The following is a 57,671-nucleotide window of genomic DNA, read 5'->3' as shown; positions in this document are numbered from 1 at the left end:
TGCTTCCATCCACACGACATTGGAGCGCGACTTACGCGAGGCCTATGGGATCACGACGACACTGCACACTCTCACCGACACGATTCGGCTGACCCCTGAGCGCGAACTGGCCCTGGGTGCGGTTGACGATCTTCGCGACGATTACCCCGACGTCAACATCATCCTCCTTCTCACCGAGATACCGCGCCACACCCAGGGCGATCCTCTGATCGCCGAGGTCCATTCCGACCGCAACCTTGCAGTCGTCTCATGCCCCACACTCGGAGCCTGGGCCACCAAGCGCCGCATCATCAAAGTCATGATGAGCTCGGTCAACAAATTACTCCCCTGGGATCCGGAAGCCACCACCCGCAAATTCTTGCTCAGGTGGTCCAACTGGTCGAACAATGAAGACTCCCACCATCAGTCCCTACACGCCCACACCATCACCGGCGGGCCTCGCCTGATCTTGGGAATGATGATTACCAACGACCCCTGGCGAACGGCTCCGAAGCTCTCTGGAGCACTCGCGGCAGCCTCGGCCACCGGAGCCTTCGGCATCTTCTACAGCTCGATCTGGCAAATGTCGACCTACCTGTCCACCCTCCGGCTGCTGTCGATCGGCGCTGTCGCCATTCTCGTCATGGTCGCCTGGCTGATCGTCAGCCATAAACTCTGGGATCGACCGGTCAATGAACGACTGGCAACGGTGGTCATGTACTACAACCTCTCCACTGTCCTGACTCTTCTGACCACCGTCATCGTTCTCTATTTGGCTCTGGTCGCACTCATTCTTCTCGGAGGCGGCGTCGTCATCGATCCCGAGTTCATGACCCAACAGATTCAGCAGGACGCGTCGTTTACCAACTACCTCGATATCGCATGGCTCAGCGCAGCAATGGGTGTCGTCGCCGGCGGCATCGGGGCCAGCTTCGACACTGATGCTGACGTGCAGAAGCTGACCCATGGCCAACGGATGCGACAGCGAGTCTACACAGACAACAGCACAGAGTCCGATGATGTTGCTGAGAACAGTTAACTGAAATCCGCCTCCCTCCTGACGAACCCGACTTCTCCCCGAGAAGCGGATACGGACGAAGCTGCGCTTCCGCTGGCGCACACGATGGTTCTTTTCGTTAACCACACTCCGAACTGCGACACACTTGATTTCCTCAAAGGACGTGACATGGAAACACAGTTCGACACAACCTCGTCGCGCATCATCACATCACCCCTCGAGCCGTGGTGGGACGTGCCTGACTCTCGGGACAATCTCACCAAACTCGTCACGAGCAATGCGCCCACCGTTGACAAGATCACCGCACTTGCCCGATTTCTTCAACTCACGGGGCAATCATCTCAGAGCGACCAGTGGGAAAAGCTGCTTCAGATTGCCGCGATCGACATCGGCGTCGCTCGCATGCTCGAACCTCACGTCGATGCTCTCGGCATCCTCGCCGAAGCCGGCCACGAAGCACCTGACCCACATTCCGCCTGGGGAGTGTACGCGGCTGATCTTCCCACACATCACGTCACTGCGACCGAAGACGGTGCTCAAACCGTTCTTATCGGCGAGAAAGCATGGTGCTCGCTGGCCACGGAACTCTCCCACGCGATCGTCATCGCCGGCGACAGTCACGGCAACCGAGCATGCGCAGTGAATTTGAGGGACCCTCGGGTGCGACCGCAAACAAGTGCCTGGCCGAGTCTCGGCCTGAAAGAGATCCCGAGCGGCTCAGTGGCCTTCGACCGAGCACTGGCGACGAGTGTTGGCCCACCTAATTGGTATCTCGACCGACCATCTTTCGCGTGGGGCGGAATTCGAGTGGCAGCCTGTTGGTTCGGTGGAGCCTTAGGAATGGCACGGAGTGCTGCCCAAGTCCATCTGAGGCGGACCGGTGCGTCGCCGATGGGTGAAATGCAGCTCGGTCAGCTTGATGCTGAGGTCTTCGCGGTCCGCACCGTCTTGTCGCAGGCCGCTACCGCGGCGGATGGGGACGAGAAATTCTTGCGGGCTCAGGCGTGGAGGCTGGCTCTGCGAGTTCGCAACACTGTGTATCGCAGTGTCCAACGTATTCAGCTTCTGAGCAGAGAACTTGCCGGGCCCGCAGCTTTGACGGGTGACGCAGCGTTTGCGAAAGCTGATGCCGATCTCACTGTCTACCTCACTCAGCATCACGGGCCTCGAGACGAAGCCGCCCTCGGCGAGAATATCTGCGCAGAATCAGATCCCGATGAGCTTTAGCCATCATGACAGCAGCATCAGGGAAGATACGTGGGTGCAGGCGGGAGTCCTCGACCTGCCGGTTGTGCCAGACGGTACTGTCACCGAGGGTGGGTCCATCATTGTCCTTGCCGCACACCCAGATGATGAGGCCCTCGGTGCCGCTGCGCTGCTGTCTCGTGCCGACGAGTGGAACTGCCAGGTCACCGTCTTACTCTTCAGCGCGGGTGAGAACTCGCATCCCGATTCGCCGACACATTCCCGTGAACAACTCAAAAGCATGCGCATCAAGGAATTCGATCGTGCGTTGAGCACCCTCAGCGAGGCGCACTCGAGCCGCTTTCTCGCTCTACCCGACGGGCAGCTGCCCGAATATACAGACCAGATCCAAGACGCGATTCGACAGGAAATTACACGATCCCTTGGGCCGGTGACACTGATCGCCCCCTACAGCCAGGATGGGCACTGTGACCATGAGGCAGTGGGCGCTTCGGCCCTGGACGTCGGGCGATCAAGTCATGCCGTGGTGCTCGAGTACCCCATCTGGTTCTGGCACTGGGCCGCTCCCACAGACCCTCGATGGCATTCCTGGAAAGTCTTACCCGACCCGAGGGATCTCGACCGAAAGGCACTATTAGCGTGCTACCAGTCACAGACACGACCTCTGTCGGATCACTGTGGGGATGAAGCGATTCTCACCAGTGCCCATTTGGAGCACTTTGCTCGCGGCCGCGATACGTTCGTCATCACGAACTTCAGATCGGGATCGACAGACACTGGCGAGGATGGAAAAGGCCTGGCAATCAACGACGCATGTACTGCGTCAACCGTGTTTGATGATGTGCATCAGACACGCACGGATCCCTGGACTGTGTGGGAATCTAAATACGAAATCGCCAAACGCGAGACCCTCGTGACCCATCTTCCATCGAGGTCGTTCTCCCACATTCTAGAGATCGGATGTTCCGTTGGTGCTTTGACCCGCGATCTCGTCGACTGCGGCACTAAAGTGACAGCCGTGGATGCCAGCTGCGAGGCCTTGAAGACAGCACAACGTCTCCAGCTGAGAGTCCCAACGAAAGTCGAGTTCGTTCATGCCACCGTCCCGTTCACATGGCCCGAGGGACATTTCGACTGTGTCGTGTTGTCCGAGACTGGTTTCTACCTGACACGGTCACAGCTGCAGCGAACGTTGGAACGTATTGACGGTTCGACCCCATCCCGATTCGTGCTCGTGCTCTGTCATTGGAAAGGTGAGATCAGAGATTGGCCTCTTAACGCCGACGAAGTCCACGACGTGTGCTTGAGCCACTGGACTCGGTATCGGACCGAGTTTCACACCGATGCCGAATACCGTCTCGATATCGTGACTGTCGACAAAGACGCTGAGGCCCAGCCTGAGAGAGCGACCAGATGATCGTGCAATTGGGCGTGATAATCCCAGCCCATAACGAGGAAGAAGAAATTCTTGGGTGTCTCGACTCGGTGACACGATCGTTTGCGCAGGTGCCCGCAGAGATTACGCAGTTCTCATATGAGATCCTCGTCGTAGTCGACGCCTGTACCGACGGCACGCTGGACCTCGTCGAAGGTTTTGCCGATCAGCATCCACACGTCACGGCACTGACCACGTCGTTCAAGAACGTCGGCCACGCGCGGAATTTCGCCTGGAACTACTTCATGCAGACGGTCGGAGCCGACTGCAACGCCAACTTCGACTCAACGTGGATCGCATTGACTGATGCCGATAGCAGGGTCCCCGACCACTGGGTGGCGACACATCTTGGCTGGGCACGAGCAGGAGTGGACTGCCTGGTCGGCACTGTTTCTCCCAGACCTGACACAGGGTCTCCAGAACTCATCGCGAAATGGCACTCCCGCCACGAACTGTTCGAGAATCACCCTCATGTATTCGGTGCGAACTTGGGCCTTCGCGGTTCCTACCTCGAAATCATCGACGGAATACCGCAGCTTGCGCTTGGGGAAGACACGGCAATCGTTGCTGCGGTACTCGAAGTTGGGGGCATTGTGAGACGCACCGATGCATGCAGAGTTCTCACCTCCGCGCGTCTGGAGGGGCGAGTCCGAGGAGGCTTCAACACCTATATGCAGAGTCTCTTATGAGACTCCCCACACTGCTCACTGAATAATTCGCGGCACCTGGACTCAAGCCAGACGCTCGGGCCAATGAATCGCCGGGTGCTGCTACTTTCAGTAGTTCCTCTGCTGCTGAGGAAATATAGGTGCCCAAAAATTTGGGAGTTCATCTGGTCCACCGGAATTGCCAGGGCGTGCGTCGCGGTGTGTTTATTCTTCAGCAACTGCAGAGGCGAGGTTGCCCAGGGAAGATTCAAGCGCTTCTTGCCCGATGACGGGGAAGCTGATCTTTTTTAGGGTCTCCTTGTCGGTCACAGCGCTCCAGTCGTAGGTGACCTTGACCTCAGTGGCGTCAGGGCCCTGGGGAGTGAGTTCCCAGACCCATTCCCAGCCTGGAGGCTGTTCACCGCTGGGCGCGGTCTTCCATGCCAGAAGCTTATTCTGTTCGAAGCCGATGACGTGATTGTCGGTTTTGTAGTCGCCGCCAAGCTTGTCCCAGTTCATGTTCATGCTGAAAACTTGTCCAACTCCGGTGATGCGGTCAGTCTTGTCATCGGATTGCACCATTCCTGACCCGTCGATCAGGGCGTGATTCTCCGGGTTAGATAGCACGTCGAAGATTGAGTCGGTCGACGCGTCGAGCGTTCTTGACGCTGTGATCATAGTGTCTGTCATTTTTAGCCTCTTCTGCTCATGGTTCTACTCGATTGGCGGGCATCGCATCACTGCATCGTCTACTCGGTGCGCGATGCCCGCCACTGATGTCGCGGTCGACAGCTCAATCAGCGGTAAGCAGTTGTGAGAAACTCGCTGGCAGCTGAGACTTAGAGGTTGCGCGGATAGGGAGTCATCTCCAGTCATAGCGCTTGACGGGCCTGGTAGTCCACCGACACTGAGTCCATGACATCTGCAGCAACCGCTTGAGGACAATGACGGCATTCGCCAGACTCGCCCACGCGTGTTGGACTCGATCAACACGATCGAGCACCACGTGCAAGAGCCTGAACCCGCGAGTATGCCAGGAATTCGTCCGCTCGATCGTCCACCGCCGGGTGTGGTTGATCTCGATAAAAGCCCCCTTGGGAGAGATCCTCCATTCGCATCCGAACTCCGACAACAGGTTCCGGGTGACCTGCGAATCGTATCCGGAATCAAGATCGATCCGAATGCGCTCGGGCAGGAAGAACCCGAACCGGGACAGACACTCCACGGTCGGCCGCAGCAACGGGGAATCGTGGCGATTCGCACCCGCCAGAACAACTCCGATCGGCAGGCCGTGGCCTTCGACGAGCACGGACCGTTTCTGTCCGGACTTGCCACGATCGGTCGGGTTCGGTCCGGTGTTGTCACCACCGCAGGGAGCCTTCACACAGCAGCCATCAACGCTCAGGTGAGTCAGGTCCAGGCCGATGACTTGATCGAAGGCCTCGAGCACGATCTGCTCCAGGCGAGCGAACACACCGTGGGCGATCCATTCATCGCGGCGGCATCGCAACGTTGTAGCTGAGACCAAGCCGTCAGCATGTTTGGTGTAGGCACCGCCGAGGACGAGTCGGGTGACGAGCTTGTCGAAGACGATCCGATCGGCAACTCGTCGCCGGTGGCATCCGAGGGGGTGGTCGTCGTTGATCGTGGGCAGAAGAGTTTTGAATTGGCTCCAGAGAGGGTCGATGACTGAAGATGGAAGTGCTGGCACGGGGAAGCTGTCCTTATGTCTTCGATTGTGATGTTTGCACTTCCATCGAAGCTGACGCTTCTCCGTGTCAGTCTGTTACGACACGCCGGGTGCAGGATACGCACACTCCCCACCTATCCGCGCAACCTCTTAAGGTCGTCGAGTTCGCCGGCGGACACGAACTGTGCCAACGTCGAAAAGACGGCGGCAGCGTGATCGAGTGCCTCCTCGGGCGTCGTGCCTGCCTCTTCGTGTTCGGCAAGTCGGCGGAGGAAGTCGTCAAGGTCGTCGACGGTGCCACTATTATCGCTGTCGTCGGTGAGGATGTCTTTGAGCTCCGACGGCAACTGAGCTGCCAAATCGGAGGCTTCGTTGTTGCCCAGCCGTTTTCCCAAGTCAGTCAGTACGGTCCGCGTCGCACTCTCGGCTTGCTCATTGGTTTCGAGCGTCGTAGCCGTCTGACGTACCTGTGCAATGAGTCGATCATATTTCATTAGTTTCACCTTTCATTTAGTCCGGCGATGGAGCGCTCTGGTGGCACGAGCGCTCCGTGAAGGAGTATGTCTCGGGTACGGAGCTTTTAGAGACCGGCCGGAGTGAAGTCCGTGCTGCCGGCGAACTCGGGGCGCGGCTTCGGTGCGGCGAAGGGCTCGACGCACGTGTTGTCCACCGAGTTGAAGACGATGAAGATGTTCGACCGCGAGTACGGTGTCACATTGCCGTTCGAGGCGTGCATGCAGTTCGAGTCGAACATCACCGCACCACCGGCGGGGCCTTCGAGAACATCGATGCCGTACTCATCGGCGAAGTCGGTCAGAGTCTGGGGATCGGGCGTGCCCGCCCCCTGCATGACCAGCGACTTCTTGTAGTTGTCCTCGGGTGTTCCACCGACGCAGCTGATGTAGCGCTGGTGCGAGCCGGGCATGATCATCAGCGGCCCGTTGAACGAGTAGTTGTCGGTCAGCGACAGCGACAGGCTCACGGCACGCGGTTCGGGCATGCCGTCCTCGGCGTGCCAGGTTTGGAAGTCGGAGTGCCAGGAGAATTCCTTGCCGACGAACCCGGGCTTGTAGTTGATGCGGCTCTGGTGGATGTAGACCTCGGAGCCCAGCAGCTGCTGGGCACGGGCCACGACTCGAGGATCGTTGGCGATCTTGCGGAAGATCTCGTTCGTGCGGTGAATGTCGAAGATCGACCTGACTTCGTTCGACTTCGCCTCGACGATGGTGGCCTCGTCGTCCTTGGTCTTCGGATCGTTGGCCAGCCGGTGCAGCTCGGCCTTGAACAGTTCGAGCTCCTCAGGCGAGATGAGCTGGTCGATGGTGAGATACCCTTTGTCCTCGTAGTGCCGCAGCGTCGCCGCATCGAGGGGCCCCTGATCGGCCGAACCGAAGGCGATCGGGCCCCTGCGATCGAGAACTTCAGTTCTCTCGCCGGTGCGAGTGGGGTAAAGATCCTGCACTGTTGATGGTGTGGTTGTCATTGTCGTCCTTCCTGCCTTGGACTCATCGAGCCGTAGGAAGAGGATGTGGAGGCCCATATGCTTTTGCGTCTGATCTTGACCCCTGGCTTCTTGTGGCACGGGTTTCTTCCTAGGCGGCCAGAACGATCTCGCCAGTGATAGCTACGGTACCAACCGTGTTTACATTGGCAACACCCCTCGACAAGACTCAGATAAACAGCCCGGATGCCACCCTCGGTGCCTCATATACTTTTGCCCGCGAAATGGTGGATCCTCGGAAGCTATGGGGAGTGAACTGTCGATGGCGACTCGTACAGAGATCACCACGAAATACGCCAGGCAATACAAGAAGGCTTCGAAGAAGAACAAGGGCGCCGTGCTCGACGAAGTCGTGGCAGTCACGGGGTGGACCCGCGACAACGCTCGACGGCGTCTGACTCAGGCAGCTAAACATCCGCCAGGGCCCGGCCGGCAGGTCGCCAAACAGCCTCGGAAGCCGCGTGCGAGGAAATACTCCTACGACGCGGTCAAGGTTCTCCAGCGCGTGTGGGCGATCTCGGGCGGCCAGTGCGGCAAATACCTTCACGCCACGATGCGCATCCTCCTTGACCTCCTCGAAGCCCACAACGAGCTCACCACCGGCCAGGACCGCTACGACAAGCACGTGCGCAAGGAGCTATTGGCGATGAGTCCGGCCACGATCGACCGGTACCTCAAACCTATGCGAGCCAGGGACGCGATCAATGGGATCTCAACAACGAAGCCGGGTTCTTTGCTACGCTCGGCGATCACGATTCGGCGGGCCGGTGACGAGGTCGAAGACGAACCCGGCTTCTTCGAAGGCGATACCGTCGCCCACTGTGGTCCTGTCGAGTCTGGGGAATTCGCACGCACGCTCAACCTCACCGATTTCCATACCGGGTGGACGTTCTCGCGCACGGTGCGTAACAACGCGCATACGAACATTCTGGCCGGATTGAAGACTGCGGCTCGTGAGATTCCGTTTGAGATTACTGGTCTGGACTTCGATAACGGGTCGGAGTTCCTCAACCAATACGTCATCGAGTGGGCCGGATCGAAGGGTATCTACTTCACCAGGTCCAGGCCGTATAAGAAGAACGATCAGGCCACCATCGAGTCGAAGAACAATCACGTCGTGCGCCGGTACGGATTTTACTATCGCTACGACACTGATCTGGAGCGACGAGCATTGAACCGGTTATGGCATCTGGTCAATGATCGGGTGAATTATCTGATGCCCACGGTCAAACCGACTGGGTATGGGTCGACGAAGAATGGGCGGCGTAAACGGATCTATGATGCTCCGCGAACACCGTTCGACAGGCTCCTCGAGGCCGGCGTGCTCTCGCCAAAACAGGTCGAGGAGATGACGGCGTATCGCGATGGTCTCAATCCGGCGAAGATCGCTGCTGAGATCGCTCGGGTCCAGGACCGGTTGCTGGTGCTATCGAGCAAGAAGACTGAGCAGCTCTATCTAGCGTCGTTCCCGTCAGCGTTGCCGGATGTGCGCAAGGGTGTGCGAGTCAAGACGGGGTAAGTTTCGCGGGCAAATCTATGTGAGGCATCGGAAACTTTTCGCGGGCATATTGACATGAGGCATTACGGGACACGACAGGGAACCCGCGCTTCCCCACTGAGGCACCTCGGGGCACCGACCGCCGCGGCTGCCGAACTTTCGAAGCTGCGCCTCAGACGATGATGAGCATGAGCTCCGCCGGCTCATCGCCCGGGTTGGACAGCTGATGCGGGACATCGCCGGGAGCCTGTGCGCAGTCGCCGACAGTGAGCGTGGTCCTGCGATCGATCGTGACGATCTCAATGGTGCCGGCGAGGACGAAGAAGGTCTCCCGCGAACCGCTGCGGTGTGCGTCGAACGAAGCGGTTTCGCAATGCGGATCAAGCTTGTAGTGGACGGCTTCCATGTTCTCCTGTGGGGCAGGCAGATCACGCCGCCATGTTCCCCTGCCGTAGGAGCTGTGGACGGGGATGGCGCTGCCGGGGGTGATCACGACCTCCGGAGGGGCGAGCAGCTCGCCGACGTCGACCCCGAGGGCACGGGAGAGGCCCATGGCGTTCGTGACCGACGTATCCTGCTCGCCGCGTTCGATCTTCGACAGGGCCGCCCGCGAGATCCCGGCGCGAACGGCGAGCTCATTGAGCGTCAGGTCGTTGAACTTGCGGCGTGCCCTGATTCGCGCGCCGAATACTCGAGCTCCGAGGTCCTCTGTGTTCGCCATTGTCACATCATAGATTGTTCTTGGATAGTAGAGTGGATTCCACCAAGGTAAACTTATTCGAATGATGGAACCGATCACATGACTCCGCTGTTGGCACTTGCCCCCATTATCCTTGCAATCGCCCTGCTCATCTTCAAGCAGAGCTCGTGGATCGCCGCGACCGCCGGTGTCATCGCTGCTGTGGTCGTCGTGCCCTTCTTCTTTCCCACACCGTTGACGACTCTGCTCGAATCGGGCGCGGACTACTTCCCTCTAATCCTCGAAGTCGCCCTCATCCTCCTCTTCGGCATGGTCCTGGCCCGCCTGCTGGAGACCGCGGGCTCGATGGGAGAGATCTCCGCCTGGGTCGAGTCCGCAGCACCCAGTCGTTCGCTCGGCGTTGCGCTCGTCGTCTTCGGACTCGTCCCGTTCGCCGAATCCGTCACCGGCTTCGGCATCGGAGTCACGGTCGGAGTGCCCGTCCTCAGGTTGCTCGGGTGTTCGCTGCGGCAGTCGGCGACCCTCGGCCTTCTGGGTCTCATCGCGGTACCCTGGGGTGCACTCGGCCCGGGGACGACAGTGGCGGCCGCGCTGGCCGGCCTCGACGTCGACGAGCTCGGTGTGGCCACAGCCGGGGTCAACGCGATCCCCGTGGCCATCGTGACCGTCTCGGTGATCCTCATCATGCGCCCCGGCCTCGTCTCCTGCCTCGGCATCCTCGCCGCTGCGGCCCTCATGTGGACCGGCATCCTCACCGCCAGCGTCGTCATCGGCATGGCCCCGGCCGGAGTCATCGGCTCTCTCCTGGTCATCGCCGTCATGGGAGGTCTCTTCGTCATCCGCCGCCGCAGGACCGGCTTCACCCGAGAGCTGGGTCTGGCCGTCCTTCCCTATGCCACCCTGACGGTCGGACTGCTGTCGGCGCGCGCACTCCACTCGGCCCTTCCCACACTGCTGACCCAGGTCATCGCCTCTCCCCCGTTCTGGCTCGCCGCCGCCTGCGGGATCGCGGCGCTGACGGTGACCTCACGACGGACCGTCACCGGCTCCGCACTGCGCTCATGGGCCCCCATCGGTGCGGGCACGGCGGCTTTCATGCTCATGGGGTGGATCATGACGACCACAGGCATGAGCGCGGCCATCGGGTCTCTGGTGCCCTCCGGCCTCATCGTCCTGACTCCGTGGCTGACGGCTGTCGGCGCCGTGGTCACAGGTTCGAACACCGGCGCCAACTCCATGTTCACCGGCACCGTCGACTCGATCGCCACCGCATCCCACGTCTCATCTCTTCCGGTCGTCGCAGCGGGCAACGCTGCGGGGTCGTTCGCAGCCCTCGCCGCGCCTCCGCGCGTGGCGATGTCTGTCCAGATGGCCGATCCCTCAGCGCCCGCCTCGGCGTACGACATCGGCTGGGTTCAGGGTCGCACGTTGGCCATCATCGCTGCCGCCGCCCTGCTCATCGGGCTCTGGATTCAGTTCATGGTCTGAGCCGATTCCGGAACGACCCGAGCCGGGCCGGGGTCAGGCACCGGCAGAGGCACGGCTCAGACCCGGATGAGCTCGCGCGGGAATGCGGTGAAGGTATCGCAGCCGGTATCGGTGACGAGCACGGATTCCGAGAGTTCGTAGCCGTACCCGTTCATCCACATGCCGCAGATGAGATGGAAGGTCATCCCCGCCTCGAGGATCTGATCGTCCTCGGTGCGGATCGAGATCGTGCGCTCGCCCCAGTCGGGCGGATACCCGATCCCGATCGAATACCCCAGGCGACTCGGCTTCTCCAATCCTGCCAGGGCCAGGACCCGGTTCCACGTGCGCGCCAGCTCCGCAGTGGGCACGCCGGGTGCCGCGACAGAGAGGACCGCGGCCAGCGCCTCGGCGACGACCCCCTCGAGGCGGATGAGCTCCTGCTTCGGTTTGCCGACCACTGCGGTTCGTGCCAGAGGCACGTGGTAGCGACGGTGGACGCCTGCCAGTTCGATGCTCACCGACTCATCGGCGACGAATTTCCGGTCCGTCCAGCTCAGGTGCGGCGTGTCGGCGCTCTCCCCCGTGGGAAGCAGAGGCACGATCGCCGGATAGTCGCCCCAGGAGCTGCCACGTCCGCGGGCCTGCGCAGCAGCGATCTCGGCCGCGACCTCGTTCTGGCCCACACCGACCCCGATGGTTGCCAGTGCCGCCTCCATCGACGCCGTGGTCACCTCGGCGGCATTGCGCATCAGCGCCACCTCGGCCGGGGACTTGATCGCCCGGATCCAATTGACGAGCTCGAACGAGTCGACCAGTCGCCACTCGGGCACGCCGTTGACCAGGGACCGGAAGGCCCGCGGGGAGAAGAAGTGGGAGTCCATCTCGACGCCGACCGGTGATACGGAAGCGCGGGCGACTTCCCAGCGCTGACGCAGCGCGAAGGCCACCCAGTCGAAGGGGTGGATGTGCGGCCGCTGCACATAGCGTTCGGGATAGCCGACGATGTCCTCCGGCGGCAGCCACGAGGTGTGCGTGGCCCCTCTGGCGTCCATGTCCCGCAGGAACAGGGTCAGCGGTCCTGCGGCCGGGACGAACAGCAGCTGCGGGGTATAGAAGGACCAGGCGTTGTATCCGGTCAGATAGTAGATGTTCGCAGGGTCGGTGACGATGAGCGCGGACAACCCCTGGTCGAGCATCCGATTGCGCACCGAGGCGATCCGGCCCAGATACTCGTCCGGTGAGAACGACAGGTCGTTCGCGCCGATCGTGTCGACCTCGCCCGGCCTCGGCTGCGGGCGAGCCCTGACCTCCTGTGCCGCTCGGCCCTGTTCGGCCCCGGGGCGCATTCCGTGCACATCCGGCCGGTTGTCCTCACCAGCGTAGAACAGCTCACCCTCATTCATGATTACAGTGTGGTGAGCCGAATCACAGTGTGTCAATCACTGCGAGAAGCGTGTTGTCAGCTGCGAGATCACTCAATCATGACGAATCCAGAATCAATATTTTCACTATTCGACTGAATTCGCATGGGTCGATGCGCATTCCGACGAATTCAATGGTAGATTGGCCTGAGACCCAAATCACGGAGGTGAAGAATGGCCCACTTGATGCCGAGCGGAAGCAGTCATCGCCTGGGCAACCTCGACGACAAATCGAAAGCGATCATCGTCGAGTTGCAGCACGACGGACGCAAATCCTATTCCGCGATCGGCAAGTCCGTCGGCCTGTCCGAAGCCGCCGTTCGCCAACGGGTCTCCAGACTCATCGATTCCGGCGTCATGGAAATCGTCGCCGTGACCGATCCCTTGAGTCTGGGCTTCGCCCGACAGGCCATGGTGGGAGTCAAAGTTCGGGGCGATATCTCGAAGGTCTGCGACAGGCTCCACGGATACGACGAGATCGACTATCTCGTCGTCACCGCAGGGTCGTTCGACATCCTGGTCGAGATCGTATGCGAATCGGATCGACACCTGATCGAATTCGTCAATGAGGAGCTCCGCTCGATCGACGCGGTCGTGGACACGGAGCTCTTCATGTACCTCTCACTCGAAAAGCAAAAATACAATTGGGGGACGCCATGACAGAGAATGTCACCAGAGCCGGCACCGACTATCAGGATGCCATTCGCAACAACGTGTGGATGCACATGTCTCCGCACCAATCACTGTTCAACGGCGGTGAAGCGCCGATCATCGCCCGTGGTGAGGGCCACCACATCTTCGATGACAAGGGCAAGAAGTACATCGATGGCCTGGCCGGGCTGTTCACGGTCCAGGTCGGTCACGGGCGCGAAGAGATCGCCAAGGCGATGTACGACCAGACCCTGCAGCTGCCTTTCATGCCGCTGTGGTCCTACGCCCACCCGCAGGCCATCGAGGTCTCGGAGCGCCTGGCCAGCTATGCACCGGGTGACCTCAACCGGGTCTTCCTCACCTCCGGCGGCGGTGACTCGGTCGAGTCGGCGATGAAGCTGGCGAAGAACTACTTCAAGGCCACAGGCAAGCCCGGCAAGCACAAGATCATCTCGCGTGCGACCGCCTACCACGGCACCCCTCACGGCGCCCTGTCCGTGACCTCACTGCCCGACCTGCGCGAACAGTTCGCTCCGCTGGTCCCCGGAGCGATCAAGGTTCCCAACACGAACTTCTACCGCTCCCCCGAGCCTTACGCTCATGATGAGAAGGCATTCGGCCGCTGGGCCGCAGACCGCATCGGCGAGGCCATCGAGTTCGAAGGACCCGATTCGGTCGCGGCCGTCTTCCTCGAGCCGGTGCAGAACTCCGGCGGCTGCTTCCCGCCGCCTCCCGGCTACTTCGATCGTGTCCGCGAGATCTGCGATGAGTACGATGTGCTCCTGGTCTCCGACGAGACGATCTGCGCCTACGGCCGTATCGGTCACATGTTCGCCTGCAACGACTTCGGCTACGTTCCCGACATCATCACCAGCGCCAAGGGCATCACCTCAGGCTATGCTCCCCTCGGCGCGATGGTCGCCTCCGACCGTCTGTTCGAGCCCTTCGGCCCCGGCGGTCACGAGACCTTCTACCACGGCTACACCTTCGGCGGTCACCCCGTCTCCTGTGCTGCCGCGATGGCGAACTTCGACGTGTTCGAGAAGGAGAAGCTCAACGACCACGTCCACGAGAACGCAGCGGCCTTCAAGTTCACGCTCGAGAAGCTCAAGGATCTGCCGATCGTCGGCGACGTCCGCGGTGAGGGCTTCTTCTACGGCATCGAACTCGTCAAGGATCGCGACACGAAGGAGTCCTTCACCGAGGAGGAGTCCGAGCGCATCCTCAAGAACTTCGTGTCCGCGAAGATGTTCGAGAACGGCCTGTACTGCCGGGCCGATGACCGTGGAGATCCGGTCATCCAGCTCTCGCCTCCGCTGACCGTCGGTCAGAATGAGTTCGACGAGATCGAGCAGATCATCCGTGGAGTCCTCACCGAAGCCTGGACGAAGCTCTGAGCACAGCGAAACGGCCCCGATTCCTCATCGAGGAGTCGGGGCCGTTGTTGTGCTGCCGGATGGAATAGTGCTGCCGGAAAAAGTTGATTCTCAGCGGCTCGTCGGAACGGCGTCAGCAGCCGCTGCCGTGTCAGCTGCGGAATCTTCGCTCGTTGCGTGCCTTCTATTGGGGTGGCTCCGCGTGGTGTGCCTCCGCATTTCGTGGCTCCGCGTGGTGTGACCCTGTGGTGCGTGCACCTGCATTGCGTGGGAGCGATGGATGCAGCCCCGAGCGCACCACGAGCACGCCCAGCGCCGTCGTCAGGGGGATGGCGATGACGAGGCCGATCGAACACACGAGGATGCTCACGACCTCTATCGACATCTCGCCCAGCGTCAGGGTCTCGAAGAACGACTGGTCATGGGCCGAGATGATGATGAGCGTGGTCAGTGCCGACCCCACGTAGGCGAACGTGATCGTGTACACCGTTGACGCGATATGGTCACGGCCGATGCGCATTGCTCTCGCGAAGAGCTGCCTGGACTTGAGATCCGGCGCAACGTCGGCCAATTCCCATACGGCCGATGCCTGCGTGATCGTCACGTCGTTGAGCACACCGAGTCCGGTGACGAGGATCGCACAGACGATGAGATCTGTCATCGACACGCCCGTAGTCTCTGCGAGGAGGAAACCGTCTTCGGTATAAGCGATGCCCAGGTTCGCCCAAGAGGTCATCCATGCCCCGAGCAGTCCTGTGATGATGATGCCGGCCACGGTCCCGAAGAGGGCTGTGGTCGTCCGGGGGGACACACCATGGGCAAGGTACAGGGCAACGACCATGATCGCACTCGCGGCGACCATCGCCACGAGAATCGGCGGCTTGGAGTCGAGGATCGCCGGGAGCATGAACACGAGCAGCACTGCACCGGCGAAGGCAAGACCGGTCAGAGCTCGCAGCCCCCGAAAACCTGCAATGGCGAGTACGACGAGTCCGTAGATGATCGCCAACGCCAAGATCGGGACGTCTCGGTCGTAATCGATGAACACGTAGTCGGTGCCTGCCGCAGCGCGGTCAGGTGACTTCGTGAAGTCGAGGACCTTGAGTGTGTCTCCGACGCCGACCCCGCCCATGATCGCATCGGGAGTCACATAGAGACTGCCCTCCTGTCCGTCCACCTCGGCCATGAATGTTGTGCAGTCGGCCTGCACCATCGGATCGGACTCACCGGTCTCACAGTCCGCAGCGTCGACGGAGGTGACTCTGGCTTCGGCGTGGGAGGTCCCGTCGGCTGTATTCGTCATCGGGCCGCCGCCGGGCAGGTCCTGCTCCGGTCCGTGCGGCCACAGCAGGAAGAGGCCCCCGATCGTGATGAGGACCAGCGGAAGGAGACACACGATCATGATCAGGCGAACCCTCGGCGAGGCCGTAGGCTCCCGTTGGAGCGTCATATGCAAGGCGGACCTTCGTGTCGATGCGCATTGTGACTCCGTGCGCGGACTGAATGGGATTATGTGACGGCGTGCGCCGACTGGATGGGATTGTGTGACGGCGTGCGCCGACTGGATGCGATTGTGTGACGGCGTGCGCCGACTGGATGGGATTGTGTGCGTGAGCATCCACATCCGGCGCTGTCCGAGGCGACGCAGAGCGGTAGCTTGGGCCCGGTCGAGCATTGCCACGGCCGAACGGACCCAAACCTCAGCGCCCGCTAGGAGGAAGTGTGTAGGTCAAGCACTAATGCTGGACGCTCGCACGTTAACCTAGCGATTGTTGTGCACCGACGCGCTGGCGCTAGCGAGGACACCGCCGCGCGGGCGCAAGTTGTGCACGCCGCCGACTGCTCAGATGCCCGGGCATCGGCGAATGCACTGGCCCCTCAGACGCCGAGGTGCACGGCCAGATAGCTCTCGACCTGATCGAGGCTGACGCGCTCCTGGCTCATGTCGTCGCGCTTGCGGATCGTGACCGCCTGGTCATCGAGCGAGTCGAAGTCGAACGTGATGCACAGCGGGGTGCCGATCTCGTCCTGGCGACGGTAGCGCCGACCGATCGCGCCGGCATCGTCGAAGTCGATGTTCCAGCGCTTGCGCAGGCGGGCAGCCAGCTCCTTGGCCTGAGGGGACAGTTTCTCGTTCCGGCTCAGCGGCAGGACGGCCGCCTTGACCGGAGCCAAACGCGGATCAAGACGCAGCACGATTCGCTTGTCCACCCCGCCCTTCGTGTTCGGTGCCTCGTCCTCCGTGTAGGCATCGACGAGGAATGCCATCATGGACCGCGTCAGCCCGAAGGAGGGTTCGATGACGTGCGGGGTGAAGCGCTCGCCGCTGGCCTGGTCGAAGTACTGCAGCTTCGCCCCTGAGGCCTCGGTGTGGGTGCCGAGGTCGTAATCGGTGCGGTTGGCCACGCCCATCAGCTCGCCCCATTCCGATCCCTGGAACCCGAAACGGTACTCAATGTCGATCGTGCCGGACGAGTAGTGTGCCCGGTCGTCTTCGGGAACGTCGAGGCGGCGCACGTTGTCCTCGGAGATGCCCAGGTCGAGGAACCAGTCCCAGCAGGCTTCGACCCATTCGCGGTAGTAGTCGTCGGCCTCTTCGGGGCGAACGAAGTACTCGAGCTCCATCTGCTCGAACTCACGGGTGCGGAAGATGAAATTGCCGGGAGTGATCTCGTTGCGGAAGGCCTTGCCGATCTGGCCGATGCCGAACGGCGGCTTCTTCCGTGCAGCGGTGACCACGTTGTTGAAGTTCACGAAGATGCCCTGCGCGGTCTCGGGGCGAAGATAGTTCAGACCCGCCTCCGACTCCACCGGCCCGAGGAAGGCCTTGACCAGACCGGAGAACTCCTGCGGCTCGGTCCACTGGCCGCGATTGCCGCAGTCCGGGCAGACGATGTCGGCCATGCCGTTCTCGGGGGCCTTCTTGTGCTTGGCCTCATAGGCTTCGACGAGGTGGTCCTCGCGGTGGCGCTTGTGGCAGTTGAGGCATTCGACGAGAGGATCGACGAAGGTCTCCACGTGTCCGGAGGCCTCCCACACGCGCTTGGGCAGGATGATCGAGGAGTCGAGTCCGACGACGTCCTCCCGTCCGCGGACAAAGGACTGCCACCACTGAGATTTGATGTTGTCCTTGAGTTCGACGCCCAGTGGGCCGTAGTCCCAAGCCGAACGGGACCCGCCGTAGATCTCTCCGGCTTGGAAGACGAATCCTCTGCGTTTGGCCAGGGCGATGACGGCATCCAACTTGGACTGTGCCACGTTAATTCTCCTTGAGGTAGTTCGCCGACGGCCGGCTGCCGTGGCTTGCAGGTACAGCCTATCGGTTCGGCCATGGCCCGGAGGAGTCGACTCATGGGCGATGGAACTCACACTTTCTTTGCGCCCGGGAACCGCCTCGGCGGGCGCAGGGCATGTAAACTTGAGGCACACCCAAACCTTTCTCCGTACTGACGGTTTTCAAGTCTGTCCAAGCATGCCTTGGATCTCATACGGTTTCGGCCCGGATTGCTCACGATGATTGCACAAGCGGCCGCAGGGTAGATCGCCACCACAGTCATCTGCGATCAAGCGTGTGCCGACGTGAGAGAGAAAACTCATGACAGATGTGTCCGCAACCGACGAACCGACTACACAGAAGTTCTCCGAACTGGGTCTCCACCCGCTCGTCCTCCAGGCCGTCGAAGCCCAGGGGTACGAGACCCCGACCCCCATCCAGGCCGCAACCATCCCCGCCCTCACCGAGGGCCGCGACGTCATCGGACTGGCCCAGACCGGCACCGGCAAGACCGCGGCCTTCGCCCTTCCGGCCCTGTCCCACCTCGCCGAGGCGGGTCGTGCCACCGATGGTCCCTTCGCTCTGGTGCTGACTCCCACCCGTGAGCTCGCGATCCAGGTCGCCGAGGCATTCACCTCCTATGCGACGAACCTCGACGACTTCTCCGTGCTCCCCATCTACGGCGGTCAGGCCTACGGTCCGCAGCTGGCCGGCCTCAAGCGCGGTGCGCAGGTCGTCGTCGGCACCCCGGGACGTGTCATCGACCACCTCAAGCGCGGCTCCCTGAAGCTGGGAAGCCTGCAGCACCTCGTGCTCGATGAGGCCGACGAGATGCTCAAGATGGGCTTCGCCGAGGACATCGAGGAGATCTTCAGCCAGGCCGGCGACGAGCGCCAGGTGGCTCTGTTCTCCGCTACGATGCCGACATCGATCCACCGTCTGACCGGCAAGTACCTCGACAATCCCGAAGAGGTGCGCGTCGCTTCGAAGTCGCAGACAGGGTCGAACATCCGCCAGCGCTACTTCATGGTCCAGCACTCGCACAAGCTCGACGCCCTGACCCGGATCCTCGAGGTCGAGGAGTACGAGGGCATCATCATGTTCGTGCGTACCAAACAGGCCACGGAGGAGCTGGCGGAGAAGCTTCGTGCGCGTGGATTCAAGGCGTCAGCGATCAACGGCGACATTCCGCAGCAGGCGCGTGAACGCACGATCGACATGCTGCGAAGCGGCAAGGTCGACATCCTCGTCGCCACAGATGTCGCCGCCCGCGGCCTCGACGTCGAGCGCATCACCCTCGTCGTCAACTTCGACATTCCCCACGACACTGAGTCCTATGTCCACCGCATCGGCCGCACCGGCCGCGCCGGACGTTCGGGCGAGGCCATCCTCTTCATCACCCCGCGTGAGCAGCGTCTGCTCGGCTCCATCGAACGCGCGACGAAGCAGAAGGTCGAACCGCTGACGATGCCCAGCGTCGAACAGCTGACGAACACTCGTGTGGAGAAGTTCACCAAGCGCATCGACGATGTGCTGGCGACCACCGAGCTGACCGAGCTCGCCACCGTCATCGAACAGTACGAACTCTCCCGCAACGTTCCGGCCACGGACATCGCCGCCGCCCTGGCATCGATGGTTCTCGAGTCGAACTCCCTCAAGGCCGAGCCCATGCCCGAGCCTGCTCGCGGCAAGCCCGGCCGTGACCGTGACGGCGGCGGTCGTGACGGTGGTCGTCGTGAGCGCGGACCACGCCAGCGTGATGAGAACATGACCACCTACCGTCTGGCTCTGGGACGCAACGAGCGCCTGCAGCCGGGTGCGGTCGTCGGTGCCATCGCGAACGAGGGCGGCCTCACGTCGAAGCAGATCGGCCACATCGACATCCGCTCGAACCACACCCTCGTCGATCTGCCCAAGGACCTCGACTCTTCGGTCATGAGCAAGCTCTCGAACACCGAGATCCAGGGCCGTCCCATCGACATCCGTCCGGATTCGGGCCGCCCGGGTCGCCCTTTCAAGAAACGCAACTTCGACAAGCAGCCCGGCGATGGCCGCAACTTCCGCAATGACCGTCGCGGAGGCGGCAAGAAGTTCAGCGACAATCGCAGCCGCGACCGCTTCTGAGCTCCTGCACCGTCAGGGCGTCACAGCTCGGCGCCTGAAGAGACGGAACGGCCCCGCAACCTCATTGTTGCGGGGCCGTTTCGGCATCCGCGCACACGACTGGTGATACCGGCCTCTTGTGCTCGCGAGCGCGGTGAACCGACAAATACGCGGTGCAGGAACCGCGCATTTGTCGGTTCACCGCGCTGATGCGACCGGGGCTCTGGACCGACAGGGGATGGTTCGTCAGGCGGTGGGGGCGTCGACGGCGCCGCCGAAGCGTCGGTCACGGCGGGCATACTCTTCGATCGCGGCCCACAGGGTGCGACGGTCGACATCGGGCCAGAGCACATCCTGAAAGACCATCTCCGCATAGGCGGACTGCCACAGCAGGAAGTTCGAAGTCCGCTGTTCGCCGGAGGAGCGCAGGAACAGATCGACATCGGGCACCTGCGAGGCGTAGAGACGGGAACGGACGGTCTTCTCGCTGACCTTTCCGGGTTTGAGCTTGCCGGCGGCCACCTCGGCGGTGATCTGATTGACCGCGTCGACGACCTCCGAACGGCCGCCGTAGTTGACGCAGAACTGGAGGACCAGGCCAGTGTTGTCCTTGGTCATCTCGGCAGCGGTCTCGAGCTCATCGATGACCGAACGCCACAGACGGCCACGACGTCCGGCCCAGACGATGCGCACACCCAGGGCGTTGAGCTCGTCACGGCGACGGCGGATGACGTCGCGGTTGAAGCCCATGAGGAAGCGAACCTCGTCCGGGGACCGCTTCCAATTCTCTGTGGAGAAGGCGTAGGCCGACAGGTAGTCGACCCCCATGTCGATGGCGCCGTGGATGACCTCGAGCAGAGAGGCCTCCCCTGCCTTGTGCCCCTCGGTGCGGGGCAGCCCCCGCTCATTGGCCCAGCGGCCGTTGCCGTCCATGACCACGGCGACGTGGTTGGGGACGAATTTCGCCTCGATGCGCGGCGGGCGGGCTCCGCTGGGGTGCGGGGGTGGTGCGGGGTAGCTCATCTGCTCTCCAGTACTCTCAGTGATCGGATATTGCGCTCCAAATGCCACGACACCCAGTCTGAGACCAGCTTCGACCCATCCATCTGATCGTGGAGGTCGGAGGCTTCCGCCTGCTGCCAGTCGCCCGACAGCAGTGCCGCCATGTGCTCGAGCGCGTCGGTGTCCGGCAGTGCCGCACCACTGGGACGGCAGGTGGTGCACACGGCCCCGCCCAGTGCAGCGGAGAACGCGCGGTGAGGGCCGGATCTGCCGCACTGTGCGCAGTCGAGCAGGCTCGGTGCCCATCCGGCGACCGACATGGCCCGCAGCAGATACGCGTCGAGGGCCAGCCTCGGCGGGTGCTCTCCCCTGCACAGGGAGCGGACTGCGGAGACCAGGAGCAGGAAGTGAGTGCGGGACTGGGGCTCGACCTCGGTGATGCGGCTGGCGGTCTCGGCCATCACAGTCGCAGCCGAATATGCATCGTAATCGGCGGCGATGCCGCGGGCGAAGGGTTCGATGAGCTCGACCTGCGTGACGATGTCGAGGCTGCGGCCGACGTGGCACTGCAGATCGACGAGCATGAACGGCTCCAAGCGGGAGCCGAAGCGCGACTTCGTACGGCGAATGCCCTTCGCGACTGCGCGGATCAGACCGTGGCTGCGAGTGAGGACAGCGACGATTCGATCGGCCTCGCCGAGCTTGTGCCCCTGGAGCACGATGCCTTCATCCCGATAGTTGTGCACCCGGCCATTATCGCAGAATGCGGCGGGGAATGACCCCCGCCGCACTCCGTGTCAGTTGTGAGATTGCACCTCGGCGATCCGCGATTCCGGGCGCACTCAGATTCCGGATGCACTCATGAGTGAATCAGCGTTCGCGGTCACCGTCGCGATCGCGAGCGGCGCGGTTGACCGCCGACACGACGGCCTTGAGCGAGGCCTTCGTGATGTTCGGGTGCAGTCCGGCACCCCAGACCACACGGTCCTCGACGGCGAGCTCGACGTAGGCGGCGGCCATGGTGTCAGCACCCGAACCGATGGCGTGCTCGGTGTAGTCCTGGAGTCGGACATCGACGTCGAAGTTGTCGATGAGGACCTTGACCAGCGCATCGATGGGCCCCTTGCCCCGGCCTTCGTAGCTGCGCTCCTGCCCGTCGACGATGAGATCGACCTCGACGCGTTCGGAGCTCCCCGAGTCGTCGACGGTTCCCGAGTCGGTGCGCAGACCCACGATCTGGAACCGGCCCCAGGTGCTGTCCGGATCGTCGCTGGGCAGGTATTCGTAGTTGAAGATGCGGCGGATCTCCTCGGCCGAGACCTCTCCCCCGCCTTCCGTGTGCGCCTGGACGGCGCGGGAGAATTCGACCTGCATGCGGCGGGGCAGATCCAGACCGTATTCGCTCTTGAGCAGGTAGGTGACTCCGCCCTTGCCGGACTGGGAGTTCACACGGATGATCGCCTCGTAGGACCGGCCGAGGTCCTTGGGGTCGACCGGCAGGTAGGGCATGTCCCATTCCATCAGGTCGACGGGCACACCCTGCTCGTTCGCCTTCTTCTCACGGTCGGCGAAGGCCTTGTTGATGGCGTCCTGGTGCGAGCCGGAGAACGAGGTGAAGACGAGGTCGCCGCCGTACGGGTGGCGTTCGTGGACACCGATCTGATTGCACTCGGTGACGGTGTGGATGACCTCGTCGATGTCCGAGAAGTCCAGTTCGGGGTCGACTCCCTGCGTGTACAGGTTGAGTGCCACGGTCACCAGGTCGAGGTTGCCCGTGCGCTCGCCGTTGCCGAAGAGGCAGCCTTCGATCCGGTCGGCGCCGGCCATGATGCCCATCTCAGCGGCCGCGACACCGGTTCCGCGGTCGTTGTGGGGGTGCAGGGACACGGCCACCTCGTCGCGGTAGGGCATGTTCTTACAGAACCATTCGATCTGGTCGGCGTAGGTGTTCGGGGTACCACGCTCAACGGTGGCGGGCAGGTTGACGACAGTCTCGCGTCCGGATGCCGGCTGCCACATGTCCAGGACGTTTCCGACGATGTCGAGGGCGAACTCGGGTTCCGTGTCGACGAAGATCTCCGGCGAATACTGGTAGCCGAAGTCCGCATCGCCCAGGAGCGACTCGGCGTGCTTCATGACCGCCTGAGTGCCCCGGGTCGCGATGTCGCGGGTTTCGTCGAAGCCTTCGCCCTCGAAGCCGAACACGACCTTGCGGAAGACGGGTGCCGTCGCGTTGTAGAGGTGGACGGTCGGCTTCTTCGCCCCGACGAGGGATTCGACGGTGCGCTCGATGAGATCCTCACGGGCCTGGGTGAGCACGGAGATGCGCACATCGTCGGGAATGGCGTCCTGTTCGATGATGTCGCGGACGAAGTCGAAATCGACTTGGCTGGCCGCTGGGAAGCCGACTTCGATCTCCTTGAACCCGAGCTTGACGAGGAGGTCGAACATCATGCGTTTGCGTTCGGGCGTCATCGGGTCGATGAGGGCCTGATTGCCGTCTCGCAGGTCCGTGCTCAGCCAGCGCGGAGCCTTCCGGATCAGATTGTCCGGCCAGGTGCGGTCTCGCATATCGAGAGCGATTCGGTCCTGGAAGGACTTGTACTTGCTGAACGGCATGGGGGTGGGCTTCTGCAGTTTCATGGTTCCTCAATCATTCATCGTGTGCTTCATCAGCATAGGAAAAACTCCGCGACGAGTGTGCTGTCCGATCAGGACTCGTCGCGGCAAGGAAGGAGGAGCAACCTGTGAGCCACGTATTCAACATAGCCCCGATCGCCCGGTCTCGCCCACATCTGTCCAAATTCTAAGACCAGCGTCCCGAGTTCGCCGAGGCGGTCGGTCCCGAATCGGCATCGTGCGCTCGGTTCTGACGAGGGAGTCAGAGGCTCTGACGAGGCAGTCGTCGCTCCTGACGAGGCAGAGGCTCAGTCGAGGAAATCGACCGAGGCACGCCTGATGGTGAATCCGACTCCGCTGTCATCCGATTCGCAGGTCATCCCCTCTCGGGTCGATGTGCAGGTCATCCCCTCCGCTGTGATCGACTCGCCGTAGCCGAGGACTCGAGCGGGGCCCGAGGAGTCGGGTGCCTGACGGCAGGAGAAGCCGGCCCCCTCCGTGTTTGCCACGACGATGGCGCCCCATTCGTCGAGCTGACACTCATCGGGCTTGTCCGGGGCCTTGTAGTCGTAGGAGGAGATCACGCACCGGGCGCGCTCCGAATCGATCGTGCAGGCGATGTTGCCCGACGGTGACTTGAACGACTCGACTGCCGCCGGCGGTGACGAGGACGCCGGCCCCTCGGTCTCGGCACCCGCGCCGTCCGAGGGTTCCTGAGACGAAGTTCCCGATGCGGTCTCCTCGTTGCCCTGTGTCGAGTCCCATGCGATGTAGCCGACGATGGCCAGGACGGCGACCAGAGCGATCGAGGCCAGCGCCCAGAGCCACCCCGGCACCTTCTTCGTCTCGGGTTCGCGTCGGTACGGTCCGCCCGGTCCAGTGGGGCCGCCCGGCCCACCCGGCCCCGAGGGGCCGCCGGGGCCGAAACCGCCGCCTGGACCGTAGGGTCCGCCTGCGGGAGCACTGTGCCCCGCGTAGGCTGCTGTGTGAGGGTCGTAGGCTGATGCGCCGTTTGGCACGTGCGGCTCGTTTCCGGTGTGGGCGACAGGTCGGGAATGAGGATTGGGCCGCTGCGGAGCCTGCGCTGCTGCGGCCGCAGGACCGCCGGCAGGAGGGCCACCGGCAGGACCGCCCGCAGCAGCAGGACCGCCGGCAACGGGAGGACCAGGTGCCCCGAAATCGGAGCCCCATGGTTCGGGGTTCGGAGCGCGCTGAGGCGGCCCTCCCTGCGGATTCCACTGTTTGGGTGCAGAGGCGGCTTCGGCCTCCGCGATGTCTTCGGACTTGACCTTGCGCGGCTTCTCATCGCCGGCAGATGACTCGTCGTCCTCAGCCGCGGCAAGCTGACGCAGCTCCTCGAGGCGGAGCACCTCGGTGGCCTCGACGCCGTCGGACGAGACCATCGACCGGAGCCTGGCCAGCTCCTCCGGGCTGAGGGCCTGGGTCGCTCCATCCGCGGTCGGCGATTTGTCCTGGCCGATGAACAACTGGGTGGTGATCGATTCCGGAGACTCCTCGGCCGGTTTCCGGCGCCCTGGGCGCGGAGGGTGGTTCGGCACGGGTGGAATGCTCATGGTCTCATTTTCGCATAGTCACTACCGCAGTGTTCTCAAGGTTCATGAGATGATGACTTCATGTTCAGTGGTGGAACCCGACTCGGGACCAGCCTGACGGTCGCCCTTCTGAGCCTGACGCTGTCGTCATGTGGGACGCCGACCGGCGGCGACGCAATGCCCGTCGAGTCCGCGATGGTCGCGGCCCCGGCACAGCAGAACGACATCGGTGATTTCGCCGCCCCAGCGCAGATGTCTCCCACCGGAGCAGGCAGCGGCGTCGATTCCACGGGCCCCGCCCACTCCGTCCCGGTCCCCGGGCTCGGCCCCGAAACGTCAGCGAAGATTCCGGTCGAGACATCCCAAGTCCTCGTCGCCAGCGCGCACGATGCGGAATCGGATTCGGGAGAGCTGAGTTTCTTCCGATTCACCGACGAGAAGTGGAAGAGGCTCAAGACCTTCGACTTCCACAGCGGCAAGAAGGGGTGGCTGGCCGATCGCCGCGAAGGAGACAAGACCTCGCCGATCGGCGTCTTCACCCTCAGCGATGCTGGCGGATACAAATCGGATCCGGGCACGCAGCTGCCCTACACTCAGAATGACAGGCTCCCCTCCTCAGCGACGGTGGCCTATGGGGCCGAATACGACAGGGTCTTCGACTACATCATCGCCATCGACTACAACCGCGTACCGGGCACACCGCCCACTGACAGCACTCGTCCTCTCGGCTGGGACAAGGGCGGAGGGATCTGGCTGCATCTCGACCATGGTTCGGGGACGAACGGATGTGTGACGCTCAAGGAGGACGACCTCAAGTGGATCCTCGAGACGATCGATCCGCAGGCCCATCCCCGGATCGCCATGGGCCCCGAACCCCAACTGCGAAAGTAGGTGAACCCGGATGCGTGAGCTCATCATCTCCCTCGTGCAGACGATCAACGGGTCGTACGCTCAGGACGGCTGGTCGACCGGCGTGTCGACCAAGACCGACTTCGAATACTTCAAATCTCTGCGGCGACGCGCCGGAGCCATCATCATCGACCGCAGGACTGCGCTCAATCCCGCACTGCCGTTGGTCAACGCGCCGGGAAAAGCTCTCGAGCACACGCCGGTGCATGTCCTCACCGAGTCGGATCCCGAGGTGCTGTCCGGTCAGCTCGAGGAACGCGGCCTCGACTACCGGGCGCAGCATTTCTCCCCCGACACACTCACCCGGGTGCTCGAATCGATCGAGTCCGTCAACGACACCCTCGTGTGCGAGTCCGGTCCCAATCTCGCCTACCGACTCCTCGATGCCTACCCGGGAGCCGAACTGCACCTCAGCCTCAGCCCGCGCTACAGCCGGAACTCCGGCAGCCACTTCTCCCAGCTCGAAGCCAGCCTCGAGCTGCGCGTCATCGATGCCAAGACAGTGCATGACCAGGTCTTCATCCGCTACGTCAAAGCCTGACCCGAACCGACCAGCGACACGAGCCCACAGCAGGTCCTAGACCTTCAGCTGCGTGGTCAGTTCAAAGTCGCCGGGTCGGGACAGGACCTCGCCCGCGGCATCGGCGACAGCCGACATGCCGATCGTCTCCACTCCCCCGCTGAGGTCATTGCGGTCATCGCCGCCGATGGGAGCCATGACCTTGAGTTCACGGAAGAGGACCGATCTCGACTCGGCCGCGGCGACTCGCAGGAGCATCTCCTGAGCTGCACCGAAGACGCTGATCGCTCCCGAGCCGACGCAGGCTTCGACGCTGGCGACGCCGTTGAGCGTCAGGTGGCGGATCTGCTCGCTGCGACCAGCCTCGGCGGATGCCTCGGATTCGGCGGACCGATCAGCCTCGGCGGATGCCTCGGATTCGGCGGACCGATCAGCCTCGGCGGACGCCCCGGCGTCGGCACGAGCCCCGGCCTCGGTACGAGTCCCGGAATCGGCGAGCGCCTGAGTCACGGCACAGGCGGCGAAATGGCTGCGCAGGTAGGAGGAGTAGTCCTTGTCGAATGAGGCGATGCCGCGGTCGATCATCGCCTCATCGACGTACCATCCGCCCACTGCGGCGATCACCGCGTCGACCCGTTGTGCGTCCGTCCGCGTCAGTTCGTCGATGACCGATCGGGGCCGATCCACCCAGTCGGGCACGAGAACGGGAGCGTAGGGTGCCCTCGCCACCGGCTGTGAGCGGACGACGCCCGTGATGCGGTGGGATGCGGACAGATGTCGGGCCAGGCCCGTGCCGACATGGCCGGAGGCTCCGAAGATGAGGATGTGCATGCCTCGAGTCTATGTGGCAGCGCCACGGTCCTGACACGACTCGATCGCTTCTTCGCCGAGTTCGCCACCCTCACCGTCGCCTGCCCGCCGGATCACCCTGATGACGCCGTTCGACCTGATAATCTGAGCTGACGTGCAAAGGACGGCCCAAGGAGACTCATGGCGGCAGCAGATGCGGAGCATTCCGGCGATCTGGAGGCAGCGATCCGTCCTTCCTCGAGTGCTGCGCATCGCTTCGTGAGTGCGAAGGTCCTCATTCGCATCGTCGCCGTGCTCCTCGTCCTACTCCTCGTCCTCACCCTGTGCGGTGTCTTCCTCGTCCGCAGTCCGTTTCCCACCACCGAGGGCGAGATCTCCCTCCCCGGTCTCGACGGGGAAGTCAGCGTCACCCGCGATGACGCGGGAATCCCCACCATCGAGGCGAGCACCGCCCATGACCTGTTCATGGCCCAGGGCTTCGTCCACGCCCAGGATCGCTTCTGGGAGATGGACTTCCGCAGACATGTGACGTCCGGTCGGCTCTCGGAGCTCTTCGGCGAGTCACAGTTCGAGTTGGATTCCTTCATCCGCACACTGGGGTTGAGGAAGGTCGCCCAACAGGAGGTCGCAGCTCTCGACGAGACGACGCGCGGCTACTACGAGGCCTACGCCGAGGGGGTCAACTCCTACCTGCACGACAAGTCCCCCACCGAGGTGTCCCTCGAGTACGGCATCGTCGGCCTCCAAGCCGGCGGTGTCGAGATCGAGGAATGGACCCCGGTCGACAGCGTGTCCTGGCTCAAGGCCATGGCCTGGGACCTGAGATCGAACGTCGAGGACGAGATCGATCGGGCGATCAGTCGGACCACCCTCGATGACGAGCAGATGTCCGAGGTATTCCCCGACTACCCCTACGACACACGTCCGACGATCATCAACGGCACCCACGACGGCAAACGCCCAGCAGCCGCCGGCGGATCCGACAGCGCCGGCGGCGAGTCCGCGGCAGGCGGGCCTTCCGCCGATGACGCGGGCAACGACGAAGCACACGCCGGTGGCGAGGTGACCAGGCAACCGGGAGACGACGTGAGCGCCGGAGGACCCGACAGCCTCGGCGAACTCAAACAGCACCTGGACTCGCTGCCCGTGCTCCTGGGCACGAACAGTCACGACATCGGGTCGAACTCGTGGGTGGTCTCCGGCGAGCACACCGCCACAGGTGCGCCGCTGCTGGCCAATGATCCGCACCTGGCCCCGGCAATGCCCTCGGTGTGGCAGCAGATCGGCCTGCGCTGCACCGAGGTCACCGCCGAGTGCCCGTTCAACGTCACAGGGTTCTCCTTTTCGGGGCTGCCCGGAATCGTCGTCGGCCACAACCAGGACATCGCCTGGGGGCTGACGAACCTGAGAGCCGATGTCGCCGACCTCGTCGTTGAGAAGGTCCGAGACGGCGAGGTGATCCGCGACTCCGGCAACGAGCCCGTGACCACGCGCAAGGAGACCGTGAAGATCGCCAAGGAGGAACCGCGTACGATCACGATCCGATCGACGAGCAACGGACCGATCATCTCGGATCTGGCCGGCCCCTACCGCGACGTCCTCGACGCATCGACCGGGGCGAGCACCGCCGGCACGAAGTCAGCTGCGGACGACCGCTACCGGCTGGCACTGCAGTGGACGGCTCTGGAGCCCGGTGACACGGCTTCGGCGATCTTCGGGCTCAACGCGGCGACGAACTGGTCCGAGTTCCGGCGGGCCGCCTCGAACTTCGACGTGCCCGCCCAGAACCTCATCTATGCCGACACACACGGCAATATCGGCTATCAGGCACCCGGCAGGATCCCGCGCCGCGGTGAGGGCGATGGCATGCTGCCCCGCCACGGCTGGGACACAGACGAGAACTGGCAGGGTTACCTCGACTTCGAGGACCTGCCACGCATGCTCAACCCCGACCGCGGATGGATCGTCACGGCAAACAATCCGCTCACCCGCCCCGGTGAGTCGGTGCAGCTGGGCAGCGACTTCGACCACGGGGACCGGGCTCGGCGGATCACGAAGCTCATCCGGGACACGATCTCGGCCGGAGATGTCACCACCGCGGACATGTCACGCATCCAAAGAGACGACCTCAATCCCCTCGCACTGACTCTCATCCCACTGCTCCTCGAGATCGATGCCGGCGAGGACACCGACATCGCCGCGGCCCAGGATCTGCTGTCGTCCTGGAACGGCCACGATGATGCCCACAGTGCCGCAGCAGCGTACTTCAACGTTCTCTTCGCGACGCTGCTCGACGAAGTGTTCGCTCCGAAGATGCCCGACGAGGTGCCACCGGCAGGCGGGTCACACTGGTACCTCGTCATCAAGAACCTGCTGAAGGAGCCCGACTCCGACTGGTGGGCAGACGCCGATGTCGAGGACAGGGACGAAGCCCTCGCGCGGGCCATGGACTCGGCGTGGAAGCGGACCGAAGATCTGCTCGGATCCGAACCCGTGACCTGGCGGTGGGGAATTCTGCACAGAGTCACCATCCGCAACGCCAGCCTCGGCGAATCAGGGATCGATGCCGTCGAAAGGCTGTTCAATCGGGGGCCCTATGAGGTCTCGGGAGGTTCGGGGGAGGTCAATGCCACCGGCTGGGACGCCTCCGTGGGATTCGAGGCGAACTGGGTGCCCTCGATGCGGCAGATCGTCGACCTCGAGAACTTCAACCAGTCCCGGTGGATCAATCTGACCGGCGCCTCGGGGCATGCCTTTCATCCGCACTATGCGGATCAGGCCGATGACTGGGCCGCCAATCAGACCCGCCCCTGGCCGTTCACCCGCGACGCCCTGGACCGGCACGCGGAGGACACTCTGCTCCTGAAACCCTGACAGGCGGGTTCTTGAAGCCCTGGCGGGCTCAGTCCTTCGGCAGGACCTTCGCTTCGAGGAAGTTCGCCACATCGTCCTCCCACCGGACGGGGTCGATATTCCATTCCTTGGTGTGGCGAGCCTTGTCATAGACGGGCATCGTCACGAGGTCACGTCGGACGGAGGCGAGGGCATGGGACGGCGAGGAGGGGACGAATTCGTCATCGTCGGAATGGATGAGCAGCACCGGAACGTCGAGTTCCGCAGCCCGTGTCACCCAGTCCAGCCTCCCCAGATCCAAGGGAGTCTGCAGACCGGTGATCGGACGCGCCCACGGTTGGGTGATCATCTCCAGGGTGAGCTTGGCGATCGGGGTCGGCAGCATGTTCCGGCGGGCCTGACCGTCGAGGACGTTGACCCAGTCGACGACAGGCCCGTCGAGGACGAGCGCCTTGACGTAGCGTCTGTTGCGGCCGCGAGACGTCGCCTGCAGTGAGATGGCTCCGCCCATCGACCAGCCGAACAGGACGACGCTGCGGGCTCCGTGGGCCACCGCGTAATCGATCGCCGCATCCACGTCGATCCATTCGGTGTCGCCGAGGCCGTAGCGAGAGGTGGTCTCGACCCTGACCTCCGCGTCATTGCGGTAGGACATGGCGATCGCGGGAATGCCGAGGGTGTTGAGGACGGGGGCGGCGCGCAGACCTTCGGCCCGGGTGCTGGCACGACCGTGGACGAGGATGGCCCAGGTGTCGTGAGGTTCGGGATGGTCGGTGGGCAGGAACCAGGCCGGCAGTCTGCCCGCGTCGGATTCGACTTCGATGTCTTCGGCGTTGACGCCTGCGGCCACCGGCTCGGGATAGACGATGCCGGTCCACCGACCGTGGGAGGCGCGCTTGATGTCACCTCGGGTGACCGACAGGATCTCTCGGGACACAGTCCTCGATCTCGGGTCGTATTCGACGATGTCGCCGATCACGGCGTGGCCTGCGCCTTGATTGAAGTAGAGACCATAGGTGCCGCGCACCGTCGTCTCCTCATCGGCAGGCAGATGGATGCGCATATTGGGCGAGAATCCGTCGATGTGGAGGATCTCGAGCTCTTCCGGCGCGTTCTCGGGAACGACGATCTTGCGCGCGAAGTAGACGGCCAGCCCCGAAGACGCCACCGAGATCACGGCGCCGATTCCAGCACCGACACCCACCGATGCCAGAAGCAGGCGAGTCGGAAATTTAGTGTCGCGAACCATGAATACCTCCTGGTTTCATTGTCACCCAAGGAATGAGAAGTCTCCAAACGCTGTTGTGCAGGTCAGAGGGTTCTCAGAGCCCGAATGCTGTTGCATCGGCCACCGCCGGAGGTCGGCTCACCGGGCGTCCGGTTACAGTGGGACAATGGATTGCAGCAGAAATCGACAAGCACCGGAGGTCGCGATGAGTCAGTCCCCGAACGTCAACACAGAAGCCAATCCCGACGAGATCCGCTGGCAGGACGTGCTCACTCCCGAGGAGTTCGCGGTGCTGCGGCAGGGTGGCACGGAACGTCCCTTCACCGGCGAGTACGTCGACACGACCGCGGTGGGCATGTACCAGTGCCGCGCCTGTGGGGCAGACCTGTTCCCTTCCGGCACGAAGTTCTCCTCGCACTGCGGCTGGCCCTCGTTCTACGCTCCCCTGGCCGAAGACCGGGTCCGCTACCTCCGCGACTCCTCGATGGGCATGGAGCGCATCGAGGTCAGGTGCGCGAACTGCGATTCGCACATGGGCCACCTGTTCGAGGGCGAAGGCTACGACACCCCCACCGACCAGCGATACTGCCTCAACTCGATCTCGCTCAAACTCACCGACGAACAGGAGTGAGCGGAGCATCTCGGCTCGTCGTCAAGACCTTCGACGAGCTGAGGATCGAGGAGCTGTACGGGATCATGCAGCTGCGGTCCCAGGTCTTCGTCGTCGAGCAGAACTGCGTCTTCCTCGACCAGGACGGTGTGGATACGCTGCCGCAGACCCTGCATGTCTTCTACCCCGCTGAGGCCCGAACCTTGCCGGACACGCACGGCGCCGAGGTGGGCCGCAGTCTCGCGCCCAAGGCTTATGCCCGGATGCTGCCGCCCGGTCTCCGCGACGGCCCGGCCTTCGAGCCCGGGGCGCGCAGCATCGGCCGTGTCGTGACGAATCCCCTCGTTCGCGGCGAGGGGTGGGGTCGGCGGCTCATCGGCGAACTCGTCTCCGCCCATGCTCACCGGCTGCTGACCCTGAACGCGCAGACCCACCTCGAGGCGTTCTACTCCGGCTTCGGCTTCAGACCGAACGGTCCCCGATTCCACGAGGACGGGATCGAGCACACCCCGATGTCACGACCGGCGGGCGTCTGAGTCGGCGTCTGGTTCTCATCGTGCGTGTGCTTCGCCGTGCGTGGCCTCGGCTCAGGCGACGTTTCCGGCCTCTTCTGCCTGAGAGGCATCGACCGCGGCGATGATCCGCGTCATCGTCGAGTGGAGTTCGCGCATCTCCGCTTCGCCGATGTCGAGCTTCGCCATCATCTGCCCGGGAATCGCCTCTGCCGTCTCCCGCAGCTTCGCGCCGGTTTCCGTCAAAGAGACTTCGACGACCCTCTCGTCTTCGCTGCTGCGCCGCTTCTCGACGTAATCCAGGGTCTCGAGACGCTTGATCAGCGGTGACACCGTCGCCGCTTCGAGTCGGAGCAGCTCCGCGATCTGCCTCACCGGCAGTCGCTCGTGCTGCCACAGTGCCAACATGACCAGGTACTGCGGGTGAGTGAGGTGAATGGGCTCGAGCACCGATCGATAGGCGGAGATGACTCCGCGTGAGGCAATGGACAGGGCAAAGCAGATCTGACTCTCCAGAGCCAGCGGATCGTGCGCGGCCGGATCTTGAGCGGTTGACATTGCTTCAGCGTCCTCTCGATGAACCCGACAATTTACTGAGTGTACTAATGATTAGTGTACTATGGATATATCCTGTTCACCTCAGTCGGGTGATAGCCCAGCTGCCGAAACCTCGAATGGATGCACTTGTCGGACTCACACGATCCTCAGCGTCGCGTGGCGTGGCTCAACCGCTTCTTCCGCAAGATCGTCGGTCCCGCACATGTCGACAATTCGCGCCCCGGCGGCTACTACGAGAACGAGCACCTGCGCCACGAACGGCTCGACGCGATGGGCCTGGAGATGCGAACGGATGCCAACGGCCACTCCTATGTCGTGGAGAAGAGGAAACCCGAGTGATTCGGCGCTGAGGTCCGAATCGGCACGGTCGTCCTCATGCATCGGCTCTGATCAGGACGACCGTGCCCGTCGGGTACCGTGCCGTCGGGTGAAGGGGGCCGCGGCCGGTCGCTGTGCCCTGACGCGGCCCCAGGCGGAACTCAGCGCCAGCCGGTGATGATGTCGACGAGCTCTCGACGCGGGCCGGTGTAGAACGGGACCTCTTCGCGCACGTGCAGACGTGCCTGGGTATTGCGCAGCTCGCGCATGAGGTCGACGATGCGATGGAGTTCAGGCGCTTCGAAGGCCAGCAGCCATTCGTAGTCGCCGAGGGCGAACGAGGCGATGGTGTTGGCCTTGACGTCCTTGTAATCCGCGGCGGCCATCCCGTGGTCGCGCAGCATCTTGGAGCGCTCGGCCGGATCGAGAACGTACCAATCGTAGGAGCGCACGAACGGGTACACGCAGATGTAGTCGCCCGGTTCGTCATCGGTCAGCAGCGCCGGCAGGTGAGCCTTGTTGAACTCGGCCGGACGGTGCAGCCCGACGACCGACCAGATCGGTTCGAGCACTCCGCCGAGCATGCTGCGACGCACCGCCGAATAGGCGGCCTGGACCAACTCGATGCTCGGCGCATGCCACCAGAACATCACATCGGCGTCCGCGCGCAGGGCGGAGACATCGTAGATCCCTCGGACGACGAGTCCATGATCCTTCAGCGGGGCGAGTGCCTCGTGGACTTCCTCGGCGAGTGCGGCCCGGTTCGCGTCGCCGAGTTCACCGGCCGAGGCGAAGACCGAGTATGCGATGTAGCGGGTCTCGTTGTTCGCCTGCTCGATCTGCGCATCAGTGGGGGCGGTGTGTTCGCTCATTCGTGTTCCTCCTGTTGTGGGGTGATTGTTCTGCATGATGATTGCTTGGTCAGCTTCGGGCCGCACTCACTCTGCGGGCGACTTCCTCGGCACGGGCGATGCAGGCGGGAATGCCGACACCGAAGTATGCCGAACCCGCCAGCTCGAGGCCGCCGATTCCGGAAGTCTCCTCGTCGATGCGGGTGACCATGCCCGAGTGCCCGGGCAGGTACTGCGGAAGTGCGTGATCCCACCGGTGTGCTTCGGCGGCGATCAGACGGTCTGATCCGCGATCGGCGATGTCCTTCCAATCCTCGAAGGCCCGTGCGATGAGCTCCTCGTCGTCGCAGTCCTGCCAGCCGCCTGGCCCGTCGCCGAACCGTCCGATGCTCATCCGGATCAGGGCGGTGTTTTCGGGGATGCGTTCACGCACCCAGGGCCATTTGTTCGACACGAATGTCGATGCCTTGATGAATGCATTCTCCGTCGGCGGCACGAGGAACCCGGATCCCTCAAGTCTGCGGTCTCCGATCTCAACGAGGGCCGGGATCAGAGCTGTCGTCGCATAGGGCACGGAGGCCAGCAGCGATGCGGAGGTCGGGGCCACCTCGGCGATGAGGTCCGTCGTCACATGGGCGGGTGTGGCCAGCACGACCGAGTCGGATTCCAACTCGGAGTCCCCGGTGCGCACCGTCCACCCGTCGGCAGTCTGCCGCACGGAGATCAAATGCGTGCCGGTGCGGATCGTGCCGCCCCGCTCGCGAATGCGCTCCTCGAGGGCCGGAACCAGTTGGTTGATGCCTCCCCGGAGGCTCATGAACACCGGGGGCGGATCTTCGCCGGCTGGCTGCGAGGCCGCCTGTGCGTCACGTTCGGCGAGCAGTCGCTGAACGAGGTCGAGCACCGAGGTCCCCTCCACTGCGGCCGGCAGCAGCGCGGGGACCGTCGATGCCAGCGAGAGGTCGCGGCAGCGTCCCGCGTACACACCTCCGAGCAGCGGATCGACGAGGGTGTCGACGAGATCCGCGCCGAGGCGGTCCGTGAGGAAGTCCCCCAGTGACGTGTCCTCGCCGTCGATCGGTCCGGTGATGGTCTCGTGAGCGATGCGGTCGGTGGCTGCTGCGCCGAGGAGGTCTCTGACCTCGGCGGGGTCCCCCGGCACACCCATCACCGTGCGTTTGGGAATCGCGTGGAGCCCACCTTTCGACAGGACGCGGGAGCTGTGTGCCGTGGAGGGGAACTGGGCATCCAGGCCGAGCTCGACGGCCAGGTCCTTCGTCTCCCGTCGTCGGTGCAGACTGGCTTCCGCACCGGTGTCCAAGCCGACCGGAACGGCACCGTTGAGCGTCGTCGAGTGCAGACATCCGCCGAGGCGGTCGTCACTTTCGACGAGCGTGACCTGGTGGTCGGTTGCAAGGCGATAGGCCGTGACGAGGCCGGAGATTCCGCCCCCGATGATCGTGATCTGACTCATCGCCTCAGCCCCGTGCCGCCAGGATCTCTGCAGAGACACGATGGACTTCGTCCACGATCTTCCCCGGCACCTCGGGGTCGGTGTCGGGAAGGACCCCGTGGCCCAGATTGAAGACGAAGCCCGCTTCGTGCTCAAGCCCCTGGCGCACGATCTGTTCGACGCGCGGTGCCAATGCCTCCCAGGGGGCGAAGAGCAGTGCCGGATCGAGGTTGCCCTGCAGCGGCTGGCCCGGCTGCACGCGGGTCGAGGCATCGGCCAGATCGACCCGGAAGTCGACACCGACGGCGGTGGAGCCGGCCCGAGACATGGAACTCAGCAGCTCACCGGTCTGCACGCCGAAGTGGATGCTCGGCACCTCGTGGTGCCCCAGCGAGTCGAAGACCGCGCTCGAGTGCTCGAGGACATGTGCTTCGTAGTCGCGACGGGACAGGTACCCGGCCCAGGAGTCGAAGAGCTGGTATGCCGAGGCGCCGGCGCTCAGCTGCACATCGAGGAAGGTGGACGAGATTCGAGCGAGCTTGGCCAGGAGCCGAGAGAACGTGTCCGGTTCGGAGACCATGAGTGATTTCGTCTTCTCATGGTTCTTGCTCGGTCCGCCCTCGATGAGGTAACTGGCCAGGGTGAAGGGGGCGCCGGCGAACCCGATCAGCGGAGTCGACCGACCCAGCTCTGCCGTGACTCGTCCGATGGATTCGGCGATGTCGGGAATCATATCCGGTTCGAGTTCTGGCAGCGCATCGACCTCGGCCCGGCTGCGGATCGGGTTCGCGATCACCGGTCCCCTGCCGGGCACGATCTCCACGTCGACACCGGCCGCCTGCAGAGGGACCACGATGTCGGAGAAGAAGATCGCGGCATCGACGCCGTGGCGGCGCACCGGCTGCAGAGTGATCTCCGAGACCAGTTCAGGATCGCGACAGGCGTCGAGCATGGCGGTGCCCGCACGCAGCTCGCGGTACTCCGGGAGAGAACGGCCGGCCTGGCGCATGAACCAGACAGGAGTGTGCGAGGTCTGCTCTCCGCGCAGGGCGGGCAACAAGGGTGAAGTCATGTCTCCATCCTCCCACCCTCATCGAACCGATGCCCACCCGATCCTGGTTTCAAGACGCCGCGTCTTGGCCCGGGTCCGAGTCCGAAATCTCTTGACCCGCCCACGGCGTGGACGGTTCTCCTCCACCGTGGCCTGATCTATCGTGGCCAATGTGGTCAACACCTCACCCCTCAACCGGATTCCGTCGGAGTTCTCCGCCGTGACGACTGTTCTGCGCGAAGCGCGGAACACGGAAAACGTGTCGATCTCCGAAATACCGGCGCCGGCCCGCCTGGCGCCGTATTCCTATGCGCTGGGTGCCGAGGTCAGTGCCGATGAGACCTTCCTGCGGGCCAGCGGTGAGGCGATCGAGGAATTGGCCACCGGCCGCATCGTCGTCCTCTACGACCCCAGTTCCCCCGAGGAATGGCAAGGGCAGTTCCGGGTCGTGTCCTATATCCGTGCCGAACTCGAACACGAACTCGGCAATGAGACGATGCTCGGGCCGGTCGCGTGGACCTGGCTCGAAGAGGCACTGGAATCGAATGACTGTGAGGTCGTCGCCGCCGGCGGCACGACCACCCGCGTCCTCTCGGAGAGCTTCGGCACCCTCGCCGAGCGGCCGTCCACGATAGACTTGGAGCTGCGCGCATCATGGACACCCGTGATCGCGGAGCCGGAACTCATCGGCGATCACTTCGAAGCCTGGATCGATCTGCTGTGCACAGTTGCCGGACTGCCACCACTTCCTGAAGGAGTTTCAGCCCTGCCCGGGCGACGTCGATGACAACCGAACTACCGCTTCTGTCCACACCCGCTCATGGCATTCCGCCTCTCATCGACTCCGGGAACGACTTCTCCACTGCCTGTCGAGAGCTCGCAGACGGCTCCGGTCCCGTCGCCATCGACGCCGAAAGGGCATCGGGCATCAGGTATGGCCAACGTGCGTTCCTGGTCCAGCTGCGGCGTTCGAACGCCGGCACCTTCCTCCTCGACTCCGAAGCCCTCGGGGACCTCAGCTCCCTCAATTCCGCGTTCGGCGAGGAGGAATGGGTCATCCACTCGGTGACCCAGGATCTGCCCTGTCTGCAGGAGCGCGGAATGCGGCCCGCAGCGCTCTTCGACACCGAGCTCGCGGCACGTATGCTCGGCTGGGAGAAGTTCGGTTTGGCCGCTGTCGCGGAGCGAACCCTCGGACTCCGGCTGGCGAAGGAGCACTCGGCCGCCGACTGGTCGAAGCGGCCGCTTCCGGAGGAGTGGCTCAACTACGCCGCCCTCGACGTCGAAGTGCTCCTGCCGATTCGGGACATCCTGGCCGAAGCGCTCTTCGAGGCCGGAAAGTTGGAGTTCGCTTCGCAGGAGTTCGACCATCTTCTCGATTTCAGGCCCAGACACTTCGCCGAACCCTGGCGGCGGACGCACGGGCTGTCGAAGCTCAAATCGCGCAGGGACATCGCCAAGGTCCGGGAGATGTGGACGGCTCGCGACATCATGGCAGCTGAGGCCGATATCGCACCTTCACGCATTATGCGCGATCGCGACCTCGTCGCTCTGGCCCAATCACGGGTGCGTTCGAGTGACGACATCATGACGCAAAGGCCCAAGCTCTCCCGAGCGGATTCCGCACGGCTCTTCCGTGCCTTCCGCAAGGCGACCCGGCTGCCTGTCGATGAGCTTCCGCCGCGGAAGGAGCCGAACCCACAGCAGTCGAGGTCCTCGTTCAGCCACACAGATCTCAAGGAGCGCATCGCCGTCCTCAAAGGTGCGATGGCGAAGCTGGCCGAAGACCGGGAGATCCCTCACGACGTGCTCCTGCAGCCGGCGATCGTCAAGGCCCTCGGCGCGGAGTCGGGAGTCGACGTCGAACAGTTCCTCGTCGAACGCGGGGCCAGGCCGTGGCAGGTCGAGTTGAGCGCACCCGTGCTCACCGATGCGATCGCCAAGCTGCCCGCGGCCTGAGGATTGCGGCGTTGGGGCCGCAGAACCGACGGCTGGTCAGACAGAGCACTGGTCAGGCAGGCGGCTCAGACTGCTCTGCCGACTCAGACTGCTCGGCGTGAGCCCTGCTGGGCCCGGTTCCTGACCTCGGCAGGCAGAATGTGAACGATCTCGGACACCATGGTGTCGACATCGAGCCCGGCATGTTCGAGGATCTCGTCGCGGGATCCCTGCGGCAGGAACTCGTCGGGTGCCCCGAGTTCGAGGACTCCGACGCGTGAGTCTGCGGCGCGCAGATCGCTGCGGATCTGAGATCCGATTCCGCCGACCTTGACGCCGTCCTCGATCACGGCGACCAGGCTGTGCTCGACGCCCATCTCGATGACGCCGGAGGGAACGGGCAGGACCCAGCGTGGGTCGACTATCGTCGAGGTGATTCCCTGTTCAGCCAATTTCTCGGCCACTTCCTGAGCTCTGCCGGCGAAGGGACCGACCGAGACGATGAGTACGTCCTTGCGAGTGCCGGCCGGTGCCTCACGCAGGACATCGACACCATCGTCGAGGCGGCGCAGAGCGGGAATGTCGGTTCCCACGCTTCCCTTCGGGAACCTGATCACTGTCGGACCGTCTTCGACGGCGACGGCTTCTTCGAGTTCTTCGGTCAGGCGTGTGGCATCGCGAGGGGCCGCCAATTTGAGCCCGGGAACGATGCGCAGCATCGCCATGTCCCAGATTCCGTGATGGCTGGCGCCATCGGGTCCGGTGATCCCGGCGCGGTCGAGGACGAATGTGACTCCCTGTCCGTGCAGGGCCACGTCCATGAGCAGCTGATCGAAGCCACGGTTGAGGAATGTCGCATAAAGGCACACGATCGGGTGCAGCCCACCGTAGGACAGCCCAGCGGCGGATGTCACAGCGTGCTGTTCGGCGATGCCGACGTCGAAGACCCGCTCCGGGTACGCTTCGGCGAACTTCGCGAGGCCCACGGGCAGGAGCATGGCTGCGGTCACCGCAACGATGTCATCGCGGGACTCGGCGATGCTGACGACCTCGTCGCCGAAGACCGAGGTCCACGAGGTCTGCTTGGAGGGTGAAGATCTGCCCGTCAGCGGGTCGATCACGCCGACGGAGTGGAACTGATCGGCATCGTCATTGAGCGCGGGATCGTACCCTTGCCCCTTCTGAGTGATCATGTGCACGATGACGGGCCCGCCATCGTACTGCTTCGCCCGCTGCAGTGCCTTCTCCACGGTAGACAGGTCGTGGCCGTCGACAGGTCCCAGGTATTTGATCCCGAGTTCGTCGAACATTCCGGCCTGTTCTGCGCTCACCATGTCCTTGAGGCCCCGCTTGACACCGTGGATGGCGCTGTAGGCGGCCCGGCCCGGGGCACCCGACTGCCGGAGAGTCGTTTTCCCCCAGGACAGCAGCCTCTCGTAGCCTGAGGTGGTTCGCAGCTCGTCGAGGTGCTCGGCGAAGCCACCCACCGTGGGTGCGTAGGACCTGCCGTTGTCGTTGACGACGATGACGAGCTTGCGCGGCGGGGTCGATTTGTCGGCGGCGATGGTGTTGAGGGCCTCCCACGCCATTCCGCCGGTCAGTGCCCCGTCGCCGATGACCGCGACGACGTGGCGGTCGTTCTCCCCCTTGAGCTGATGTGCCTTGGCAATGCCGTCGGCCCAGGACAGAGATGCCGAAGCATGGGAGTTCTCGATGACATCGTGTTCGCTCTCGGCCCGACTGGGATACCCGGAAAGGCCGTCACGCTGGCGCAGAGATGAGAAGTCCTCCATGCGCCCGGTGAGAAGTTTGTGCACGTAGGTCTGGTGACCGACGTCGAAGAGGATGGTGTCCTGTGGGGACTCGAAGACGCGGTGCAGTCCGACAGTGAGTTCGACCACGCCGAGGTTGGGGCCCAGGTGTCCGCCGGTGCCGGCCACGGTGGTGACCAGGTAGTCCCGGATCTCCTTCGCCAGAACTTCGCATTCGGCATCGTCGAGGCTCCGCAGCTGTGACGGCGAGTTGATCGACTCGAGGAATGTCATTCGGCCTCGCTCCTGAATGCTGAATAGATGGACTGGTCCTGCGATTTCCACTCGAATCATCTTAACGCCTCACAACGCAGAGTTGGTCCACTCATGAATTCGGCAGGCACCGAGTGCGTCTGGGTCCCACTCCCCGAGCGAGGAGCGCCGTCTCTCCCGGCTGCATCTGCGGGCTGTGCTCGGCACCCCGCACCACGAGACGCACAGACAACCCCTGCAGCGGGTGTTTTCCGTGCTGCCGGTATTCAATGCGCAACGGGGTGGAGGAATTGGCGGAACGAGTGGCAGTCGGGGTCTGCGGTATGAAGCGGTGTCAGCTGTAGGACGAGTCGCAGGAGTCAGGTAATGCAGGAGTCACGAGTCGCAGATCTCAGCCCCGCCACCGGAAGCTGTTCTGGTACGGCGAGAGAAGTATGCCCGGGGGCGCACAGAGAGCAAGTTGCGCCCGGGCGCACAGCGAAGTGGTTGCGATCGGGTGCGGCGAAGGCCGGTGGGTTGCCCCACCGGCCTTCGTCCTTCGGCACTGTCACCGATCAGAGTCGTCGTCGCTAGGACGCCGATCCCGGATCAGGCAGTCGCGAGTTGCCGCAGCACGTACTGATATTGCTTTCGTTAGTGGCAGTTCGGGCCCTTGGGCACTTCAGAGACAGGTTCGGCAAACTGAAACCCCAGGTCAGACGCCGATTGTTTCCACTTGTTCACCTACCGCTACCGCAGCATGTCTCGGTGCTGATCTTGGCGGGTCAACATGCTGCGATAGCGGTTCATGTGTCAGACTCACCGCTCCATTCGGTTTGATCCAATGATCCATGCTTCTTCATCCACCGGAACGGGATCCAGGACTGCTTCGGCGAGCTTGGCAAGACGATCGGCAGTGAGATCTGGGCGCGTGGGCGACCTGTGCCGAGCACGCTTAAGGCGGCCCCCTGGGACCCATTGCATGCTTGGGCCGCCGGCGTGAATGAGAGAATCGCTCCATGCCCGACCTCTCGCCCCCAGCCGACTCCTCAGTCAGGGCGTCCATTCTCGACACCAGCGTCATCCCGCTCGGCGAGCGGGCTCTCCAAAGCATTCTCGATCATGTGATGGCCGTCGGTGACGAGGCCGAGACAACCTGTCTCGAGGTCAAGGGCCCGCTCGACATGGGAAGCAAGACGTCCACGGCCAAGATCGTGAAGTTCCTCCTGGGAGCGGCCAATCGTCGTCCGCACGAGGCGGCCCGGCATTTCCGCGGTTACGCGGTACTCGTGATCGGTGCGCAGAAGGACGATGCCCCCGGAGTGCCTCGCGGCACCGAGGCCCACGAGCTCGAGGACCGCCTCCGCCCCTACCTCGGACCGCAGTTCCCCGCCTTCGAGTTCGGGAGGATCGGAGTCGGCCGCGACAACGAAGTGCTATTCGTCATCGCCCAGCCGCCCGAGGACGGCCAGTCGATCTTCCCCTGCCACAAGAGCTATCAGGGCGACGACCGCCGCGACAGCCTCGAGGACGGAGCGATCTACGTGCGGGGCACCAGCAACACCCGTCCCGCACGGTCCGGAGAGGTCCTCGCGCTCGTCGAGCGCGCCCGCGGCGGCGGAAAGCCGCCGATCGTGCTCGAGGTGGAACTGGTCGGCTGCGTCCATCGCGTCGACCGCGTCGAGGAAGTCCTGGAGCAGCTGCTGAACTACCGAGAAGAGCAATTCAGCAAGGAACCGGAGCAGCACGAGAAGAGCTCCTTCTCCCCGGCGTCGCTCCAGTTGGCGTCGAGCGCATTCGGAACCCCGAGACCGCTGTCGAGGGAAGACCGCGAGAAGGCCCTGGCCGCTTGGCGGAGTAAAAAGGCCGAACACATCGCAGGCAGCCGGGAGCACTTCCTGGGCGCGGGACTGCTAGGAGCGGGGATCCGCGTGCTCAGCCGCGACCGTTTCATCGCGAAGCCGCGCCTGACCTTGACCTTCCACGGGTGCGAACTGTTCGACCACCTCGATGCCGACGACGCAGACTTCGAGAAAGCGGCCGAGCCAGTGCTGCGGAGACAGAATCCGCTCGGGCCAGGCTTCGACTACTCGACGCTCCGTCCCCTCCCAAGGGACTACCCCGTGAGCTGGAGCAACCGAGGCGAGGACGCGGAGATCGTGCTCACCCCGGAATCGTTGCGTCCGAACGATCCGTGGACCACCGACCAAGACGACTACGTGATCGTCGCGAGGGATCCCGGAGCCGGCTTGGTGGAGGTCTCCTGGGTCCTCACCGAGGACGGCAACGACACGGTGGCCACCGGCGAGATCACGGTGCCGACCAAGGAGCTCATCGACGCCGCCGACCTGTTCAAGTCAGTGTTCTCTGACGAGGAGTGAGCACGCCGCCAGATGCCGCTGGCGGTCGTAGCTGCGAGGGCGACCCATGAGACCAAAACTCCCGCAACGTTGCAGGGATCTCGTCTCGTTATGAAGATGTCTAAGAGACACCCTCATCGACCGCCACTGCACATCATCCAATTACGCTTGCGTTCCGGGCGAGCTCGACGCGAATATCCCTCCTGCAGCCCATGACGCGTATTCGCGAGCGATGTCTTCGAGCGCGGTGTCGCTGAGGTCACCGACGCCGTGGACGAAGGATCCGGAGCAATAGTTCATGCCGACTCGTGCGGCGGTGGTGGCGTACGGGGAGGTGAGCTCGTTCATCGTTCGTCCGTAACGCCCCTCTGGCACGTAGTCGTGGGCGCGTGACCAGGTCGACACCGCGATGGTGAGCTCTTTGCCTTCCAGTGCGTGTCCGCCGGGCCCGTAGGCCCAGCCGCGTTCCAGCGCGACTTCGAGCCATTCGGATAGCAGTGGCGGGGCGCTGTACCAGCGGAAGGGGAACTGCAGGACGATCCGATTGTGCCTGGCGAGTTCCCGCTGCTCAGCTGCGGCGTCGAAGCCGTCGGTTCCGCGGACGTCTGCCAGCGCGCGGACGGTGATCTGCTCTTCGGTGTCGAGTGCTCGGAGCCAGGCGGCGTTGACGCGTGATTTCTCCAGGTCGGGGTGGGCGGCGATCACCAGTGTGGTTGGCTGCATGGTCTCGTCGGCTACTTTCGCTGGTGGGCGTTCTGTTGATTCGTCCCGCGTGCTGACGCGCACGATGACCAGGGCGATCACTGCGACGACACCGAGGAGCGTTGCAAACGCGATCACGGCATTGCCGAGCCCGATGGCGTCAGCGAGATAGCCGGTGGCCACCGGCAAGACTCCAGCCGGGACGTAGCCGGAGATGTTGAGCGCGGCGTTGGACTCGGCGCGTCGTTCGGGAACGATCCGTGTGGCAATAAGCGTGAGGCCGGCAAGCTGACCCAGCCCTTGGGCGGTGCCCGCGAACAGAGCGGCGGCGAGGAAGACCGGCCACCATGGCGTCACGGTGACAGCGAGCCCCAGCATCCCCATCGAGACCACGGCGGTGATGGAACTGAGTGCGAGATGCTCTCGAGTGGAGAGGCTGCCCGCGGCGAACTGGATCCCGGTCGCAAGAAGGAACATTGCGCAGGCGACAGCCCCCGCAATCAGGGGGTCCGGAACGCCGATCGGTCCAGCCAGTACCGAGGGCCCCAGCGAGAGCACGAAGGAGGTCGCTGTGATGCCCGGGCCGAAGGTAGCTGCGCCCCACAGGAGTTCACGCCGACGATCCCGTGGAGGCATCGGCCAACGAAGGAGTCGTTCGCCCGTGCTTCCGACCTGCACCGCCCGTGCCAGCGGCAACCGCATACTGACTGCCAGGGCCGCGAGGCCCAGCGCCGTGACGACGGCGAACGTCCACAGCTGCGGTGTGGGGGTGGTCTTCGCGGTGATCTCCGAGAGCATCGGGCCGAGGCCTGCGCCGAGCACCATGGAGGCGGACGCGATGAGACTGCCTGCCCTCTTGCGCGCAGACGGCGCGACGTCGACTACTGCGGCCATCCCCGCCGTCACCGCTCCTCCGACGGCGACGACGGCCAGCAGCCGGGCCAGCAGCAGCCACGCGACGTCCAGGGCGAGCATGAACAGCGCCCCGGATGCAATCGCGGCCACCATGGCCGGCACGAGGACCACGCGCCGCCCGTATCGGTCGGCAAGCCCGCCGGCGACGATGAGCGTGCCCACCAGCCCGACCATGTAGCAGGCAAAGATGATCGTGAGCGTCCCGGACGAGAAGCCCCACTCCCGCTGCCACTCGACGTACAGCGGCGTCGAGGCGTTGGACAGCACGAACACCGATACGACCGTCAGTGCTGCTGCCACGGACCATCTGAGATTCCGTTGTTCGACTTCTCGCTTCATCTCCACCACCTAGTTCGAAACTACTCGTATCAGTACGAGTCGAATCGAACTTATCATCAGTACGAAGAATCTCCAACAGCGGGTAGACTGCGGGCATGCACACACTTGCGCCGACCTACGCCAATGAGACGGGGCCGCCTGACGAGCTCCCCGAGCGACTGCCGGAGCCTGCGGTGGATGAGATCCGTCTCGAGCGCATCATGGGTGTGCTAGCCGAGCCCCTCAGGCTGACGATCATCCAGAAGCTCCTGCTGTCATCCGAGGACTTCGACCAGACCTGCGGGTGGTTCGGCTTCGACCGGCCCAAGTCCACACTCACGCATCACTTCAAGGCACTGCGCGAGGCCGGCGTCATCACCCAGCGCCAGTACGGCCTCGAGCGACGCAGTCGCGTCCGCCTCGAGGACCTGAACACCCGCTTCCCCGGGCTCGTCGACTTAGTGCTCGACTGGCGCGCAGACGCGGGCTGACCTGCCGGACGGGTCGCTGAGCCGGAGATAGACATATCCAGTGCGATCATCGGATCGAACAGTACGCGCGCATGCCTTGCGGGCCATGTCATTCACGTTAGCTGCATGAGGGCCGGACGTTGGTGACGCCTTTCTGCAAGCGCGACGCCGGCGGCTGGCCGCTCGCGCCTGAATGGGACCGGTGATAGTTGTAGTGGATGTTGCAGACGGCGATCGCTGCCGTGCGGGCGTCCTCGCTGGCGAAGCCCCGGGCGTAGAGCAGCTCCTCGGCCAGGATGCGCTGGTAGCGCTCCACCTTTCCGTTGCGGCGAGGGGTGTATGGCTTGGTCCTCTGGTGCCGGGACTGGTTGCCGACGATCCGGGCGAAGTCGCCGGAGCGATAGCACGCGCCATTGTCTGTGAGGACGCGGTGGATGTGGAAGATGCCGTGTGCGGCGAACCAGACCTTCGCTCGGGCCAGGAACGCCGCCGCGGTGGCTCCCTTCTCGTCGCTCAGCGGTTCGGTGCAGGAGAGCCTGGAGAAGCCGTCGACGGCGGAGTGCAAGTAGATGTAGCCGCGCTTTGCGCCCGCTGATTTGGCGCGACCTGCGGCCTTGGCCTGGTCACTGTCGCGGCCATGGATCTACCAGCCGCCACCGTCGGGGATCCTGCCGACCTTCTTCACATCGAGGTGCACCATGTGGCCGAGCCAGTGGGCCGAGATCTTTCCTGGCTTGCGGTTGTTATCCCCTCCTGGGTCGATGAACCGTCGTTGAGCGAGGCCGAGCCTGGTCAGATGCCGGCTGACGGTTCGGCGGTTGATCGTGACCTCGAGCTCGTCGAGCTCGTCAGTGATGCGTTGGGCTGACCGCTTGTGCTCACGCCGCCAGGTTTCGATCCGCTCGATGACCCAGGCTGGTGTGGCGTTCGAGCTCCGGTGGGGGCTCGATGAGCGGTCGCGCAGCCCGGCATCTCCGGGACGTCGCCATCGGTTGACCCACTTAGATGCGCAGGCACGCGAGATCCCCATCTCGGCGGCCACATGGGCGATGGGACGCGTCTTACATCGCTCGACCAGTCGGCGGCGTCCCTCGAGGCTGAGCGGGGCGTTGGCGTGGCTCATGCGTCCATCTCGTATGAGCGGTCCATCAGGTCGGTCATCGCCTGTTGGAAGTCGCGGCGCTTCTTGTCGCTCCAGCCTGTGGTCAGCTCAACGAACACTTCCTCCTGCCAACGATGCGCTTGGTCCAGCATCGACCGGCCCGCAGAGGTGAGTGATGCTTCGCGTCGTCGGCCATCGGTCGCGGACGCTGCCATGACGAGATACCCGGCTGCGGTGGCGCTCTTGATCAACCGTGACGCGCCGCTCTGGTCGATCCCGATCTCCTGCGCGATCGCGTTCACCGTTGCCGGGCTGGCGCGCAGCCTCAGAGCATGGACAGCCTCGCACACGAGCACGAGCCGCCCCTGCTCACCGCCAGTGTCTGCTGCGGCAGAGCGGCGTGACCAGTGCCTGACGAAATGGAACAGGACCTGTCCCGGGCCGAGGTCTGTCACTCGGTTGCCGCCATCTCGCGGCAGATGTAGGCCAGCTCGAGAGCGGCCTTGAGGTCTGGCAGCCTGAAAGCAGCCGTGACCTTCCCGGCGGCAGCGCGGAAGACGGTCGCTACTCGCGTGGATTCCGTGCTCTCGGGCCAGGTCGCGTCCTCCTCGACCACCATCAGTCGCTCGCTTACAGGGTGCCAGGACCGCGGGACCAGCTTGATCCCCGAGCGCTCCACCCACTCGGCAAACTGCGCAGGCGTGATCGGGCCCGCGCCCTTCGGGCCGAGCACGACGACCGGATCGCCTACCGCACGCTCAGATCGCTGCAGGTCGCGGGCATTGACGCTCGCGTGCCACTCGTTGATCGCTTCTTCAAGGTTGGGTTCCATGACCAGAAGTATATGCGATTCGCATGCATCGACGCTCGAGTGGCCGCGACATCAACCTCCTGCCCCGCAACAACTAGCAGGCGCGTCGGGGGCAGCGGCGCACGGCCGTGACATCACAGTGAAAGGCGCAGCACCAAGTTTCGACTCACCTGAGCATGAGCCCCATGACCGATATCCTAGGGAAGCTGATTTCCCTATGGCCGGCAGCTACTCGATCGAGTTCGCGCCCAGCAGTGCCTTGACTTCCGCATAGAGGTCATTCGTCACAGACACCGGGTGGTTGGGGAGATCGAAGTGGACGATGCTCTGCGGCTTGCGCATCTTCAGATGGGTCGCCGTCTCTCCTGGATGCCTTGACAGAATGTCGCCGAGTTCGGTGACCCGTGGTTCCGTGGTGGCGTCTTCTGCAATAAGGATGGTGAATGGCCGGTCGTGCCGGTCGATCATGGCATCCAGGACTTCGATGCCGTCGGCATGGAGGTTGAGTCCCTCGTCACGGACGCTCACTCGTCCGGTCACAGCGACGACTACGTCTTGTTCGAGGGCCGATGAATAGAGCTGGTGCGTCTTGCCCATCACCATGACGGTGACATCAGCGCTCAGGTCTTCAACGCGAACGATCGCGTAAGGATTTCCAGAGGACTTGGCAACACGTTGCTGGACTTGAGTGATCAGACCCGCCACGGTGATGCGCTGACCGTCCTTGGGCGGCTTCTCGCCCAGTAGCTGCTCGATTGCATGGGTCGATCGCTTCGAGAGCTGCTGCTCAAGCCCGGTAAGCGGATGGTCGGAGACATAGAGTCCGAGCATGTCGCGCTCGTGACCGAGCTTCTCGAGCCTTCCCCACTCAGGGAGTGTTGGGATCTCGGCCGACACATCATCGAATCCCTCGCCATCGATCCCGGCGAACAGGTCGTACTGCCCGCGTGCCTCTTCCCGTTTGACGGACGTCGTAGCGTCGACAGCTTCTTTGTGGATGCTGACGAGTGCACGCCGAGAATGGCCGTACTGGTCGAACGCCCCTGCCTTGATCAGCGATTCGACCGCCCGCTTGTTGGTCGCCTCCTGCGGAACTCTCCGGAGGAAGTCGTGAAACTCTTCGAATGGACGCTCTTTCCGGGTGCGCACGATCTGTTCGACCACGTTGCCGCCCACATTGCGGATCGCCTCGAGACCGAAGCGGATGTCTTCGCCGACGGCGGCGAAGTACCGGATCGACTCGTTGACGTCCGGTGGGAGGACGCGGATACCCATCCTGCGGGTCTCCCCGAGGTAGAGCGCCATTTTGTCGCGATTCTCTCCCACACTGGTCAGCAGTGCGGCCATGTACTCAGCTGGGTAGTGCGCCTTGAGGTAGGCCGTCCAGTAACTGAGGAGGCCGTAGGCGTCGGAGTGGGCCTTGTTGAAGGCGTAGTCGGAGAACGGCAGGAGGATGTTCCACAGGGTCGTGATCGCCTCCTCGCTGTAGCCGTTCGTACGCATCCCGGATGAGAACCCCTCGAATTGCTTGTCGAGCTCGGCCTTTTTCTTTTTGCCCATCGCACGGCGCAGCAGGTCGGCCTGACCGAGCGTGAAGCCCGCAAGGACCTGAGCGATGGTCATGACCTGCTCTTGGTAGACGATCAGCCCGTACGTCTTGCCCAGGACCTCATCCAGCGGCTCGGCGAGCTCGGGGTGGATGGGGACGATCTCCTGCTGCCCGGTTTTGCGCAGCGCGTAGTTGATGTGCGAGTTGGCCCCCATCGAGCCTGGCCGGTACAGGGCACCCACAGCGGTGATGTCCTCGAAGTGATCAGGTCGCGCGAGCCGCAGTAGAGACCGCATGGCGTCGCCGTCGAACTGGATGACCCCGAGCGTGTCGCCGCGGCGCATGAGCTCGAAGACGCCGGCGTCATTGAGCGGCAGCTCCTCGAGGTCGATCTCCTCGCCACGGTTGGTGCGGATGTTGTCGAGCGCGTCGCTGATGATGGTGAGGTTCCGCAGACCGAGGAAGTCCATCTTGATCAGGCCGAGGCCCTCACACGTCGGATAGTCGAACTGGGTGATGATCTGCCCGTCTTGGTCCCGCTTCATCAGTGGGATTACGTCCATGAGGGGCTCGCTGGACATGATCACCCCGGCCGCGTGCACTCCCCACTGCCGCTTGAGGTTCTCCAACCCTGTCGCGGTGTCGTAGACGGTCCGAACCTCGGGGTCGGATTCGATGAGAGCCCGGACGTCCTGAGCTTCGGCGTAGCGCGGATGCTCGGAGTCGAAGATGCCGCTGAGGGGGATGTCCTTGCCGGAGACGGTCGGAGGCATGGCCTTGGTGACCTTCTCCCCCATGCTGAAGGGGTGTCCGAGGACGCGAGCAGAATCCTTCAGTGCTTGCTTGGCCTTGATCGTGCCGTAGGTGACGATCTGTGCGACCCGGTCGTCACCGTACTTATCGGTGACGTACTGGATGACCTCGCCCCGGCGGCGATCGTCGAAGTCCACGTCAAAGTCAGGCATCGACACGCGATCGGGATTCAGGAACCGCTCGAAGATCAGATCGTGGACGAGCGGGTCGAGTCCGGTAATCGTCAGCGCGTAGGCGACCATCGACCCGGCTCCGGAGCCGCGTCCAGGTCCGACGCGGATGCCCTGGCTCTTGGCCCACTGGATGAAGTCGGCGACAACGAGGAAGTAACCGGCGAAGCCCATCTGGAGGATGATCGCGGTCTCGTACTCCGCGCGCTCACGTACCTCCTGGCTGATGCCACCCGGGTAGCGCATGTTCAGTCCGCGCTCGATCTCCTTGACCAGCCAGGTCTCCTCGGTCTCCCCGTCGGGCACGGGGAACCGCGGCATGTAGTTCGCCGAGGTATCGAACTCGACGTTGCACCGTTCGGCGATCAGCAATGTGTTGTCGCAGGCCTCCGGGAAGTCGCGGAACAAGTGCCGCATCTGCGCGGCTGATTTCAGATAGAACTCGTCGGCGTCGAACTTGAAGCGTTTCGGGTCGTCCATGGTTGACCCGGACTGCACACACAGCAGAGCGGCGTGGCTCTTCGCGTCGTCTGCAGCGACGTAGTGCAGGTCGTTCGTGGCCACGAGCGGCAGGCCGAGGTCTTTCGCGATTCTGATGAGGTCGCCCATCACACGCTTCTCGATTCCCAGGCCGTGATCCATGAGTTCGCAGAAGTAGTTCTCCGCCCCGAAGATGTCGCGGAAGTCCGCCGCCGCCTGCCGGGCCTCGTCGTACTGTCCGAGACGAAGACGCGTCTGGACCTCGCTGGAGGGGCAGCCGGTCGTCGCGATGAGGCCCCGTCCGTAAGTGCTCAGGAGCTCGCGGTCCATCCTCGGCTTGAAGTACTGCCCCTCCATCGAGGCCAACGATGAGAGCCGGAAGAGGTTGTGCATGCCCCCGGTCGTCTCCGCGAGCATCGTCAAGTGCGTGTACGCCCCGGCCCCCGACACGTCGTCTCGAGATCCGTCACCCCAGCGGACACGGGTACGCTCCGAGCGGTGAGTGCCTGGGGTCAGATACGCCTCGGTCCCGATGATCGGCTTGATACCAGCGTCCTTCGCGGTCCGCCAGAACTCGAACGCCCCGAAGACGTTCCCGTGGTCTGTCACGGCGACCGCGGGCATGCCCTGACGGGCGGCTTCGTCCACGAGCGGACCGATGTGGGCGGCCCCATCGAGCATGGAGTACTCGCTGTGCACGTGGAGATGGACAAACTCTTCTGTTGGCATCTGCGTCCTTCCGAACAACGCGTGGTTGACCGGTCCAGTTCAACAGTGCATACAGACGTGCATCCAACAACGTGGACATCGGTGCGCCACAACCAGACGTTGTACCCCGTAGAGTGGCGGCATGGATGTGGAAACAGTGAAGACGTTCCTCGCCGTCGCCGAGTTCGGGCAGTTCCAAGAGGCGGCGGCCGAGCTGGGGGTCACCCAACAGGCGATCTCGAAGCGCGTCTCCCGGCTGGAGTCGGAGCTCGGAGTCCGCGTCTTCGCCCGCACGCCGCGAGGAGCGCAGCTCAGCGTCGACGGACAGGCGTTCCTTCCGCACGCTCGGGAGCTGGTTCAGGTTGCGGAACGCGCTGTCGACTCGGTCCATCCCGGACGTCGGGCGCTGCGGGTCGACGTCCTCCACCGAAGGATCGCGCCCTCAGTGCTGATGCGCGAGTTCCACCGGAGCAACCCCCACATGTTGCTCGACGTCGTAACCCTTGGCACGGCCAGCGTCATCCACGCGATCGACGCGATTCGCGCAGGCACCATCGATGCCTCTTTCCGCGCGGTCCTGCACGAATCGCCGGACCAGTGGACTGACATCGTTGCACCCCGGGTCTTCGAATCACGAATGGAGGTACTCGTCGGCCCACATCATCCGCTTGCCTCCGCCAAGTCGCTGGCACCTCATGACCTGCGGGCCCATCGCATCTGGATCCCAGGGATCCTGCCAGGAACCGAATGGGCTCACTACTACGACAGGCTCGCTGCCGATTTCGATCTCAGTATCGATGGCGTTGGCCCGCATTTCGGCGACGAGGCCTTGCTCGAGGAGATCGCTGACTCGAAGTCCCTGATGACGTTCGTGGGCGACAGGGATCGCTACCTCTGGCCGACGCATTTCGACCTTCGCCGAATCCCGCTGAGGGATCCAGCTCCGATCTACCCCTACTCGCTCGTGTACCGCAAGGACAACGCACATCCCGCGATCCCGGGGCTACTCAACTACTTCAAGAGTCTGGAGAGCACTTCTGCGGGCACAACCTGGCTTCCCTAGCCTCACGACAGAAGCATCCACCGCGCCTGTGCCGTCGAGCTGTCGCCCCGCAACCTCTCCGTTCGCTGTACGTCAAAGTCACTCGGTGTCAGAAGTGCGACCGTCCTCACCACCCGGAGTCGGGACGAACGATCTGTCACCTCCTCTTCGCGCTATGGTCGTGCCATCACGATCAGCCCGCTGCAAGGCGGGGCTAATTCTAATCGCGGGGAGTACACCGCCGTTGCGGAACTGATGTCTATAAGACTCGGCCTCGTCACAACCCTTCGATTGAGCACAATCACGATCAACGCGCCATGCGAACCGATCTGCGCCTCATAGATCGTAGTTCGGACCGGGCCAGCCCGTGCTAGACTGAAATCACTACATCCCCCACGCCTCTCCGAGATGCGCACTTGGGGGATTTTCTCTGCCCATGTCCACGAGGTGGGCCAATGACTCGCCACGACGCTCGACTCGCCCACCTCGTCCGCGGGGGACCCTTCACTACGACAAGCCGCCCATGGCGCTGGACGAACTCGTTGACCACCTCGCCCACCGTGTCCTGGCTCGAGGGAGACGATGCGCTGCCGGAGAAATCGAGGAAGTGGCTCTACCCCTCCTCGTATCCCTGCAGACGGCTCTGGAGACGATCTCCCCCAGTAGCGGCTGGTCGCGACGGCTCCACGGACTGATCGATTCCCGACTCCCGGTGAACCTGCGCGGCATGGGAATCCCTCAAGACTGGGCCGATGACCCGTCCTGACGTCTACACCTCGACTGAGCCATATACAGAAGACGCATGCGCCCTGCCGGGCCGAAGCCTGACGGGGCGCATGCGTGAGAGGCTGGAGCTACATGCGGCCGTCCGCGTCAGCGTCCAGATCGTCTCGTGTCTGAGCCGATCGGCTCAACTACCGGCAAGTTGCCGCAGCACGTACTGAGACACGCTTCTCCGATGTGCACGGTAGTTGAACACCTGAGTTCACCCTACTGACGGGGCAAATCGCCAGGTCAGGGGCATCCCCAGGAAGGGCATGGGACTTCTTCGCTGCCGCTGGTGCAACACCGTCGACGTGGTTCGTTTGCGGTAGTTGGGCATTGGCCAGTAGCCGACCCGGAATGGACCCTGGCGAGATAGAGGGGGGCTTGCCCAGCCGTCCGTCGCACTGCAGCAGGCATCCCATTCGATCAATCGCCCGCAGGTATCAGTCTCACCGATCCGGTTTCGCTCTATGTCGTTACGCCACTCACACTCTAGACTTCTAGGCTCTCGCTGGACGATCTCCATTTTCGCGCCTCAAGAAGTCCCGAGAAGGAGATGACTAGGAGGCGAACATCTGGGCAGTCGGAAGGCAGCTGACGTGCGAGCCACGCACATCCGAGATCGCCAGATCGTCGGGCGCACCCGTCGCGTCCGACCGAGTACCGGTCGGCCCGTCAACTGGTCGTGGCCGTTGCCGAGCACGGGCCCAACTTCGGGCATCCTTCGGGCCCAGTCGACCGCCCATCGAGTGACCCCCGCTGCACTGAGCTCACGTGCCTTGCGTTCTGAATCGACATCAGTCAATATAGAAGCATGTCGAATCAAGAAATAGTGATCGTCGGGTCCGGCCCGGCGGGGTACACGGCCGCGGTATACGCGGCGCGGGCGGGTCTGGCTCCGGTAGTAGTCGCCGGGTCGGTCTCTGCTGGTGGGGCACTGATGACGACGACGGAGGTAGAGAACTTCCCTGGCTTCACCGCCGGCATCCAGGGGCCAGAGCTGATGGAAGCAATGCGCGGACAGGCCGAACGATTCGGCGCACGCATCGTCCTCGACGACGCCCTCCGCCTAAACTTGGACGGCCCAATCAAGACCATCGAGACGGGCTCCGGTGAGATCTTCCACACGCCGGCAGTCATCCTTGCCATGGGTTCGGCCTACCGCAGGCTCGGACTACCCGAGGAGGAACGACTGTCCGGGCACGGCCTGTCGTGGTGCGCGACCTGTGACGGGTTTTTCTTCCGGAAGAAGGAGATCGCAGTCATCGGCGGCGGTGACTCGGCTATGGAGGAAGCACTGTTCCTCACCCGATTCGCCTCGAAAGTCACGATCGTGCATCGCCGTGACGAATTCCGGGCCTCGAGGATCATGGCCGAGCGCGCTCTGAGCGATAGGCGAATCGAGGTGGCCTGGAACAGCGAGGTCGCCGAGGTCATCGGCGACCCCCAGGTCGAGGGGCTGCGGCTGCGCGACGTGGTGTCCGGGGCCGAGCGGGTGCTGCCCGTGGCTGGTGCCTTCGTCGCGATCGGCCATGACCCGCGATCGGAGCTGCTGGTCGGACAGATCGATCTCGACCCCAATGGATATGTGCGGGTTGCGCATCCTGGCACGGAGACGAATCTGCCTGGCGTGTTCGCGGCCGGCGACCTCGTCGACCACCGCTATCGGCAGGCAATCACCGCAGCGGGCACCGGCTGCGCAGCAGCTTTGGACGCTCAACAATTCCTCGCCGCTGCGCCCGCGGCGACCCTTCAGACCATAACAACGGAGGTTTCCGCATGATTACGAAGACAGTGACAGACTCAACTTTCCACGCGGAGGTGCTCGACTCCGACCGGCCGGTGGTCGTCGACATCTGGGCGACATGGTGCGGACCGTGCAAGCAGGTCGCACCGATCCTCGACGAGCTCTCCGAGGAGTACGCCGGTCGGGTGAAGATCGTGAAGGTCGACGCCGACGCGAATCCCGATGTCGTGACCGCCGCCGGAGTCACGTCGATCCCGACTCTAGGGTTCTATCGCGACGGGAGTCGGGTGGACGTCCTCATCGGAGCGCAGCCGCGCCCGCTGATCGCATCGAAGATCGAGGAGCTGCTGGCATGACCACCGAGACGACAAAGACCGCAACGAACGCCCCGAAGCGCCTGTCAACACTGGATAAGTGGCTGCCGCTCTGGATCGGGCTGGCGATGGTCGCAGGCCTCCTCCTGGGACGATTCATTCCTGGAATCTCGGACCTGTTGTCGCACATGGAGATCGGCGGGATCTCCGTGCCGATCGCGCTCGGCCTTCTCGTGATGATGTACCCGGTCCTGGCCAAGGTCCGCTACGACAAGGTCGCCGCCGTCACCGGCGACAAGAAGCTCCTTATCTCCTCTCTGGTGCTCAATTGGCTTGCCGGACCGGCGATCATGTTCGCTCTGGCCTGGCTGCTCCTGCCCGACCTTCCCGAGTACCGCACCGGGCTCATCATCGTCGGTCTGGCCCGCTGCATCGCCATGGTCGTGATCTGGAACGACCTGGCCTGCGGCGACCGCGAGGCGACCGCGGTGCTGGTGGCGATCAACTCGGTCTTCCAGGTCGTCATGTTCTCCGTCCTCGGCTGGTTCTACCTCAGCGTCCTGCCGAGCTGGCTCGGCCTGGACACACAAGGGCTCGAGGTGTCGATGGGCCAGATTGCCCTCAACGTCCTCGTCTTCCTCGGAGTGCCCCTGGTCGCGGGATTCGCCTCGCGGTGGATCGGTGAGAAGCGCAAGGGCCGGGACTGGTACGAGGAGAAATTTGTTCCTAAGGTCGGACCCTGGGCCTTGTACGGGCTGCTGTTCACTGTGGTACTGCTGTTCGCCCTCCAGGGTGAGCAGATCACGAGCCGGCCGCTGGACGTCGTCCGGATCGCTCTGCCGCTACTGGTGTACTTCGCCGTCATGTGGTTCGCCGGCCTGCTGCTGGGCAAAGGCATCGGCCTCGGTTATGCACGGTCGACGACACTGGCATTCACTGCGGCGGGCAACAACTTCGAGCTCGCCATCGCCGTCGCGATCGGCACCTTCGGCGCGGCCTCCGGCCAAGCACTGGCCGGCGTCGTCGGACCGCTCATCGAGGTGCCCGTCCTCGTCGGCCTCGTCTACGTCTCCCTCTGGGCCGCCAAGGCGTGGTTCCGCACCGATCCCTATAACCAGGCGGTACGAACGTCATGACCGACATCGCGCTCACGCCAGCCACCCCCGATGAGGACTGCCTGCCCCCGGTGCCGCCGATCTCGACAGCCCTCGGTCAGGAGGTTGCCGCGACCCTCGCGGGCACCCTCAAGGCCCTCGCCGACCCATTGCGTCTGCGGATGCTCTCGGCGATCGCTGTCGATCCTCGTGGAGAGTCGTGCGTGTGTGATCTCGCCGACCTCGCCGACGTCTCTCAGCCGACCGTCTCCCACCATCTCAAGGTCCTCCGGACAGTGGGGCTGCTCAATTCCGAGCGCCGTGGGACCTGGGTCTGGTACAGCATCGCTCCAGGGAAAAGTGCCGCTGTCGCCGCCTTGCTCGAGGGGTTCGCACCGGCGGCCGTTGCCCCCAGCGTGGAACCGGAGACGACGGTCGGCGCGGAGCTGGAGAGCATGGACGAGCACATCGAGCGTCTGGCCGCCGACCTCGCCAACGCGACGTCGCAGCTGCCGCGGGAGACCGTCACCAGCATCGTCCGGGAATCGTACACGGCGCTGGCCCGGTCGGCGAAGATCACACGCTACCTGGTGCCCCTGAGCGAGCGATTCGCCCGACAGCGACTGGCTGACCTCACCCGCAACCGAGCAACCGCACCGCCTCAGGTGCTGTTTGTCTGCGTCGCCAACGCAGGTCGCTCCCAGCTGGCCGCGGCGCTGACCCGCAGCCTGTCCGGGGGCAGGGTCGTCGCCCGATCCGCCGGCTCGACCCCAGCAGCGGGCATCCACCCCCACGTGCGCGACCTCGTCGCCGACATCGACCGCGAAGCCGCCGACGAGGCGTTCCCCAAGCCGCTCACCGACGACGCCATTCGCGCCGCCGATGTCGTGGTGACCATGGGCTGCGGCGACGCCTGCCCCATCGTCCCCGGAGTCCGGTACGAAGACTGGGCTGTCGGCGACCCGGCCCTGGCATCGCCGGAGGGACTCGCCGCTATCCGCGACGACATCGCTTCACGCGTGAGCCAACTCCTCGCCACCTTCACCACCGAATGAACGAGAGAAGCACAGACATGAACGATCAAACACCCTCCGTCCTGTTCGTCTGCGTCCACAACGCCGGCCGCTCCCAGATGGCCGCCGGCTGGCTGCGCCACCTCGCCGGGAATCAAATCGAGGTCCGCTCAGCAGGATCCATGCCCGCCGAGCAGATCAACCCGATCGCTGTCGAGGCCATGGCCGAAGAGGGGATCGACATCACCGCCGAGGAACCCAAGGTCCTCACCACCGAGGCCGTGCAGGACTCCGACGTCGTCATCACGATGGGCTGCGGCGACGCCTGCCCGTACTTCCCCGGCAAGCGCTACGAGGACTGGAAGCTCGACGATCCCGCTGGCCAGGGCATCGAGGCGGTACGCCCGATCCGCGACGAGATCAGGTTTCGAATCGAGACGCTCACCGCAGAGCTGCTCGATCAGGACCCGGCGCGGGCGTGAGTGACGTCGTCGTCATCGGAGGAGGCCAGGCCGGACTCGCCGCAGGATATTTCCTCCGC

49 protein-coding genes and 1 pseudogene (2 of these 50 cut by a window edge) are annotated in these 57,671 nt (G+C 63.7%); 26 read left to right on the top strand and 24 right to left on the bottom strand.

Annotation, left to right across the window (positions count from 1 at the left end):
* The 4 genes from BKA07_RS11410 to BKA07_RS11395 all read left to right on the top strand — a co-directional run.
* Positions 1-1,018, top strand: partial view of a hypothetical protein gene (locus BKA07_RS11410; RefSeq protein ID WP_245161928.1) — the 3' portion only. It extends 71 nt beyond the left edge of the window; the window shows 1,018 of its 1,089 coding nt (coding positions 72-1,089); its start codon lies beyond the left edge, outside the window; its stop codon occupies positions 1,016-1,018.
* Between the two features lie 147 nt (positions 1,019-1,165).
* Entirely contained in the window at positions 1,166-2,224 is a 1,059-nt protein-coding gene (locus BKA07_RS11405) for an acyl-CoA dehydrogenase family protein (protein WP_167950991.1), read from the top strand.
* Positions 2,214-3,620, top strand: a complete 1,407-nt coding sequence (locus BKA07_RS11400) for a PIG-L family deacetylase (protein ID WP_167950990.1) — start codon at positions 2,214-2,216, stop codon at positions 3,618-3,620. The genes BKA07_RS11405 and BKA07_RS11400 overlap by 11 nt, the downstream gene beginning before the upstream one ends.
* Positions 3,617-4,327: a glycosyltransferase family 2 protein gene (locus tag BKA07_RS11395; protein ID WP_167950989.1), complete on the top strand. Its 711-nt coding sequence runs from the start codon at positions 3,617-3,619 to the stop codon at positions 4,325-4,327. Before BKA07_RS11400 ends, BKA07_RS11395 begins: the two co-directional genes overlap by 4 nt.
* Positions 4,328-4,510: 183 nt before the next feature.
* Here the strand turns inward: BKA07_RS11395 and BKA07_RS11390 are convergent, their stop codons facing one another.
* The 4 genes from BKA07_RS11390 to thpD form a co-directional block, all read right to left on the bottom strand.
* Positions 4,511-4,963, bottom strand: coding sequence for an SRPBCC family protein (locus BKA07_RS11390; RefSeq protein ID WP_425339332.1), 453 nt, complete (start codon positions 4,961-4,963; stop codon positions 4,511-4,513).
* Positions 4,964-5,147: 184 nt separating this feature from the next.
* Positions 5,148-5,996, bottom strand: a complete 849-nt coding sequence (locus tag BKA07_RS11385; RefSeq protein WP_167950313.1) for an IS5 family transposase — start codon at positions 5,994-5,996, stop codon at positions 5,148-5,150.
* A 113-nt stretch (positions 5,997-6,109) separates the two neighbouring features.
* Positions 6,110-6,469, bottom strand: a complete 360-nt coding sequence (locus BKA07_RS11380; RefSeq protein WP_167950987.1) for a DUF2267 domain-containing protein — start codon at positions 6,467-6,469, stop codon at positions 6,110-6,112.
* An 86-nt stretch (positions 6,470-6,555) separates the two neighbouring features.
* The gene (gene thpD / locus BKA07_RS11375; protein WP_167950986.1) at positions 6,556-7,458 is read right to left on the bottom strand and encodes an ectoine hydroxylase; all 903 of its coding nucleotides are present in this window, start codon (positions 7,456-7,458) and stop codon (positions 6,556-6,558) included.
* Positions 7,459-7,738: 280 nt separating this feature from the next.
* On the opposite strand from thpD, the gene BKA07_RS11370 reads away from it, so the two are divergent.
* On the top strand, positions 7,739-8,995 hold the full coding sequence (locus tag BKA07_RS11370) for an integrase catalytic domain-containing protein (protein WP_209043926.1): 1,257 nt from the start codon (positions 7,739-7,741) through the stop codon (positions 8,993-8,995).
* Positions 8,996-9,146: 151 nt separating this feature from the next.
* Here the strand turns inward: BKA07_RS11370 and BKA07_RS11365 are convergent, their stop codons facing one another.
* Complete coding sequence (locus tag BKA07_RS11365) at positions 9,147-9,695, bottom strand: helix-turn-helix domain-containing protein (RefSeq protein ID WP_167950985.1); 549 nt, start codon at positions 9,693-9,695, stop codon at positions 9,147-9,149.
* 78 nt (positions 9,696-9,773) lie between these two features.
* On the opposite strand from BKA07_RS11365, the gene BKA07_RS11360 reads away from it, so the two are divergent.
* Positions 9,774-11,162, top strand: coding sequence for an L-lactate permease (locus BKA07_RS11360; RefSeq protein WP_167950984.1), 1,389 nt, complete (start codon positions 9,774-9,776; stop codon positions 11,160-11,162).
* A 56-nt stretch (positions 11,163-11,218) separates the two neighbouring features.
* Here BKA07_RS11360 and BKA07_RS11355 read toward each other — a convergent pair whose 3' ends face one another.
* The gene (locus BKA07_RS11355) at positions 11,219-12,547 is read right to left on the bottom strand and encodes a M24 family metallopeptidase (RefSeq protein ID WP_209043952.1); all 1,329 of its coding nucleotides are present in this window, start codon (positions 12,545-12,547) and stop codon (positions 11,219-11,221) included.
* A 192-nt stretch (positions 12,548-12,739) separates the two neighbouring features.
* On the opposite strand from BKA07_RS11355, the gene BKA07_RS11350 reads away from it, so the two are divergent.
* Entirely contained in the window at positions 12,740-13,225 is a 486-nt protein-coding gene (locus BKA07_RS11350) for an Lrp/AsnC family transcriptional regulator (protein WP_167950983.1), read from the top strand.
* On the top strand, positions 13,222-14,613 hold the full coding sequence (locus tag BKA07_RS11345; RefSeq protein ID WP_167950982.1) for an aspartate aminotransferase family protein: 1,392 nt from the start codon (positions 13,222-13,224) through the stop codon (positions 14,611-14,613). Before BKA07_RS11350 ends, BKA07_RS11345 begins: the two co-directional genes overlap by 4 nt.
* A 163-nt stretch (positions 14,614-14,776) precedes the next feature.
* Here BKA07_RS11345 and BKA07_RS11340 read toward each other — a convergent pair whose 3' ends face one another.
* Positions 14,777-15,994 (bottom strand): YibE/F family protein, encoded by a 1,218-nt coding sequence (locus BKA07_RS11340; protein ID WP_167950981.1) that lies wholly within the window; start codon positions 15,992-15,994, stop codon positions 14,777-14,779.
* A 476-nt stretch (positions 15,995-16,470) separates the two neighbouring features.
* Positions 16,471-17,850 (bottom strand): glycine--tRNA ligase, encoded by a 1,380-nt coding sequence (locus BKA07_RS11335; protein ID WP_167950980.1) that lies wholly within the window; start codon positions 17,848-17,850, stop codon positions 16,471-16,473.
* 337 nt (positions 17,851-18,187) lie between these two features.
* Here BKA07_RS11335 and BKA07_RS11330 point away from each other — a divergent pair, with 337 nt between their 5' ends.
* Positions 18,188-19,990, top strand: a complete 1,803-nt coding sequence (locus tag BKA07_RS11330; RefSeq protein ID WP_167950979.1) for a DEAD/DEAH box helicase — start codon at positions 18,188-18,190, stop codon at positions 19,988-19,990.
* A gap of 225 nt (positions 19,991-20,215) precedes the next feature.
* Here the strand turns inward: BKA07_RS11330 and BKA07_RS11325 are convergent, their stop codons facing one another.
* From BKA07_RS11325 to BKA07_RS11310, 4 genes are all read right to left on the bottom strand, one after another.
* Positions 20,216-20,992: an isoprenyl transferase gene (locus BKA07_RS11325; RefSeq protein ID WP_167950978.1), complete on the bottom strand. Its 777-nt coding sequence runs from the start codon at positions 20,990-20,992 to the stop codon at positions 20,216-20,218.
* Positions 20,989-21,717: a DNA repair protein RecO gene (recO, locus tag BKA07_RS11320; RefSeq protein ID WP_167950977.1), complete on the bottom strand. Its 729-nt coding sequence runs from the start codon at positions 21,715-21,717 to the stop codon at positions 20,989-20,991. The genes BKA07_RS11325 and recO overlap by 4 nt, the downstream gene beginning before the upstream one ends.
* Positions 21,718-21,841: 124 nt before the next feature.
* Positions 21,842-23,614 carry a 2-isopropylmalate synthase gene (gene leuA / locus BKA07_RS11315; RefSeq protein WP_167950976.1) on the bottom strand — a complete coding sequence of 591 codons (1,773 nt, stop codon included), beginning with the start codon at positions 23,612-23,614 and terminating at the stop codon, positions 21,842-21,844.
* A gap of 284 nt (positions 23,615-23,898) precedes the next feature.
* Entirely contained in the window at positions 23,899-25,164 is a 1,266-nt protein-coding gene (locus BKA07_RS11310) for a DUF6636 domain-containing protein (protein WP_167949061.1), read from the bottom strand.
* A gap of 60 nt (positions 25,165-25,224) precedes the next feature.
* Between BKA07_RS11310 and BKA07_RS11305 the strand changes: the two genes are divergently transcribed.
* Positions 25,225-26,034 (top strand): L,D-transpeptidase family protein, encoded by an 810-nt coding sequence (locus BKA07_RS11305; RefSeq protein WP_167950975.1) that lies wholly within the window; start codon positions 25,225-25,227, stop codon positions 26,032-26,034.
* 10 nt (positions 26,035-26,044) lie between these two features.
* Positions 26,045-26,593 (top strand): hypothetical protein, encoded by a 549-nt coding sequence (locus tag BKA07_RS11300; RefSeq protein WP_167950974.1) that lies wholly within the window; start codon positions 26,045-26,047, stop codon positions 26,591-26,593.
* Between the two features lie 36 nt (positions 26,594-26,629).
* Here BKA07_RS11300 and BKA07_RS11295 read toward each other — a convergent pair whose 3' ends face one another.
* Complete coding sequence (locus BKA07_RS11295) at positions 26,630-27,403, bottom strand: Rossmann-fold NAD(P)-binding domain-containing protein (protein WP_167950973.1); 774 nt, start codon at positions 27,401-27,403, stop codon at positions 26,630-26,632.
* 159 nt (positions 27,404-27,562) lie between these two features.
* On the opposite strand from BKA07_RS11295, the gene BKA07_RS11290 reads away from it, so the two are divergent.
* On the top strand, positions 27,563-30,256 hold the full coding sequence (locus BKA07_RS11290) for a penicillin acylase family protein (protein ID WP_209043951.1): 2,694 nt from the start codon (positions 27,563-27,565) through the stop codon (positions 30,254-30,256).
* 28 nt (positions 30,257-30,284) lie between these two features.
* Here the strand turns inward: BKA07_RS11290 and BKA07_RS11285 are convergent, their stop codons facing one another.
* Entirely contained in the window at positions 30,285-31,484 is a 1,200-nt protein-coding gene (locus BKA07_RS11285; protein ID WP_167950972.1) for an alpha/beta hydrolase family protein, read from the bottom strand.
* Between the two features lie 184 nt (positions 31,485-31,668).
* Here BKA07_RS11285 and msrB point away from each other — a divergent pair, with 184 nt between their 5' ends.
* Positions 31,669-32,094 (top strand): peptide-methionine (R)-S-oxide reductase MsrB, encoded by a 426-nt coding sequence (gene msrB / locus BKA07_RS11280; protein WP_209044228.1) that lies wholly within the window; start codon positions 31,669-31,671, stop codon positions 32,092-32,094.
* A complete protein-coding gene (locus BKA07_RS11275; protein WP_167950970.1) occupies positions 32,091-32,609 on the top strand; it encodes a GNAT family N-acetyltransferase in 519 nt (172 codons plus the stop codon). The genes msrB and BKA07_RS11275 overlap by 4 nt, the downstream gene beginning before the upstream one ends.
* Before the next feature lie 51 nt (positions 32,610-32,660).
* Here BKA07_RS11275 and BKA07_RS11270 read toward each other — a convergent pair whose 3' ends face one another.
* Positions 32,661-33,143: a MarR family winged helix-turn-helix transcriptional regulator gene (locus BKA07_RS11270; RefSeq protein ID WP_167950969.1), complete on the bottom strand. Its 483-nt coding sequence runs from the start codon at positions 33,141-33,143 to the stop codon at positions 32,661-32,663.
* Between the two features lie 126 nt (positions 33,144-33,269).
* Here BKA07_RS11270 and BKA07_RS11265 point away from each other — a divergent pair, with 126 nt between their 5' ends.
* Positions 33,270-33,482 (top strand): hypothetical protein, encoded by a 213-nt coding sequence (locus BKA07_RS11265; protein ID WP_167950968.1) that lies wholly within the window; start codon positions 33,270-33,272, stop codon positions 33,480-33,482.
* A gap of 140 nt (positions 33,483-33,622) precedes the next feature.
* On the opposite strand, the gene hemQ is transcribed toward BKA07_RS11265, so the two are convergent.
* Genes hemQ through hemE form a run of 3 tightly spaced genes read right to left on the bottom strand, consistent with a single transcriptional unit; the run spans position 33,623 to position 36,837 of the window.
* Positions 33,623-34,333 carry a hydrogen peroxide-dependent heme synthase gene (gene hemQ / locus BKA07_RS11260; protein WP_167950967.1) on the bottom strand — a complete coding sequence of 237 codons (711 nt, stop codon included), beginning with the start codon at positions 34,331-34,333 and terminating at the stop codon, positions 33,623-33,625.
* Between the two features lie 49 nt (positions 34,334-34,382).
* Positions 34,383-35,786, bottom strand: coding sequence for a protoporphyrinogen oxidase (gene hemG / locus BKA07_RS11255; RefSeq protein ID WP_167950966.1), 1,404 nt, complete (start codon positions 35,784-35,786; stop codon positions 34,383-34,385).
* Positions 35,787-35,790: 4 nt separating this feature from the next.
* Positions 35,791-36,837, bottom strand: coding sequence for a uroporphyrinogen decarboxylase (gene hemE / locus BKA07_RS11250; protein WP_167950965.1), 1,047 nt, complete (start codon positions 36,835-36,837; stop codon positions 35,791-35,793).
* A gap of 151 nt (positions 36,838-36,988) precedes the next feature.
* Here hemE and BKA07_RS11245 point away from each other — a divergent pair, with 151 nt between their 5' ends.
* The gene (locus BKA07_RS11245) at positions 36,989-37,603 is read left to right on the top strand and encodes a DUF3000 family protein (RefSeq protein ID WP_167950964.1); all 615 of its coding nucleotides are present in this window, start codon (positions 36,989-36,991) and stop codon (positions 37,601-37,603) included.
* The gene (locus BKA07_RS11240) at positions 37,600-38,775 is read left to right on the top strand and encodes a ribonuclease D (protein ID WP_167950963.1); all 1,176 of its coding nucleotides are present in this window, start codon (positions 37,600-37,602) and stop codon (positions 38,773-38,775) included. The genes BKA07_RS11245 and BKA07_RS11240 overlap by 4 nt, the downstream gene beginning before the upstream one ends.
* Positions 38,776-38,858: 83 nt before the next feature.
* Here the strand turns inward: BKA07_RS11240 and dxs are convergent, their stop codons facing one another.
* Entirely contained in the window at positions 38,859-40,799 is a 1,941-nt protein-coding gene (gene dxs / locus BKA07_RS11235; RefSeq protein ID WP_167950962.1) for a 1-deoxy-D-xylulose-5-phosphate synthase, read from the bottom strand.
* Positions 40,800-41,776: 977 nt separating this feature from the next.
* On the opposite strand from dxs, the gene BKA07_RS11230 reads away from it, so the two are divergent.
* Positions 41,777-43,138, top strand: a complete 1,362-nt coding sequence (locus BKA07_RS11230; protein WP_167950961.1) for a hypothetical protein — start codon at positions 41,777-41,779, stop codon at positions 43,136-43,138.
* Positions 43,139-43,279: 141 nt separating this feature from the next.
* On the opposite strand, the gene BKA07_RS11225 is transcribed toward BKA07_RS11230, so the two are convergent.
* Positions 43,280-45,034, bottom strand: coding sequence for an MFS transporter (locus BKA07_RS11225; RefSeq protein ID WP_209043950.1), 1,755 nt, complete (start codon positions 45,032-45,034; stop codon positions 43,280-43,282).
* A gap of 134 nt (positions 45,035-45,168) precedes the next feature.
* Between BKA07_RS11225 and BKA07_RS11220 the strand changes: the two genes are divergently transcribed.
* Entirely contained in the window at positions 45,169-45,543 is a 375-nt protein-coding gene (locus tag BKA07_RS11220; RefSeq protein ID WP_092107781.1) for an ArsR/SmtB family transcription factor, read from the top strand.
* A gap of 97 nt (positions 45,544-45,640) precedes the next feature.
* Here the strand turns inward: BKA07_RS11220 and BKA07_RS11215 are convergent.
* The 4 genes and pseudogenes from BKA07_RS11215 to dnaE form a co-directional block, all read right to left on the bottom strand.
* Positions 45,641-46,645 (bottom strand): annotated as a pseudogene (locus tag BKA07_RS11215) (IS481 family transposase).
* Positions 46,642-46,974, bottom strand: a complete 333-nt coding sequence (locus BKA07_RS11210) for a MarR family winged helix-turn-helix transcriptional regulator (RefSeq protein WP_342449145.1) — start codon at positions 46,972-46,974, stop codon at positions 46,642-46,644. Before BKA07_RS11210 ends, BKA07_RS11215 begins: the two are co-directional and overlap by 4 nt.
* A 101-nt stretch (positions 46,975-47,075) precedes the next feature.
* Entirely contained in the window at positions 47,076-47,456 is a 381-nt protein-coding gene (locus BKA07_RS11205; RefSeq protein WP_092107777.1) for a hypothetical protein, read from the bottom strand.
* A 207-nt stretch (positions 47,457-47,663) separates the two neighbouring features.
* A complete protein-coding gene (gene dnaE / locus BKA07_RS11200) occupies positions 47,664-51,176 on the bottom strand; it encodes a DNA polymerase III subunit alpha (RefSeq protein ID WP_167950959.1) in 3,513 nt (1,170 codons plus the stop codon).
* Positions 51,177-51,297: 121 nt separating this feature from the next.
* Here dnaE and BKA07_RS11195 point away from each other — a divergent pair, with 121 nt between their 5' ends.
* The 7 genes from BKA07_RS11195 to BKA07_RS11165 form a co-directional block, all read left to right on the top strand.
* Positions 51,298-52,218: a LysR family transcriptional regulator gene (locus tag BKA07_RS11195; RefSeq protein WP_167950958.1), complete on the top strand. Its 921-nt coding sequence runs from the start codon at positions 51,298-51,300 to the stop codon at positions 52,216-52,218.
* Between the two features lie 1,558 nt (positions 52,219-53,776).
* On the top strand, positions 53,777-54,745 hold the full coding sequence (gene trxB, locus BKA07_RS11190; RefSeq protein ID WP_039209001.1) for a thioredoxin-disulfide reductase: 969 nt from the start codon (positions 53,777-53,779) through the stop codon (positions 54,743-54,745).
* On the top strand, positions 54,742-55,065 hold the full coding sequence (gene trxA / locus BKA07_RS11185) for a thioredoxin (protein ID WP_167950957.1): 324 nt from the start codon (positions 54,742-54,744) through the stop codon (positions 55,063-55,065). Before trxB ends, trxA begins: the two co-directional genes overlap by 4 nt.
* A complete protein-coding gene (gene arsB, locus BKA07_RS11180) occupies positions 55,062-56,159 on the top strand; it encodes an ACR3 family arsenite efflux transporter (RefSeq protein ID WP_167950956.1) in 1,098 nt (365 codons plus the stop codon). Before trxA ends, arsB begins: the two co-directional genes overlap by 4 nt.
* Positions 56,156-57,172 carry a metalloregulator ArsR/SmtB family transcription factor gene (locus BKA07_RS11175; RefSeq protein WP_139908192.1) on the top strand — a complete coding sequence of 339 codons (1,017 nt, stop codon included), beginning with the start codon at positions 56,156-56,158 and terminating at the stop codon, positions 57,170-57,172. Before arsB ends, BKA07_RS11175 begins: the two co-directional genes overlap by 4 nt.
* A 17-nt stretch (positions 57,173-57,189) precedes the next feature.
* Positions 57,190-57,612: an arsenate reductase ArsC gene (locus tag BKA07_RS11170; RefSeq protein WP_039209013.1), complete on the top strand. Its 423-nt coding sequence runs from the start codon at positions 57,190-57,192 to the stop codon at positions 57,610-57,612.
* Positions 57,609-57,671 carry the beginning of an ArsO family NAD(P)H-dependent flavin-containing monooxygenase gene (locus BKA07_RS11165; protein WP_139908194.1) on the top strand. It continues 987 nt past the right edge of the window, so 63 of the gene's 1,050 nt are visible here — the first part of the coding sequence; its start codon is at positions 57,609-57,611; the stop codon falls past the right edge of the window. The genes BKA07_RS11170 and BKA07_RS11165 overlap by 4 nt, the downstream gene beginning before the upstream one ends.

The organism is Brevibacterium marinum (assembly GCF_011927955.1).
In the GTDB taxonomy this organism is placed as follows: domain Bacteria; phylum Actinomycetota; class Actinomycetes; order Actinomycetales; family Brevibacteriaceae; genus Brevibacterium; species Brevibacterium marinum.
This window is presented reverse-complemented; position numbering and strand designations above follow the sequence as displayed.

Excerpts from the sequence above, each read along its gene's own strand:
- BKA07_RS11405 (WP_167950991.1), top strand. The coding sequence starts at position 1,166 with ATGGAAACACAGTTCGACACAACCTCGTCGCGCATCATCACATCACCC.
- BKA07_RS11400 (WP_167950990.1), top strand. The coding sequence starts at position 2,214 with ATGAGCTTTAGCCATCATGACAGCAGCATCAGGGAAGATACGTGGGTG.
- BKA07_RS11395 (WP_167950989.1), top strand. The coding sequence starts at position 3,617 with ATGATCGTGCAATTGGGCGTGATAATCCCAGCCCATAACGAGGAAGAA.
- BKA07_RS11390 (WP_425339332.1), bottom strand. The coding sequence starts at position 4,963 with ATGATCACAGCGTCAAGAACGCTCGACGCGTCGACCGACTCAATCTTC.
- BKA07_RS11380 (WP_167950987.1), bottom strand. The coding sequence starts at position 6,469 with ATGAAATATGATCGACTCATTGCACAGGTACGTCAGACGGCTACGACG.
- thpD (WP_167950986.1), bottom strand. The coding sequence starts at position 7,458 with ATGACAACCACACCATCAACAGTGCAGGATCTTTACCCCACTCGCACC.
- BKA07_RS11370 (WP_209043926.1), top strand. The coding sequence starts at position 7,739 with ATGGCGACTCGTACAGAGATCACCACGAAATACGCCAGGCAATACAAG.
- BKA07_RS11365 (WP_167950985.1), bottom strand. The coding sequence starts at position 9,695 with ATGGCGAACACAGAGGACCTCGGAGCTCGAGTATTCGGCGCGCGAATC.
- BKA07_RS11360 (WP_167950984.1), top strand. The coding sequence starts at position 9,774 with ATGACTCCGCTGTTGGCACTTGCCCCCATTATCCTTGCAATCGCCCTG.
- BKA07_RS11355 (WP_209043952.1), bottom strand. The coding sequence starts at position 12,547 with ATGAATGAGGGTGAGCTGTTCTACGCTGGTGAGGACAACCGGCCGGAT.
- BKA07_RS11350 (WP_167950983.1), top strand. The coding sequence starts at position 12,740 with ATGGCCCACTTGATGCCGAGCGGAAGCAGTCATCGCCTGGGCAACCTC.
- BKA07_RS11345 (WP_167950982.1), top strand. The coding sequence starts at position 13,222 with ATGACAGAGAATGTCACCAGAGCCGGCACCGACTATCAGGATGCCATT.
- BKA07_RS11340 (WP_167950981.1), bottom strand. The coding sequence starts at position 15,994 with ATGATCGTGTGTCTCCTTCCGCTGGTCCTCATCACGATCGGGGGCCTC.
- BKA07_RS11330 (WP_167950979.1), top strand. The coding sequence starts at position 18,188 with ATGACAGATGTGTCCGCAACCGACGAACCGACTACACAGAAGTTCTCC.
- BKA07_RS11325 (WP_167950978.1), bottom strand. The coding sequence starts at position 20,992 with ATGAGCTACCCCGCACCACCCCCGCACCCCAGCGGAGCCCGCCCGCCG.
- leuA (WP_167950976.1), bottom strand. The coding sequence starts at position 23,614 with ATGAAACTGCAGAAGCCCACCCCCATGCCGTTCAGCAAGTACAAGTCC.
- BKA07_RS11310 (WP_167949061.1), bottom strand. The coding sequence starts at position 25,164 with ATGAGCATTCCACCCGTGCCGAACCACCCTCCGCGCCCAGGGCGCCGG.
- BKA07_RS11305 (WP_167950975.1), top strand. The coding sequence starts at position 25,225 with ATGTTCAGTGGTGGAACCCGACTCGGGACCAGCCTGACGGTCGCCCTT.
- BKA07_RS11300 (WP_167950974.1), top strand. The coding sequence starts at position 26,045 with ATGCGTGAGCTCATCATCTCCCTCGTGCAGACGATCAACGGGTCGTAC.
- BKA07_RS11295 (WP_167950973.1), bottom strand. The coding sequence starts at position 27,403 with ATGCACATCCTCATCTTCGGAGCCTCCGGCCATGTCGGCACGGGCCTG.
- BKA07_RS11290 (WP_209043951.1), top strand. The coding sequence starts at position 27,563 with ATGGCGGCAGCAGATGCGGAGCATTCCGGCGATCTGGAGGCAGCGATC.
- BKA07_RS11285 (WP_167950972.1), bottom strand. The coding sequence starts at position 31,484 with ATGGTTCGCGACACTAAATTTCCGACTCGCCTGCTTCTGGCATCGGTG.
- msrB (WP_209044228.1), top strand. The coding sequence starts at position 31,669 with ATGAGTCAGTCCCCGAACGTCAACACAGAAGCCAATCCCGACGAGATC.
- BKA07_RS11270 (WP_167950969.1), bottom strand. The coding sequence starts at position 33,143 with ATGTCAACCGCTCAAGATCCGGCCGCGCACGATCCGCTGGCTCTGGAG.
- hemQ (WP_167950967.1), bottom strand. The coding sequence starts at position 34,333 with ATGAGCGAACACACCGCCCCCACTGATGCGCAGATCGAGCAGGCGAAC.
- hemG (WP_167950966.1), bottom strand. The coding sequence starts at position 35,786 with ATGAGTCAGATCACGATCATCGGGGGCGGAATCTCCGGCCTCGTCACG.
- hemE (WP_167950965.1), bottom strand. The coding sequence starts at position 36,837 with ATGACTTCACCCTTGTTGCCCGCCCTGCGCGGAGAGCAGACCTCGCAC.
- BKA07_RS11240 (WP_167950963.1), top strand. The coding sequence starts at position 37,600 with ATGACAACCGAACTACCGCTTCTGTCCACACCCGCTCATGGCATTCCG.
- dxs (WP_167950962.1), bottom strand. The coding sequence starts at position 40,799 with ATGACATTCCTCGAGTCGATCAACTCGCCGTCACAGCTGCGGAGCCTC.
- BKA07_RS11230 (WP_167950961.1), top strand. The coding sequence starts at position 41,777 with ATGCCCGACCTCTCGCCCCCAGCCGACTCCTCAGTCAGGGCGTCCATT.
- BKA07_RS11220 (WP_092107781.1), top strand. The coding sequence starts at position 45,169 with ATGCACACACTTGCGCCGACCTACGCCAATGAGACGGGGCCGCCTGAC.
- BKA07_RS11205 (WP_092107777.1), bottom strand. The coding sequence starts at position 47,456 with ATGGAACCCAACCTTGAAGAAGCGATCAACGAGTGGCACGCGAGCGTC.
- dnaE (WP_167950959.1), bottom strand. The coding sequence starts at position 51,176 with ATGCCAACAGAAGAGTTTGTCCATCTCCACGTGCACAGCGAGTACTCC.
- BKA07_RS11195 (WP_167950958.1), top strand. The coding sequence starts at position 51,298 with ATGGATGTGGAAACAGTGAAGACGTTCCTCGCCGTCGCCGAGTTCGGG.
- trxB (WP_039209001.1), top strand. The coding sequence starts at position 53,777 with ATGTCGAATCAAGAAATAGTGATCGTCGGGTCCGGCCCGGCGGGGTAC.
- trxA (WP_167950957.1), top strand. The coding sequence starts at position 54,742 with ATGATTACGAAGACAGTGACAGACTCAACTTTCCACGCGGAGGTGCTC.
- arsB (WP_167950956.1), top strand. The coding sequence starts at position 55,062 with ATGACCACCGAGACGACAAAGACCGCAACGAACGCCCCGAAGCGCCTG.
- BKA07_RS11175 (WP_139908192.1), top strand. The coding sequence starts at position 56,156 with ATGACCGACATCGCGCTCACGCCAGCCACCCCCGATGAGGACTGCCTG.
- BKA07_RS11170 (WP_039209013.1), top strand. The coding sequence starts at position 57,190 with ATGAACGATCAAACACCCTCCGTCCTGTTCGTCTGCGTCCACAACGCC.